Source organism: Streptomyces sp. NPDC026377 (assembly GCF_055567715.1).
In genome coordinates, this window is the sequence record NZ_JBVHPV010000014.1 from 57,388 (window position 1) to 113,156 (window position 55,769).

General features: G+C 72.9%; 48 protein-coding genes and 1 pseudogene (1 of these 49 running past the window's edge). 17 read left to right on the top strand and 32 right to left on the bottom strand.

All coding sequences use genetic code 11. The features are described from left to right. Window positions 1-223: 223 nt before the first annotated feature. The 3 genes from ACZ4MU_RS25985 to ACZ4MU_RS25995 all read right to left on the bottom strand — a co-directional run bounded on the left by ACZ4MU_RS25985 (window position 224) and on the right by ACZ4MU_RS25995 (window position 6,426). Window positions 224-1,009, bottom strand: a complete 786-nt coding sequence (locus ACZ4MU_RS25985) for a hypothetical protein (protein WP_467881112.1) — start codon at window positions 1,007-1,009, stop codon at window positions 224-226. Between the two features lie 109 nt (window positions 1,010-1,118). Then, on the bottom strand, window positions 1,119-1,841 hold the full coding sequence (locus tag ACZ4MU_RS25990) for a Crp/Fnr family transcriptional regulator (protein WP_467881115.1): 723 nt from the start codon (window positions 1,839-1,841) through the stop codon (window positions 1,119-1,121). A 139-nt stretch (window positions 1,842-1,980) separates the two neighbouring features. Continuing rightward, complete coding sequence (locus tag ACZ4MU_RS25995; RefSeq protein WP_467881118.1) at window positions 1,981-6,426, bottom strand: hypothetical protein; 4,446 nt, start codon at window positions 6,424-6,426, stop codon at window positions 1,981-1,983. Window positions 6,427-6,873: 447 nt separating this feature from the next. Between ACZ4MU_RS25995 and bdeA the strand changes: the two genes are divergently transcribed. Both bdeA and ACZ4MU_RS26005 read left to right on the top strand, forming a co-directional pair. Further along, the gene (gene bdeA / locus ACZ4MU_RS26000) at window positions 6,874-7,761 is read left to right on the top strand and encodes a bis(hydroxyethyl) terephthalate hydrolase (protein ID WP_467881120.1); all 888 of its coding nucleotides are present in this window, start codon (window positions 6,874-6,876) and stop codon (window positions 7,759-7,761) included. A 171-nt stretch (window positions 7,762-7,932) separates the two neighbouring features. After that, the gene (locus tag ACZ4MU_RS26005; RefSeq protein ID WP_467881123.1) at window positions 7,933-10,776 is read left to right on the top strand and encodes a helix-turn-helix transcriptional regulator; all 2,844 of its coding nucleotides are present in this window, start codon (window positions 7,933-7,935) and stop codon (window positions 10,774-10,776) included. A 127-nt stretch (window positions 10,777-10,903) separates the two neighbouring features. On the opposite strand, the gene ACZ4MU_RS26010 is transcribed toward ACZ4MU_RS26005, so the two are convergent. Continuing rightward, entirely contained in the window at window positions 10,904-12,103 is a 1,200-nt protein-coding gene (locus tag ACZ4MU_RS26010) for a PucR family transcriptional regulator (RefSeq protein WP_467881125.1), read from the bottom strand. Between the two features lie 179 nt (window positions 12,104-12,282). Between ACZ4MU_RS26010 and ACZ4MU_RS26015 the strand changes: the two genes are divergently transcribed. The 5 genes and pseudogenes from ACZ4MU_RS26015 (at window position 12,283) to ACZ4MU_RS26035 (ending at window position 17,425) form a co-directional block, all read left to right on the top strand. After that, a complete protein-coding gene (locus ACZ4MU_RS26015; protein ID WP_467881128.1) occupies window positions 12,283-13,101 on the top strand; it encodes an ABC transporter ATP-binding protein in 819 nt (272 codons plus the stop codon). 308 nt (window positions 13,102-13,409) lie between these two features. After that, window positions 13,410-14,174 (top strand): annotated as a pseudogene (locus ACZ4MU_RS26020) (ABC transporter ATP-binding protein); the annotation flags it as partial. Beyond that, a complete protein-coding gene (locus ACZ4MU_RS26025; RefSeq protein ID WP_467881131.1) occupies window positions 14,171-15,061 on the top strand; it encodes a branched-chain amino acid ABC transporter permease in 891 nt (296 codons plus the stop codon). The pseudogene ACZ4MU_RS26020 and the gene ACZ4MU_RS26025, both read left to right, overlap by 4 nt. Further along, complete coding sequence (locus tag ACZ4MU_RS26030) at window positions 15,054-16,157, top strand: branched-chain amino acid ABC transporter permease (RefSeq protein ID WP_467881134.1); 1,104 nt, start codon at window positions 15,054-15,056, stop codon at window positions 16,155-16,157. The genes ACZ4MU_RS26025 and ACZ4MU_RS26030 overlap by 8 nt, the downstream gene beginning before the upstream one ends. Then, a complete protein-coding gene (locus tag ACZ4MU_RS26035) occupies window positions 16,154-17,425 on the top strand; it encodes an ABC transporter substrate-binding protein (RefSeq protein ID WP_467881137.1) in 1,272 nt (423 codons plus the stop codon). The genes ACZ4MU_RS26030 and ACZ4MU_RS26035 overlap by 4 nt, the downstream gene beginning before the upstream one ends. Before the next feature lie 130 nt (window positions 17,426-17,555). Here the strand turns inward: ACZ4MU_RS26035 and ACZ4MU_RS26040 are convergent, their stop codons facing one another. Then, entirely contained in the window at window positions 17,556-17,765 is a 210-nt protein-coding gene (locus ACZ4MU_RS26040) for a DUF6243 family protein (RefSeq protein WP_467881139.1), read from the bottom strand. Between the two features lie 391 nt (window positions 17,766-18,156). On the opposite strand from ACZ4MU_RS26040, the gene lpdA reads away from it, so the two are divergent. Then, the gene (lpdA, locus tag ACZ4MU_RS26045; protein ID WP_467881141.1) at window positions 18,157-19,560 is read left to right on the top strand and encodes a dihydrolipoyl dehydrogenase; all 1,404 of its coding nucleotides are present in this window, start codon (window positions 18,157-18,159) and stop codon (window positions 19,558-19,560) included. 156 nt (window positions 19,561-19,716) lie between these two features. On the opposite strand, the gene ACZ4MU_RS26050 is transcribed toward lpdA, so the two are convergent. Both ACZ4MU_RS26050 and ACZ4MU_RS26055 read right to left on the bottom strand, forming a co-directional pair. After that, window positions 19,717-20,865, bottom strand: a complete 1,149-nt coding sequence (locus tag ACZ4MU_RS26050) for a hypothetical protein (RefSeq protein WP_467881144.1) — start codon at window positions 20,863-20,865, stop codon at window positions 19,717-19,719. Between the two features lie 106 nt (window positions 20,866-20,971). Next, on the bottom strand, window positions 20,972-21,382 hold the full coding sequence (locus ACZ4MU_RS26055; RefSeq protein WP_467881147.1) for a Fur family transcriptional regulator: 411 nt from the start codon (window positions 21,380-21,382) through the stop codon (window positions 20,972-20,974). A 344-nt stretch (window positions 21,383-21,726) separates the two neighbouring features. Between ACZ4MU_RS26055 and katG the strand changes: the two genes are divergently transcribed. After that, window positions 21,727-23,952, top strand: a complete 2,226-nt coding sequence (gene katG / locus ACZ4MU_RS26060) for a catalase/peroxidase HPI (RefSeq protein WP_467881149.1) — start codon at window positions 21,727-21,729, stop codon at window positions 23,950-23,952. Between the two features lie 106 nt (window positions 23,953-24,058). On the opposite strand, the gene ACZ4MU_RS26065 is transcribed toward katG, so the two are convergent. From ACZ4MU_RS26065 to ACZ4MU_RS26080, 4 genes are all read right to left on the bottom strand, one after another. After that, window positions 24,059-25,513, bottom strand: a complete 1,455-nt coding sequence (locus ACZ4MU_RS26065; RefSeq protein WP_467881151.1) for a glyceraldehyde-3-phosphate dehydrogenase — start codon at window positions 25,511-25,513, stop codon at window positions 24,059-24,061. A gap of 236 nt (window positions 25,514-25,749) precedes the next feature. Further along, window positions 25,750-25,872: an ALQxL family class IV lanthipeptide gene (locus ACZ4MU_RS26070; protein WP_467881154.1), complete on the bottom strand. Its 123-nt coding sequence runs from the start codon at window positions 25,870-25,872 to the stop codon at window positions 25,750-25,752. Window positions 25,873-25,950: 78 nt separating this feature from the next. Then, a complete protein-coding gene (lanL, locus tag ACZ4MU_RS26075; RefSeq protein WP_467881157.1) occupies window positions 25,951-28,776 on the bottom strand; it encodes a class IV lanthionine synthetase LanL in 2,826 nt (941 codons plus the stop codon). An 80-nt stretch (window positions 28,777-28,856) separates the two neighbouring features. Beyond that, on the bottom strand, window positions 28,857-29,042 hold the full coding sequence (locus ACZ4MU_RS26080; protein WP_467881160.1) for a hypothetical protein: 186 nt from the start codon (window positions 29,040-29,042) through the stop codon (window positions 28,857-28,859). 258 nt (window positions 29,043-29,300) lie between these two features. Between ACZ4MU_RS26080 and ACZ4MU_RS26085 the strand changes: the two genes are divergently transcribed. The 3 genes from ACZ4MU_RS26085 (at window position 29,301) to ACZ4MU_RS26095 (ending at window position 32,135) form a co-directional block, all read left to right on the top strand. Further along, window positions 29,301-30,338, top strand: a complete 1,038-nt coding sequence (locus ACZ4MU_RS26085) for a hypothetical protein (protein WP_467881163.1) — start codon at window positions 29,301-29,303, stop codon at window positions 30,336-30,338. 228 nt (window positions 30,339-30,566) lie between these two features. Next, window positions 30,567-31,676, top strand: coding sequence for a mechanosensitive ion channel family protein (locus ACZ4MU_RS26090; RefSeq protein ID WP_467881165.1), 1,110 nt, complete (start codon window positions 30,567-30,569; stop codon window positions 31,674-31,676). Window positions 31,677-31,757: 81 nt separating this feature from the next. Beyond that, the gene (locus tag ACZ4MU_RS26095) at window positions 31,758-32,135 is read left to right on the top strand and encodes a DUF779 domain-containing protein (RefSeq protein WP_467881167.1); all 378 of its coding nucleotides are present in this window, start codon (window positions 31,758-31,760) and stop codon (window positions 32,133-32,135) included. A gap of 24 nt (window positions 32,136-32,159) precedes the next feature. Here ACZ4MU_RS26095 and ACZ4MU_RS26100 read toward each other — a convergent pair whose 3' ends face one another. From ACZ4MU_RS26100 to ACZ4MU_RS26155, 12 genes are all read right to left on the bottom strand, one after another. Next, window positions 32,160-33,329 (bottom strand): winged helix DNA-binding domain-containing protein, encoded by a 1,170-nt coding sequence (locus ACZ4MU_RS26100; RefSeq protein WP_467881170.1) that lies wholly within the window; start codon window positions 33,327-33,329, stop codon window positions 32,160-32,162. Beyond that, complete coding sequence (locus ACZ4MU_RS26105; RefSeq protein WP_101391222.1) at window positions 33,326-33,520, bottom strand: hypothetical protein; 195 nt, start codon at window positions 33,518-33,520, stop codon at window positions 33,326-33,328. Before ACZ4MU_RS26105 ends, ACZ4MU_RS26100 begins: the two co-directional genes overlap by 4 nt. A gap of 145 nt (window positions 33,521-33,665) precedes the next feature. After that, window positions 33,666-34,538: a phosphatidylinositol-specific phospholipase C/glycerophosphodiester phosphodiesterase family protein gene (locus ACZ4MU_RS26110; RefSeq protein ID WP_467881172.1), complete on the bottom strand. Its 873-nt coding sequence runs from the start codon at window positions 34,536-34,538 to the stop codon at window positions 33,666-33,668. Between the two features lie 158 nt (window positions 34,539-34,696). Continuing rightward, window positions 34,697-35,353 carry an ABC transporter ATP-binding protein gene (locus ACZ4MU_RS26115; RefSeq protein WP_467881175.1) on the bottom strand — a complete coding sequence of 219 codons (657 nt, stop codon included), beginning with the start codon at window positions 35,351-35,353 and terminating at the stop codon, window positions 34,697-34,699. Further along, a complete protein-coding gene (locus tag ACZ4MU_RS26120) occupies window positions 35,346-36,257 on the bottom strand; it encodes an ABC transporter ATP-binding protein (RefSeq protein ID WP_467881398.1) in 912 nt (303 codons plus the stop codon). The genes ACZ4MU_RS26115 and ACZ4MU_RS26120 overlap by 8 nt, the downstream gene beginning before the upstream one ends. Before the next feature lie 41 nt (window positions 36,258-36,298). Next, on the bottom strand, window positions 36,299-37,174 hold the full coding sequence (locus ACZ4MU_RS26125) for an ABC transporter permease (RefSeq protein WP_467881178.1): 876 nt from the start codon (window positions 37,172-37,174) through the stop codon (window positions 36,299-36,301). Continuing rightward, window positions 37,167-38,159 carry an ABC transporter permease gene (locus ACZ4MU_RS26130; RefSeq protein WP_467881181.1) on the bottom strand — a complete coding sequence of 331 codons (993 nt, stop codon included), beginning with the start codon at window positions 38,157-38,159 and terminating at the stop codon, window positions 37,167-37,169. Before ACZ4MU_RS26130 ends, ACZ4MU_RS26125 begins: the two co-directional genes overlap by 8 nt. After that, window positions 38,156-39,760, bottom strand: coding sequence for an ABC transporter substrate-binding protein (locus tag ACZ4MU_RS26135; RefSeq protein ID WP_467881184.1), 1,605 nt, complete (start codon window positions 39,758-39,760; stop codon window positions 38,156-38,158). The genes ACZ4MU_RS26130 and ACZ4MU_RS26135 overlap by 4 nt, the downstream gene beginning before the upstream one ends. A 108-nt stretch (window positions 39,761-39,868) precedes the next feature. Continuing rightward, window positions 39,869-40,966, bottom strand: coding sequence for an acyl-CoA dehydrogenase family protein (locus tag ACZ4MU_RS26140; protein ID WP_467881186.1), 1,098 nt, complete (start codon window positions 40,964-40,966; stop codon window positions 39,869-39,871). After that, window positions 40,963-42,156, bottom strand: coding sequence for an acyl-CoA dehydrogenase family protein (locus ACZ4MU_RS26145; protein WP_467881188.1), 1,194 nt, complete (start codon window positions 42,154-42,156; stop codon window positions 40,963-40,965). Before ACZ4MU_RS26145 ends, ACZ4MU_RS26140 begins: the two co-directional genes overlap by 4 nt. Continuing rightward, window positions 42,153-43,121, bottom strand: a complete 969-nt coding sequence (locus ACZ4MU_RS26150) for an NADPH:quinone oxidoreductase family protein (protein WP_467881190.1) — start codon at window positions 43,119-43,121, stop codon at window positions 42,153-42,155. The genes ACZ4MU_RS26145 and ACZ4MU_RS26150 overlap by 4 nt, the downstream gene beginning before the upstream one ends. Window positions 43,122-43,240: 119 nt before the next feature. Continuing rightward, window positions 43,241-43,843 carry a helix-turn-helix domain-containing protein gene (locus ACZ4MU_RS26155; protein WP_467881192.1) on the bottom strand — a complete coding sequence of 201 codons (603 nt, stop codon included), beginning with the start codon at window positions 43,841-43,843 and terminating at the stop codon, window positions 43,241-43,243. 168 nt (window positions 43,844-44,011) lie between these two features. Between ACZ4MU_RS26155 and ACZ4MU_RS26160 the strand changes: the two genes are divergently transcribed. After that, window positions 44,012-44,926: an SDR family oxidoreductase gene (locus tag ACZ4MU_RS26160; protein WP_467881195.1), complete on the top strand. Its 915-nt coding sequence runs from the start codon at window positions 44,012-44,014 to the stop codon at window positions 44,924-44,926. Window positions 44,927-44,950: 24 nt separating this feature from the next. On the opposite strand, the gene ACZ4MU_RS26165 is transcribed toward ACZ4MU_RS26160, so the two are convergent. The 3 genes from ACZ4MU_RS26165 to ACZ4MU_RS26175 all read right to left on the bottom strand — a co-directional run bounded on the left by ACZ4MU_RS26165 (window position 44,951) and on the right by ACZ4MU_RS26175 (window position 48,010). After that, complete coding sequence (locus tag ACZ4MU_RS26165) at window positions 44,951-45,787, bottom strand: enoyl-CoA hydratase/isomerase family protein (protein ID WP_467881197.1); 837 nt, start codon at window positions 45,785-45,787, stop codon at window positions 44,951-44,953. A gap of 103 nt (window positions 45,788-45,890) precedes the next feature. Further along, entirely contained in the window at window positions 45,891-46,631 is a 741-nt protein-coding gene (locus ACZ4MU_RS26170) for a PIG-L deacetylase family protein (protein WP_467881200.1), read from the bottom strand. A 59-nt stretch (window positions 46,632-46,690) separates the two neighbouring features. Continuing rightward, entirely contained in the window at window positions 46,691-48,010 is a 1,320-nt protein-coding gene (locus tag ACZ4MU_RS26175; RefSeq protein ID WP_467881203.1) for an alpha/beta fold hydrolase, read from the bottom strand. A gap of 160 nt (window positions 48,011-48,170) precedes the next feature. On the opposite strand from ACZ4MU_RS26175, the gene ACZ4MU_RS26180 reads away from it, so the two are divergent. Continuing rightward, the gene (locus ACZ4MU_RS26180; protein WP_467881206.1) at window positions 48,171-49,334 is read left to right on the top strand and encodes an ABC transporter ATP-binding protein; all 1,164 of its coding nucleotides are present in this window, start codon (window positions 48,171-48,173) and stop codon (window positions 49,332-49,334) included. Between the two features lie 44 nt (window positions 49,335-49,378). On the opposite strand, the gene ACZ4MU_RS26185 is transcribed toward ACZ4MU_RS26180, so the two are convergent. From ACZ4MU_RS26185 to ACZ4MU_RS26195, 3 genes are all read right to left on the bottom strand, one after another. Beyond that, window positions 49,379-49,666: a hypothetical protein gene (locus tag ACZ4MU_RS26185; RefSeq protein ID WP_467881209.1), complete on the bottom strand. Its 288-nt coding sequence runs from the start codon at window positions 49,664-49,666 to the stop codon at window positions 49,379-49,381. A gap of 226 nt (window positions 49,667-49,892) precedes the next feature. After that, the gene (locus ACZ4MU_RS26190) at window positions 49,893-50,342 is read right to left on the bottom strand and encodes a hypothetical protein (protein ID WP_467881212.1); all 450 of its coding nucleotides are present in this window, start codon (window positions 50,340-50,342) and stop codon (window positions 49,893-49,895) included. 275 nt (window positions 50,343-50,617) lie between these two features. Then, window positions 50,618-51,325 carry an RraA family protein gene (locus ACZ4MU_RS26195; protein WP_467881214.1) on the bottom strand — a complete coding sequence of 236 codons (708 nt, stop codon included), beginning with the start codon at window positions 51,323-51,325 and terminating at the stop codon, window positions 50,618-50,620. 221 nt (window positions 51,326-51,546) lie between these two features. Between ACZ4MU_RS26195 and ACZ4MU_RS26200 the strand changes: the two genes are divergently transcribed. After that, complete coding sequence (locus ACZ4MU_RS26200; protein WP_467881216.1) at window positions 51,547-52,257, top strand: GNAT family N-acetyltransferase; 711 nt, start codon at window positions 51,547-51,549, stop codon at window positions 52,255-52,257. On the opposite strand, the gene ACZ4MU_RS26205 is transcribed toward ACZ4MU_RS26200, so the two are convergent. The 3 genes from ACZ4MU_RS26205 to ACZ4MU_RS26215 are packed head-to-tail and all read right to left on the bottom strand — an operon-like array spanning window position 52,224 to window position 54,528. Beyond that, a complete protein-coding gene (locus tag ACZ4MU_RS26205; protein ID WP_467881219.1) occupies window positions 52,224-53,174 on the bottom strand; it encodes an ABC transporter substrate-binding protein in 951 nt (316 codons plus the stop codon). The two genes, ACZ4MU_RS26200 and ACZ4MU_RS26205, sit on opposite strands and share 34 nt — an antisense overlap. Further along, entirely contained in the window at window positions 53,171-53,845 is a 675-nt protein-coding gene (locus tag ACZ4MU_RS26210; RefSeq protein ID WP_467881222.1) for an ABC transporter permease, read from the bottom strand. The genes ACZ4MU_RS26205 and ACZ4MU_RS26210 overlap by 4 nt, the downstream gene beginning before the upstream one ends. Beyond that, entirely contained in the window at window positions 53,842-54,528 is a 687-nt protein-coding gene (locus ACZ4MU_RS26215; RefSeq protein WP_467881399.1) for an ABC transporter permease, read from the bottom strand. The genes ACZ4MU_RS26210 and ACZ4MU_RS26215 overlap by 4 nt, the downstream gene beginning before the upstream one ends. A 218-nt stretch (window positions 54,529-54,746) precedes the next feature. On the opposite strand from ACZ4MU_RS26215, the gene ACZ4MU_RS26220 reads away from it, so the two are divergent. Further along, on the top strand, window positions 54,747-55,220 hold the full coding sequence (locus ACZ4MU_RS26220; RefSeq protein ID WP_467881224.1) for a hypothetical protein: 474 nt from the start codon (window positions 54,747-54,749) through the stop codon (window positions 55,218-55,220). A gap of 320 nt (window positions 55,221-55,540) precedes the next feature. After that, a protein-coding gene (locus ACZ4MU_RS26225; RefSeq protein ID WP_467881226.1) for a hypothetical protein crosses the window boundary here: on the top strand, window positions 55,541-55,769 show its 5' portion. It continues 866 nt past the right edge of the window; 229 of the gene's 1,095 nt are visible here — the first part of the coding sequence; its start codon is at window positions 55,541-55,543; its stop codon lies off the right edge, out of view.

Here is a 55,769-nt window from a genome sequence, read left to right on the forward strand (position 1 = left end):
CCATCGCAGGCACGCGCGAGGTCGTTCAGGGCCGACCGCACAGCCGCGTGCCACGTCATGCGGGTCGGGTGCACCGTCCCGTTCCGGTGCCGGTACGGGACGGCGAGCGAGGCTGGCGGGTGGAAATGAACGCCGCCGTACACGGCGTGGCCGACGTTCACTCCGTAGTCCGCCCACTGGCTGTCGGCCCGCTCGCGCCAGGGCGGGGCCTCGTGCGGGGCCGTCACCGGGCGGGCCCGGAGCCGGCTCGCGGAGAGGGCACGGGAGGGCCGACGGTGAGACCGCCGACGACATCCCGGCCGACGGCGGCGCCGTGGTGGACGTACTGGGACAAGGGCGCCCGGCTCGGAGCATCGGTACCTGGCGTGGGCTCCGGTACCCCCACCACGGCCGACCGCACCTCGACCGGCGTGTGGCCCGGCACGTGGATCCAGCCGTAGCCACCGAACTCCTTCACCCGCACATGGGCCCGCACATACTGCGCGGGGTCGAGATCCCGACGCCCGGAGCGCACGACATCCTGGTACAGCCGATCCGAAACGATGACGACGAGGTCCGCCGCAGCGAGAGTCGTGAGTACGGCCTTGAGGTGCGGCGCGTTGACGTAGCGCGCCACGGCGACCGGAGCCGGGCCGGCGTGGCCCAGTGCCGCGTCCGCGACCACGCCGGTGTCCACCGCCATCCGCAGCCTGATCCGCTGAGCGTCCGGGCGAGCGTTGCGGTCCCCGAGGCGGACCGCGAGATGGCGGACGAAGGGGCCCAGCACGACATCCTCCGGCGTGGCCTCTGGGAGGACGGCGAACTCCAGGTCGCCCTGTGGCTGACGCGTCCAGGCTGCTCGGTCCAGCCCGGACAGCGCCGCCGCCTCGTCCAGCACGCGGACCAGCTCGAACTGGACGACCGACTGCGTCCGGGTGTCTAGACGGCTGTAGTGCTCCACGTCTGCGGCCAGGCACAGCCGACGGTGCGGCAGGCCCACCGGCGGCCGGGGAGAATAGATATCTTCCATGACAACTCGCCACCTTCCGAAGGGGTTGGATGCTGTGCACGCCAACTGTGAGCGGAAGGGGCTGAAGCAATGAAGAAAGCCGCATTAATGCGGCTTTCTGGGGCTGCCGCTAAGCGGTCGGCACACTCAGTAAGGCAGCTTCGCGCAAACGAGCCATGTCCTCGATGGAGGTCTGCCGGCAGCCGGTGCTGATGATTTCGTCCCTCCGCAGTTGGGTGAGAGCCTTGTGGACGGTGTGCTTGGTGGATGCGGTGAGCGCGGCGAACTCTGATTGAGACAAATTCACCTCTATTCGCACCCTGCTCCAGTCGAGCCCTCTGAGCGTGCGCCTAGGCTGCCCGTAGGACTCCGCAAGTTCGACGAGGACGCGCGCCAGCCGGACGAGGACGGGGTATGCGCCCTGCTCCAGTCGTAGGCGGTCGGCTCGGCGCAACCGGCCGCAGAGCATGCGGTTGAGTGCCAGTGACGCCTCGGGGTGAGTAAGGAAGAAGGGTTCCAGTTCGTTACGCGGGACGACAGTGGCGGACACATCGCCGCAGGAGGTGACTGTGGCCGATCGCGGTCCGAGACCCATCGCCGCTATCTCGCCCACGACGTCCCCGGCGATCCTGATGTCCCTCAGCAACACCCGGTCACGGTCCACCCGGGCGGTCACCTTGACCAAGCCCTCATGGAGGACCACCAACTCCTGCGCATGATCGCCCTCGTGGATGAGTACGTCTCCCACGCCGTAGCGGAGTCGAGTGCCGAGTCGGGTGAAGGCCGAGCGTGTTTCAGGCGGCAATGTGTCGAGGAAGGCCGCGCGACCGTTGGGGTTCGTGCTGTGCATCATCTGCACAGCACAGCACTCGGCCACCGCGGCGGCGGATGTTTCCGCCCGCTCCGCCGGTGCGGCGGACGCACGCCGGGGCGCACAGCGGCGCACAGCCGGAGCATCCTGCGGGTGGCCCCTGCCAGGCGGCCGGTCACGTTCAGCTCCGGTCGAAGTCGTGGATCGCCTCGGCCACGCCGTAGGAGCCGATGAGCAGCAGTTGGTCCAGGAGATCGAGGATCTCGGACCGGCGCGCGGGTGAGGATGCTTGGGCATACGCGCGGACCAGCAGGCGGCCGACGTGGCGGGCGTCGGCCGCCGCACTGCGGGCCAAGTCGGTAACTGCGGCTCCAAACACCAAGACAAATCGCCGCACGCATGCCAGAACCAGTTCGTCCACGCGGTCAGGGGCGTATTCAAGCGTGATCAGCAGCTGAGGCAGAGCGGCCCCGAAGGCGCGGGAGTCGATCAGTGCGGTCAGTGTCCGCCGGTAGGGCCCCAGGCGTCGGCCACGCAGAGCGGTGGCCACCGTAGCAGCGGCTTCCCGCACCTCCTCCTCGGGATCGTGGAAGAACCGGACGAGTGCGTGATGGGCGAGCGTCGCGTCGCCCGTGTTCAGGAGGCGCTGGGCGCACACGTCGGCGGCTCCCTGCCGCTGTGCCGTGTCATTCCCGGCAAGCACCTTGGCCAGTAGGTCAGGTGCTTCCCACTCCATCGCGGCAAGCGCGGCAACCTGGCCGCCGACCCGGCGCACCGGCGCCACCGGGGAACACAGCATGCGTTCCGTCAGCGGTCCGGCCGATGTCGTATCTCCGTGCATCAGAGCAACGGCTAGGCGGGGAACGTATGGTGACGCCAGCAGGTGGTCGGGAGCCTGGACGAGCACCGCGAAGGCATCGGCCACCGCTGGACGGTCGTGACGAATCGCGGCGCGCAGCAAGTGGGCCACGCACGCCCGGACGTCGAGGGAAGGGTCGGCTGCCAGTCGTTCCAGATGGGGGACAATCACCGCTGCGCGGGACCCGCCCGCATCGTGGACGAGCAGATCGCCCAGGCTCACAGCCGCGCTGCCTCGTACGGTGTTGATCCCAGCGGTGAGAAGGTCTCGCGTCACATCGCCTCTGTCCGCGCCGGACAGATCGTCACCGCTCAGCTCACCGGAGCCTAGGGCACGGCTCAGGAGCGCCTCCACCAGGTCGAGCGGCACATCGTCGAGGTACTTCTGCAGGGCATGCCCCAGCCAACGGTCCTGTTCCGGCCTGCCCCTGCTCGCGAAGTGGCGCACCGCCGCGAAGACGGTCTCCGGATCGTCGTACGGCTCGGCCTCCCCGAAGCCGAGGAGCAGCGAGGCACCATAGGCCGGGTGCGTCCCGGCGTCGATCCGCAGGGCGAGGCGGGCGAACCGGCCAGGGTCCGCCACCGTCATGCTCCGCAGCACGTGGGACAGCTCGCGCGCCCCACCGGTATTGGTCGTCCAGTCGATTCGGTCCCGACTGTGCTTCCTCATGGCCCGCAACCACTGGTCGTCACTCATGCGCCGAGCCACTTCCGCCGGAATGGGCGGTCCGACGAACCCGCCCGTTACCCCCTCCGGTTCATCCGGCTCCCGTCGGTCACCGTGGAGCCGGCGGAGCTCTCCGAGCCGGCGCGCCGGCCGCTCGGAGAGCCGCCCTTCGGGAAGCGCCGTCAACAGGGTGAACTCGTGCCAGGGCGAGAGTTTCTCCTCGGGGGGAAGGCGCAGATGGAACAGGGACTGCTCCACCCGCCTGAAAGTGTTGTCAGGCAGGGCGCCGCCGATGGCACGGAGGACCTCCCGGGCGTCCCACACGGCATTGGCGGCGTAGCCGGACAGCCAACGGTGCCCGCCCTGGAGAAGGATTTCGGCGGACCACGGGGCGAGCTCAGGTCCCCCCGCGGCCAGCACCTGGTAGAGCAGCCACTGCGCCGCCTCGTACGGTTCGCTCACCAGATGTTCCACGAGCTGACGCGCTCGTGCGGCGTCCCGGCCTGCCGTACTCCGCAGAGCTTCGGCCGCGCCTTGCAGCAGGGCGTCACCCACGTCGCCGGGATCGACGCCGGGATGGCGGTGCGAAAAATGGCGATCATGGACGGGCCGACCCCTCTGTACCGGATAGGCGGTCAGGCTCATGACGGCCAGCAGGACCGGCAGCACACGGACGCAGAACTCCTCCGGTGCACCGACGGCGGCGGCAGTCACCATCCGGAGTGCTGCGTAGTCCCGGTTCAGCAGTACCGCCACCCTGCCTTGGTCGTCGAGCCGGAGGGCGTCCGGGCGTTCCGCGAGCAGTGCGCCCAGCAACTCGACCGCCCACACGGGTTCTTCGGCCGCCAGGTCGGCCGCCGGGTCCCAGAGGGCGTGTTCGACTCCGTTGAGGAGGCCCGCTCGCACGCCGCCGAGCAGGAGATCGAAAAGCGGTCGGCTTCCGGCGAGGCGGGCGTGGGGAACGACCCGGATCAGCCACGCACTGAATGCGGGACTGGCGGCGTGCGGTTCCAGAAGGCGGGCCACACGGTCGGGCAGGGCATCGGCGACCGCCACCAACAGCCTCACCGCCCAGTCCTGTTCTCTCGTGTCAGCACTGCTGAGCCAGTTCTCGAAGACCCCCTCGTCGTCCCCGCGACGGAACCAGGCGGGCATGCCCAGCATGTCGACGAGGCGGTCGCGGAAGGGCGGGCGTGTGTCCAGCACGCGGGCGACGACGCCCCACTCGGTGGCCGTAGGAGCGTCCATGCCGCGCAGCACGGCCAAGGTCAGGTACTTGAGGTGGTAGCGGATGTCCGTACTGGTCAGCAGTGCCTCGACCTCCTCGGCGAACCGTCCCGGGTCGAGATCCCGCAGGTGATCAAGCACCTGCCGAAGTTGTCCGCGGCGGAACAACTCCTGCTCCCCGCCGGTGAGGAAGGCGACCAGGCTGTCTTCGCGCCGGAGCCAGTCGCGCGCGAAGGCGTAGTCGAAGAAGCTTTCGTGAAAGAAGGCCAGTTGACGGCCGTCGCGAACACAGACATGCTCCGACTCCAATACCTTCCGGCTGGCTGCGAGGTCGTCCGTGTCGAGCACGCTCTGCGGCACGGACAGCCGCTGGCGCGCACTCATGGCGGCCACGACGGCCGAGACCGCGTCGTGGAAACGGACGGACGGACGCCGGGCGCACTCCTCCTGTTTGGTGTCCCAGAAAGCGTCGAAAAGCTGCCGGGTGGTGTGGAGGAGGAGGGCCTCTTCCTGGTCCGCGACCTGGGCGAGGAGGACGAGGTGCAGCGGTGAGCGCAGCAACCCCCGTTGGGACGGCCCCAGTCGGGAGACATCCAGGTCCATGCCAGTGACGGCGGTGTCGATCTGAGCGTCGGAGAGCGGCCCGACCGTGACGCGTGTGCAGTGGTTCGGGGCGGTGAGCCTACGGATGCGGGCGTCGGCCTCGGCATCGAACGCGCGGCAGGCGAGGATCACCCGCATACCGGGATGTGCCGCGGCCTCGTCCACCAGGTCGGCCACCGCGTCGAAGGTTTCCGGGATGCGTCCCGATGCCATGCTGACGGCGTCGAGCTGGTCCACGACGAGGAAGCAGGGCCGCCCGTCCGCCACAACGCCGAGTGCGCCGACCGGGGACATGGGCAGGCCGACACGCTGCCCCAGTTCATGGGTGGAGCCGAAGGGTTCCAGGCGGTCGAGACGGAAGGCCAGAACCGGAACGGCCGCCTGGTCGAGGGCGGTGAAGGTCTGGTGCAGCACGGCGCTCTTGCCGCTGCCCGCGGTTCCGGTCAACAGGACGAGCCGCTGGGTGCCCTCCTTGACCTCCGCGACCAGACAGGCGGCCTCCTCCTGGGGAATTGAGGGCCGCAGCAGCGTGCGTTCGACACTGGCCGCCCACCGGCGCGTCACCGTTCTCACAGTGTGGGACACAGCGACAGCGTCGACCCGCAAGAGGCCCCGCAGTCCGTACGGAGCCAACCGGGTGGTGAGAGCGGCGGCGTCGAGCGTGGTTCCCAGGTTGTCGAGCAGGACTTGGCCGAGGGCCAGCGTCGCCACCCGGCCCGGTGCTCCGGCCAGGACCTGTTCGGCCAGGACTGCGTTGGTATGCACGAGGTCCCGTTCATCGTGCCACTCAACCCGGAGCCCTCTCAACATCCTCCAGGCCGTCACGGTCGACCCGTAGATGCCCCTCGAAGCGAGGGCGTCGAAGGGTCCCCGGAGTTCGTCCGTCAGCCACTCTGCCTCGAAGGAGGCGAGATCGTCGGAGCGGCGGGCGCGGTCGGCGAGTTCGTCGACCGCGCGGGCGGGGAGCATGGAAACAAAGTGGAACGTCCGACCGGCCTCGACATGCGAACGCAGGACCTCCCACACTCCCTTGTCGTGGAGAGAAGCCACATTCCAGCTGTTCGCGTTGCGGTTCTGCCGCTTGACCTGGTGCACCTCCGTCCCGTGGTCGTGCCGGTAGACGAACTCGACCCCGTCGCCCAGCGGCCCACCCGGTTCGACGCAGAGCGACGTGCCCGAGCCCATCAGTACGTACAGGGCATGCCTGATCGTCCAGGCTCCCTCATAGCGGTTGCCGAACTTGTCCGTCTCGCCACCCGGCCGCGGTGCCACCGTGCCCCCCTCCGGCCCGGCCGGACGGGCCGCGCGCGTGCGCGGACGCTACCGCATGCGTGTGAGGCGCGCCGAGGGACCGCTGAGTGAGTCTCATTTGCGCAGGGCCGGCGGCGGTCCGCCTTCTGCGACCGCGCCTCCCAGCGGAATCAAAACCAAGGTCCAGACCATCACCGGGCCAACACCCGACAAGAAAAGGCGCCTGAGCTGGCATTTCGCCGGGCAGGCGCCTTTTGCTCGGCCCGCTCAATGCCGGGCCCGGACCCGAGTCCTCGTGCCGCTGCGAAGCACGCCCCTCCCCGCGTGACCGGTCATTTCACCGATGCCTTCCCCCGGCGCCGCCCCGACAGTGACGGGGCCGGTCCACACCGGTGCGCCGGTCGTTCCGCGGTCGGCGTCGCGCAGCCCACGTCATGACGGCACACGACTCGAGAGGACGGCTCCGTCGTGAAACGACACATCGCCGCCGCCGCGGCCCTGTCATCCCTGGCCTTCCTGGCCGCACCCACCGCCACTGCCTCCACCGCCTCCACTGCTTCCACCGCCGCCGACAACCCCTATGAGCGCGGACCGGCGCCCACCGTGGCCTCCATCGAGGCGGTCCGCGGGTCCTACGCGGTCTCCCAGAGCAGCGTCTCCGCCCTCTCGGTCACCGGGTTCGGCGGGGGCACCATCTACTACCCCACCTCCACGAGCGACGGCACATTCGGCGCCGTGGTGATCGCCCCCGGCTTCACCGCGTACGAGTCCTCCATCTCGTGGCTCGGGCCACGGCTCGCCTCGCAGGGCTTCGTCGTCTTCACCATCGACACCCTCACCACGCTTGACCAGCCGGACAGCCGAGGCCGCCAACTCCTCTCGGCGCTCGACTATCTGACCCAGCGGAGCTCGGTCCGCGGCCGCGTCGACGCCTCGCGGCTCGGTGTCATGGGCCACTCGATGGGCGGCGGAGGCGCCCTGGAGGCCGCGAAGAGCCGGCCCTCGCTCAAGGCCACCATCCCGCTGACCGCCTGGAACACCGACAAGACCTGGCCCGAGATCAGCACCCCGGCCCTGATCGTGGGTGCCGACGGTGACACGATCGCCCCCGTCGCCACCCACTCGGAGCCGTTCTACGAGACCCTGCCGGGCTCACTGGACAAGGCCTACCTGGAGCTCAACGGGGCCACCCACTTCACCCCCAACAGCTCCAACACGACGATCGCGAAGTACAGCATCTCCTGGTTGAAGCGGTTCATCGACGACGACACCCGTTACGAGCAGTTCCTCTGCCCCCTGCCACGGCCGAGCCTGACGATCGAGGAGTACCGGGGCACCTGCCCCCTCGGCTCCTGACGGGCCGGAGGTCCTCGCCGCGCACCGCGGACAACCTGAGAGGCACGGGTCCGGCCGCCCGGACCCGTGCCTCTCAGGTTGTCCGTGTGCACAACGGATGAGCCCGAGGTGTGGACACCGGCCCAACGCCTGGCTCTTTCCTGGCCACTTACCGGCCAGTACGGTGATGATGTGAGTGGAGCGTCGAGGGTCGCCGCTGCTCCGCGGCTGTACGACCGTACGTCCGAACTCGCCGCCGTGGCGGAGCTGTCGGCGCGGGCCGCCGAGGGGAGGGGCGCCGTCCTGCTGGTCACCGGAGGCCCGGGCACCGGTCGGACCGCACTGCTGGACCAGGCCGTACGGGACTCCCGGATCCGGGCCCACCGGGTGGCCGCGCCCAGCGGCAACCGCGTCCCCTGGAGCGGGGTACGCGCCCTCATGTCCGCCCTCGCCCCCACTCCCTCGGCCGCGCGACGCGCCCTGCGGGCGGCCCGTGGGCCGGGCGGCGTACCCGGCGCGCTGGCCGCCCTGTGCCCGGGCGAGCCGCTGCTGCTCTGCCTGGACGACCATCACCTCTGGGACGCCCACTCCCGCACCGCGCTCGACGCGGCCTGGCGGGAGAACACGGGGCCGTGGGCCTGGGTCGTCTCGTTCGCCGCCCATCGGCGGCCCCCCGATGTGCCGGGCGCCCGGCTGCTGTCCCTGGGGCGGCTGAGCCGGGAGGGAGCGCGGACCCTGCTCGACGACGTGTGCCGGCTGCCCCTGACCGCGTCCTTCCGCACGCGCCTGCTCGACGAGGCCGCGGGCCACCCCGGAGTCCTGACCGCGACGGCCGCCCGTGTCCGCGCCGAACCGGAGCGCGGAGACGGCCCCCCGGGCCCGGTCACCGACGACGTCTCACTGTCGCAGGTGTACCGAGGACTCCTCGACTCCCTGCCGGCGGAGTGCGGGCGGGTGCTGACCCTGGTGGCAGTCGCCGGGGAGCCGCAGCCCGGCACCGGGCAGCCGGATCCGGTGGCCGGGGGGCCCGCCACCGTCCGTCCGGTCGGCGCGGACGCGGTCCTGGCGGCGGCCCGCGCCGTGCGCGCGTCGTCCGAGGCGCTGGACCGGCTGGTCGCCGACGGGTTCCTGCGCGGGACCCGGGAAGCACTCCGGTTCGACGACCCCTTTCTGCGGCGCGCGGTCCTGGGTGCCGTGCCACCGTCCCGGCGCCGGGAGCTGTACGCCCTCTTCGCCCGTCCCGCCGGAGGCCGCCCCGGAGCCCGTTCCGGAGCCCGCTCCGGCGGCAGGAGCGGGCCGGTGGGCGGGGACGACGCCACGGCGGGTGATCGTGCGGCGGCGGCGCGTACGCCGCACCTCGCCACGCCCATCGCGAGGCCCTCGGTCCGGTCCGGGGCCGGGATGTCCGCCGCTCCCCGCGCTCCTGGAGTTCCGGTCCGACCCGGGCCTCCCCGCCACGTTCACGACACAGGCCACCGGTCCGGCCAACTCCGGACGGCCGGGGGCGTGGGCGGGGTGACCGGCGACGTGCGGGCCCCCGAGGGCGCACGGGTACCGCCGGATGTGCTGCGGGGAAGGGCCGAGCTGGCGCGCGGGCTGGCCGGGCTGGGCGGCGGGCCGGTCGGGGACGCCCATCAGGTGCTGCTCCTCGCCGCCTCGTTGCTGCGCGAGGGGGCGCCCGAGGAGGCCTCGGACGCGCGGTTCCTCGCCTTGGAGGCGGCGTGGGCCGCTGGGGACCCACAGGCCTGCGCTGTCGCTCTCGGCGGGGGCGGCTTCGGCGGCGAACGCACCGAATCCCCCGTCGGTATGGACGCGGTGGAGCGGGACTTCCGCGACGGGATGTGCGCCGCGCTCACCGTGCGGCTGGAGGAGGCGCGGGCGCCGCTGGCCCGGGTCGTGGCCCGCGACGGCGCGTCCGACGAGCCGCGCCGCCTGCTGCGCGCGGGCGCCGCCGCCCTGGTCCTGGGGGACGCGCCCGCCGCCGTACGCGTCCATACCCGAGCCCTGGCCACGCTGCGCGCCACAGCCGGGACCGCGCTGCTGCCCCGGGTCCTGGAGCATCTGGCGTACGCCGAGTTGCGAGCCGGACAGCACGAGCGTGCCGCCGCGCACGCCAGGGAGGGGCTCCGTACGGCGGAGTCGGCCGGGCAGCGCAACGCGGCCGCCCACCAACACGCGGTCCTCGCCCTGGCGGCCTCCGTCCGGGGCGACGCCCCGGCCGTCGTGGAGCACGCGGGCCGTGCCCTCGGGACCGCCCGGGCACACGGTCTCGTCCAGGCGACGACGCTCGCCGAGTGGTCGATCGCGCGGGCCGAGCTGGCGGGCGGGCTCGCCGCACAGGCCGCGGCGCGTCTCGCTCCCCTCGTCCAAAGGGGGCCGCGCGGCGGCCACTTCGCCCTGCGGATGCTCGTGGTGCCCTGCTTCGTCGAGGCCGCCTGCGCGTCAGGCCGGGAGGTCGAAGCCGGTGCGGCGGCCGAGGAGTTCGCGGTCTGGGCCGGGCTCGGCTTCGATGCCCAGGCGCCCGCCCAACTGGCCCGCTGCCGGGCGCTGTTGGCCGGGGGAAGCGACTGCGCGGACTGGTACCGGGAGGCGGTGCGGCACCACGAGGCGAGCGGCAACGACTTCGAACGGGCCCGGACCCTCCTCGCGTACGGCAAGTGGCTGCGCCGGCGCAGGCGTCTGGTCGAGGCCCGGGGCCCGCTGAGCGACGCGCTGGTCACCTTCGAGCGGGCGGCGGCCGGGGTGTGGGCCGATCAGGCGCGGGCCGAACTGCGGGCGACCGGAGGGGCGGTGGGCAGGAGGGCCGTACCCGGTCCGGCGGGCGAGCTGACTCCTCAGCAACAGCGCATCGCCGGGCTGGTGGCGGCGGGGGCGACGAACCAGGAGGTCGCCGACCGGCTGTCGCTGAGCCCCCGCACGGTCGACCACCACCTGCGGAACGTCTTCGCCCGGCTGGGAGTCCGCTCCCGCGTCGAGCTTTCGGGGCTCCTGCTCCTGTCCCCCACCCCGGGGGACGGCCACCGCTCCGACCGGTGACCCGAGGGGGCCCGGGGGCCCGCACTCGCCCCCTTCGTCCGCAACCAGCCGCCCGGGCGGGTGCCGTACGGCCTCAGCGCCGGGCGGGTGGCATACGGCCCCCGCCACAGGCGGTGGTCGTGCGGTCTCAGGACGAGGCCGTCAGGCGGAAGGCGTCCAGGGCCAGGGTCATCTCCGTGAGGTCCCTCGGCCGGGACAAGGAGCGGGACGTCAGCTGCTCCAGGCGGCGCAGCCGGTTGAAGACCGTGTTGCGGTGGCAGTAGAGCCGAGCCGCCGCGCGCCCCGCCGACCCCTCGCACTCCAGCCAGACGTCCAGTGTCTCCAGCAGAATCGCGCGGTCGGCCGGGTCCAGTTCCAGCAGGCTGCCCAGGACGTCCCTCACCAGAAGGCCCGCCAGCTCCGGCTGTCCTACCACCAGGGCGCCCGCCATCCGGCGGTCCAGCCGGACGATCTGCCGTGAGTCCGGCGGGCTGGTCCGCAGGGCCAGCTCCGCGAGCCCGCGTGCCCGTCCCAGCTCCGCCAGCCCCGTCACCACCGGGCTGATCCCTCCGGGCCCCGGGCAGCGCCCGTCGAGCAGTTCGGAGAGCGCGTCCAGACCGACGCCCTCCGCCAGCGACGCCACCCCGATCTCGCAGTCCGCGCCCATCCGCCACAGGAAACGCACGCCCGTCCCCCGCACCCGCCGGTGGAAGGGCTCGGGGGCCTCCCGCCGGTCGGGCCGCAGCACCACCACCGCGTACCGGCCGTGCTCCGGCAGATCCAGGCCGGCCGCCGCCCGCGAGGTCACCTCCGGGGAACACTGGCCGTGCAGCAGCGCGTCGAGGAGCGCCTGGAGCTGCTCGTCGGTACGCCGCCGCAGCTCCCGTTCCGTCGCCCGGTACGCCTCCGACGCGGTGTCCGCCTGCGCGTCCACGGCCTGCCAGACCATGGTCGCCGACTGGGTCAGCACCGCCAGTCTCGACGGGAACGCCGACGCGTCCTCGATCAGCGCCTCCCACACCAGGTGACCGGCGTGCCGGTAGGCGTGCACCACCAGCTCAAGCGGCATCCCCTGCTCGGCGCGCCGCCGCCCCAGCTCGTCGGCGTGCTCCAGGTCCCGCCGCGGCGAGTCCCGCGGTGCCGAGATCGTCTCGATCCCGATCCGCAGCGCTTCGTGGGCCTCACGCCAGTGCTGGTCGTGCGGCACGATCCGGCCGTACGCCGGCTCGTACTCGTGCAGTTCTCTCAGGTGCTCGTCCACCAGCTCGGGCAGCCGCTCCAGAAGCGCCGTACACGCCTCGGCCAACAGCTTCCAGTCATCGCCGGTCCGTGGTCTGCGCCGTCCCATGCCCGGAGGATGCCACCCCCTCCCCCTTCCCGACAGGCCCCTGACACGCGGTGTTGTGCGCGTGCACAACCCGTACCGGCGCCCGCTGGTCACCGGCAGCGTTTCGGCCGCCGCACGTGGACGGGGGGCCACCGCGGTGCTGGGGTGAGCGCCACTGCACAGGCCACGGAAGGGGAACCATGGGAGGGACCGGACTCGCCCTGGAGGTCACGGACCTGACGGCGGGCTACGGACCGGTACGCGCCCTGAGGCGGGTGTCGCTCACCGTGCCGGAGGGTGCCGTCGTCACCGTTCTCGGCGGCAACGGGGCGGGGAAGTCCACTCTGCTGAGGGCACTCTCGCGCACCTTGTCGTTCCACGGCGGGGCCGTCACCTCCGGCACCATCGCCTTCGGCGGCCGACCGATCGGGGGGCTGGCTCCGGACCGGGTCGTCGCCGCCGGGGTCTCCCAGGTGCCGGAGGGGCGGAAGGTCTTCGCCCGGATGACCGTGGAGGACAATCTGCGGGCGGGGGCGCTGGGCGCGCGGGGCGACAGGAGGGCCAAGGCGGCGGCCCTGCGACGGGTCCACGAACTCTTCCCCGTGCTCGCCGACCGGTCCCGCCAGCGCGCCGGACTGCTGTCCGGCGGCGAACAGCAGATGCTCGCCGTCGCACGCGCGCTGATGGCCTCGCCGAAACTGCTTCTCCTCGACGAGCCCTCGCTGGGCCTCGCCCCGCTCATGACGGCCCGGATCGCCGACACGATCCGCGAGATCAACGCCCAGGGCACCTCCGTCCTCCTCATCGAGCAGAACGCGGCGCTCGCGCTGCGGCTCGCCGACCGGGCGTACGTCCTGGAGGTCGGCGAGGTCGCCCTCTCCGGCCCGGCCGCCGAACTCGCCGCCTCCGACGAGGTACGGCGCCGTTACCTGGGCGTCGTGGACGAGACCGCGGCGGCGGACGCCTCGCAGGCCTCCGTCCCGCACCCCGTGCTCGCCCGCTGGGAGGAGACCCGGTGAACGAGCCCGCCGCCCGGGGCCCGGACTCCGTCGGCCCCGACTCCGTCGGCCCCGCGAAGAAGCCCGCCGCACCCGGCAAGGGCGCGGAGGCGGACACCCGGTCCGCACAGGGCCCCGCCGCCACGACGGACGCCCGGTCCGCACCGGCCTCCACCCCTACGACGGACACCAGGCCCGCAGGCGCCTCCGTGCCCGCGCGGTCGGCCGCACCGGCCTCCCCGAAGGCCCCCGTATCGGGAGGGCCCGCCTCCCCGGAGGCCCCCGTTCCGGAAAGACCCGTCTCCCCGGAGGCCCCCGCCTCCGTCCCCGCCCTCGACGTCCGTGACGTCACCGTCCGGTTCGCCGGGCTCACCGCCCTCGACAGTGTCTCGTTCACCGTCCGCCCCGGCACCGTGCACGCCGTCATCGGCCCCAACGGAGCCGGCAAGTCCACCTGCTTCAACGTGCTCTCCGGCGTCTACAGGGCGACCTCGGGAAGCGTCCGGCTCGGCGCACACGAACTCACCTCCCTGCCGCCGCACAAGATCGCCGGACTCGGGGTCGCCCGCATCTTCCAGAACCTCGCGCTCCCACCCCGCGCCACCGTCGAGGACAGCCTGATGCTCGGCCGGCACCGGCTCACCCGTACCGGCTTCCTCGCCGCCGGGCTCCGGCTGCCCTCGGCCGCCCGCGAGGAGACCCGCCACCGCGCCCGGGTCCGCGAGATCGCCGCTTTCGTCGGCCTGGAGAAGCAGCTCACCCAGCCCGCGGGATCCCTCCCGTACGGGCAGCAGAAGCTCGCCGAACTGGCGCGTGCCCTCTGCATGGAGCCCACCCTGCTGCTCCTCGACGAACCCGTGGCCGGGATGACCGCGGACGAGCGCCGCCGTACCGCCGCCGTCATCGCCGGTGTCCGCGACAGCCTCGGGATCTCCATCGTGCTCGTCGAGCACGACATGGGGGTGGTGATGCGGCTGGCCGACACCGTCACCGTCCTCGACTTCGGCCGCCGGATCGCCGACGGCGCTCCCGGCGACGTCCAGAACGACCCCGCGGTCGTCCGCGCCTACCTCGGAGAGGAGACCGCCGGGTGACCACCTTCGTCGAACTCCTGCTCAACGGCGTCTCGCTGGGATCCGTCTACGCCCTGATCGCCCTCGGTTTCGTGGTCATCTTCCGCGCCACCGAGGTCGTCAACTTCGCCCACGCCTCCCTGCTCCTCGCGGGCGGCTACGTGACCGCCGTCCTCCACGAGAGCATCGGCTTCTGGCCGGCGCTGCTGGCCGGGATCGGCGGCGCGGCCCTGCTCGGCGCCGCCGTCGAGTTCCTCGTCATGCGCCGCTACCGCGGCTCCGACCAGAGCGTCCTCGCCATCGTCACCATCGGTGTCGACATCCTGCTCGCCACCGAACTGACCCGCCGCATCGGTACCGACATCCTCTCGCCCGGCGACCCGTGGGGCGACGCCGTCGTCACCGCCGGACCGGTCACCCTGGCGCAGACCCGCATCGCGGCCTTCCTCGCCGCCGGACTGCTCATCACCGCCTTCCTGCTCGCCTTCCGCCACACCTCGTGGGGCGTCGCCATGCGCGCCGCGGCCGAGAACCAGGAGACCGCCGCCCTCATGGGCATCCGCCTCGGCCGGGTCTCGCTCGGCGCGTGGGCGGTGGCGGGCGGGCTGGCCGCCGTCGCCGCGCTCTTCCTCACCGTCTTCCCGACCCCCGGCCTGGAACGGACCACCTCCCTCGCCGCGATGAAGGCCTTCCCGGCCGCCATCCTCGGCGGGCTGGACTCCACCACCGGCGCCCTCGTCGGCGGCCTGCTGGTGGGGGTCACCGAGTCCCTCGCCGCCGGGTACCAGGGCGATCTGACCTTCCTCGGCCGCGGCATCGGCGATGTCGCCCCGTACCTGGTGATGGTCGCGGTGCTGCTCCTCCGCCCCGCCGGACTCTTCGGCACGAAGGAGCTGTCCCGTGTCTGACGCGCTTCCCCGCCGTGGAGCGGCCCCGCTCGCCCGGCCCCGGGTATACGGATGGGTCGCCGCCGGGCTCGTGCTCGTCGCCTTCCCCTTCTACCTGGACCGGTTCTGGCTCCAGGCCGGGCTCTTCGCCATGGCCGCCGCGATCGGCGCCATCGGCATCAACCTGCTGACCGGAGCCACCGGCCAGCTCTCGATGGGCCACGCCTTCTTCCTCGCCGTCGGCGCGTACGGCTACTGCGCCTTCGCCGGGGACGGGACGGACGGGCTCACCGGACTGGGCCTGCCCGGCTGGCTCGCCGCCGTCCTCGCCGTCGCCCTCGCTGGTGCGGCGGGCGGGGCGTTCAGCCCCATCGCCGGCCGGCTGCGGGGCGCCTACCTCGGCATCGCGACCCTCGCGCTGATCTTCATCGGCCAGCACGTCCTGTTCAACGCCCACGACGTCACCGGTGGTTTCAACGGCCGCGCCGTGCCCCCGCTGAACCTCTTCGGCCTCACCTTCGACGACAGCGAACTCCTGGTCGCCCAGGTCCCGTTCGGTTCCACCGAGAAGCTCTGGTACCTGGGTCTCGTCTTCCTGCTCGCAGGGGCCCTCTTCGCTCGCGGCGTCCTGCGCGGCCGCCCCGGCCGGGCCATGAACGCGATCCGGGACCACCGGATCGCGGCCGGCGTCATGGGTGTCCCCGTGGCCCGCTACCGCGCCGCCGTCTTCGTCCTGTCGTCCATGTACGCGGGGCTGGCGGGGGTGCTGCTCGCGCTGGTCTTCCAGCGCACCGTGCCGGAGTACTTCGGTATGCAGCTCTCCCTCGAATACCTGGCCATGATCGTCATCGGCGGTCTCGGTTCGGTCGCCGGGGCGGTAGTGGGCGGCGTCTTCGTCTCCCTGCTGCCGCAGCTCCTCAACCGGTACAGCGACGCGCTGCCCCTGGTCTCCGCCCCCGGGACGGGCGGGATCGCACCGGGGGAGGCCTCCCGCTACCTCTACGGCGCCGCCGTCGTCGCGGTGGTGCTCTTCCTGCCCGGCGGCCTGATACGGCTCGCCGCCCGGCCACGCGGGCGAACCGCCCAACCCTCGCACTCCTCTGGGGAGGAACGATGAACCACCGACGCCAGGCCCCGAGAACGACGGCCGCCGCACTCGCCGCCGCACTCGTACTGACCGCCGCCGGCTGCAGTTCCAAGGCCAAGTCCACCGACGGGGCGGACACCGGAGCCGACGGGGTGAAGTCCGGCACGGGCGTCACCGCCAAGACCATCGCGGTCGGTGCGCTCACCGACATGACCGGTGTATACGCCACGCTCGGCAAGAGCGTCACCCAGGCGCAGCAGCTGTATGTGAAGCAGGTCAACGCGGCCGGCGGGGTCTGCGGCCGACAGCTGGAGCTGACGGTCCGCGACCACGGCTACGACCCGCAGAAGGCGCTCTCCGCCTACACCGAGCTGGAGCCGAAGGTCGCCGGTTACGTGCAGTTCATCGGGTCTCCGTTCGTCGCCGCCATGAAGCAGCGCATCGACGGCCGGGACAAGGCACTGGTGCTGCCGCAGGCCTGGTCGGCCTCCCTGCTCGGCTCCCCGTACATCCGCGTCCTCGGCTCCACGTACGACATCGAGACGATCAACGCCGTGGACTTCCTGGTGAAGGAGAAGGGACTGAGGGCGGGCGACAAGCTGGGGCACGTGTACTTCGAGGGCGACTACGGCGAGAACGCGCTGACGGGGTCGAAGTTCGCAGCCGGGAAGGCGGGGCTGACGGTCGTGGAGCAGAAGATCAAACCCACCGACAACGACATGTCGGCGCAGGTGGCGGCGTTGAAACAGGCGGGCGTCAAGGCCGTGGTCATCAGCGCGGGACCGCGCCAGGCCGCCTCGCTGGTCGGTGTCGCGGCGGCGGCGAAGCTGCTGGTACCGGTCATCGGCAACAACTCGGCCTTCGCCCCGCAGCTGCTGGGCACCCAGGCCGGACCGGCGCTGGAGAAGATGTACTGGTTCGCCTCTCCGAGCCGTCCGATCGGCGCCGACACCCCGGCCGCGAAGAAGCTCGTCGCCGACTACCGGGCCGCGTACCCGAACGACAGCCTCGACAACGGCATCGTGGCGGGCTGGACTGCGGCCGACGTCTTCAGGCAGGCGCTGAAGAAGGCGTGTGACGCCAAGGATCTCACCCGTGAGGGCATCGACCGGGCCCTGCTGACCCTGAACGCGTACGACGCCGGGTTCGGAAGGCAGGACTTCAGCGATCCGAAGGCGCCGTCCTCACGCGAGTCCGTCATCCTCCGGCCGGACAAATCCGTCCCGGGCGGCATGCGGACCGTCCGTGAGCCGTTCGTCTCCGAGGCCGCGAAGGGCTACACCCCGAAGGCAGGCTGAGCGCGGGCCACCGCGACGCCCGCCCCACGCCGTACCGGTACTCCAACGCCCCGGTACGGCGGCAGGGCCCGGACCGCGTGTCGCGGTCCGGACCCTGCCCCCTGCGGTGCCGCCCCGCGGCGGCGGTACGTCAGCTCTGCTCGGTGTCGTCGCCCGTCTGCGTGGCGCCCTCGGCCTCGCCGGTCTTCTCACGCATCTTGCGCACCAGCTCCGCCTTCTGGTCGGCGGCGCCCTGGCGGTCGAGGTTGCGGTGCGGGCCGTTGTTCTGCCGCTCGGCGCGGGACAGCTTCTTGCGCTGGCCGCCGCCCATGCCCACGGGGTTGTTGATGTTCTTGCTCATGGGTTCTCCCGGAATGATGTGAAGTGATCTACGGATTCATCGGTGGGGACGGGCGCGGCGACGTCGGACGACGTCAGCAGGGGCCCATCACGCTCTCACTCGTAAATCGGTGTCTGGAAGAACATGACCACGAGATTACCCGGTCCCACCCGCCCCGCACACCACGTTTTTTTCGCGGCCCTGCCTCCTGCCGGGCTTCCAGCGAGTGCCGGGGACCACTTCCCCCGCTCGCCACCCGGCTGTCACCGAGGCGCTCACGCGCGCGGAGGAGAGCTGACGCTCGCCGTGCGGTCCCGGCGCGTCCCGGGGCGCCCCGGCGCTTCGGTGCGCGTGCCCCTGTGGTCTGCTGACCTCTGATCGAAAACATGTGATCGGAAGGGAAGTAACCCCCATGCAGGAGCACTTCGACGTAGTCGTCCTCGGGGCGGGGCCCGGTGGTTACGTGGCGGCCATCCGCGCCGCCCAGCTCGGCAAGCGAGTCGCGGTCGTGGAGGAGCGGTACTGGGGCGGTGTGTGTCTGAACGTCGGCTGTATCCCCACCAAGGCCCTGCTGCACAACGCCGAGCTGGCGCGCATCTTCACCCACGAGGCCAAGGCCTACGGCATCACGGTGAATGGTGAGGTGTCGCTGGACTACGGCGAGGCGTACCGGCGCAGCCGGCGGGTGGCGGACGGCCGCGTCAAGGGCGTCCACTACCTGATGAAGAAGAACGGGATCACCGAGTTCGACGGCCGGGGCACGTTCCTCGACGCGCACACCCTCGAGGTCGCCCAGGCGGACGGCACCCGGCGGACCGTCTCGTTCGACAACTGCGTCATCGCCACGGGCGCGACCCCGCGCCTGCTGCCCGGCACCCGCCGCAGCGAGCGCGTGGTGACGTACGAGGAGCAGATCCTCGCCGAGGAGCTGCCGGGGTCGGTGGTGATCGCGGGCGCGGGGGCCATCGGGATCGAGTTCGCCTATGTCCTGCACAACTACGGCGTCAAGGTCACCATGGTCGAGTTCCTGGACCGGATCGCGCCGCTGGAGGACGCCGACGTGTCGGCGGAGCTGGCCAAGCAGTACCGCAAGCTCGGCATCGACGTGCTGACCTCGACCCGGGTCGAGTCCATCGACGAGTCCGGGGCGCAGGTGCGGGTGACGGTCACCGGCAAGGACGGCGCGGCCAGGGTCCTGGAGGCCGACAAGGTGCTCCAGGCGATCGGCTTCGCGCCGAACGTCACCGGTTACGGTCTTGAGGCCACGGGTGTACGGGTCACCGAGCGCGGCGCCATCGAGGTGGACGGGCGCTGCCGTACCTCCGTGCCGCACATCTACGCCATCGGCGACGTCACGGCGAAGCTGATGCTCGCGCACACCGCCGAGTCCATGGGCGTCGTCGCCGCGGAGACCATCGCGGACGCGGAGACGATGGAGCTGGACTACCCGATGATCCCGCGCGCCACCTACAGCCGGCCGCAGATCGCCAGCTTCGGCTGGACGGAGGCGCAGGCGCGGGAGAAGGGCTTCGACGTCAAGGTCGCCAAGTTCCCGTTCACCGCGAACGGGAAGGCGCACGGCCTCGGCGACCCGGTCGGGTTCGTCAAGCTGATCAGCGACAACACGCACGGCGAGATCATCGGTGCCCATCTGATCGGGCCGGACGTCACCGAGCTCCTGCCGGAGCTGACGCTGGCGCAGCAGTGGGACCTGACCGTCCACGAGGTCGCCCGCAATGTGCACGCACACCCGACGCTGGGCGAGGCGGTCAAGGAGGCCGTGCACGGGCTGGCCGGTCACATGATCAATTTCTGACCGCCGGTCCCGGATCGCCGGTCACGGATCCCGCATCGGGCACCGGGCATCGCGGATCGCCGGTCACCGATCGCCGGCGGGTGACTGCCGGTGAGGGGCCGTGGGGGGCCTCTCCCCCGGGACGGCCTTCGCCGGCAGTCCCGGGGCGGCGCGCGGTTACTTGCCGGGGTCCCGGAAGCGGCCGAACGCCTTGGTGAGGGCGCTCAGCGGCGAGGCGTCCGCCTTGGCCCTCGGCGCGGGCAGCACGGGCACGCCGTCGCCGCCGGTGGCCTCGGCCAGTGCTGCCTGCGCCGCCTCGGCCGCCTCCCGGTACAGGTCGCGGGAGGTGGTCATGGCGTCGAGCGCCTGCGCGTACCGGGCGACCATCGCCTGGGCGTGGACCAGTTCCTCGTCCGGGGTGAGCAGGTGCCAGCCCTGGCGCAGCCGTGTCAGGGCCCGCTCGGCGTCCGCCGTCATCGGGCGCGCCAGAGCGGCGAACTCCCTGATCCTGTCGAGGAGTTCGGTCGGCTCGGAGCCGTCGAGGATGACGGTGCGGACCGTGAAGCGGTCGGCGTCGTAGCCCGCGCCCTGCGGCTGCGTGGGCAGGACGACGGCGCCGCCGCGCGGCAGCCGCACGCCGAGCTCCTTCTTCATCGCGAAGTCGGCGATCTGCGCCTGCTCCGGGGTGCCCCGGTGCTCGATCACCTGGTGCCGCAGACTCGGCGGCAGCCAGGCCGCGACCGGCCGCTGCCCCGCCGCGTCCGGCGTCATCGCCTCGTGCACCACGACGTGCACGAACCAGCTCTGCCGGGCGCAGTCCCGCAGCAGGTGGCGCAGCTCGTCGTCGTCCTTGGGCAGATGGTTGGTGGTGCGCATCCGCAGGTCCGCGACGGTGTCGTGGTCCCAGGCGATCCGGTCGCTGTCGGGCCAGAACATGGTGGCCGGGGAGGGCCAGCCGGTCTGCCACGCCCGCTCCGCCTCGGCGGCGAGGACCCAGGTGACTCCCTCCCCCTCCTTGCGGCGGTTCTCGGGGTCGTACGTGGTCAGCTGGGCCCGCACGGTGACGTCGTCGGCGACGCGCCAGCGGGCTTCGAAGACGCGCCGGGCCGTGGGGCCGGGGTCGGCGGACTCGTCGCGCGGGTGCAGGACGGTGGAGCGGGCCGCCTCGACGGGGTCGAGGTCCAGGAAGTCGTCGAGCACCCCGGCCGCCTTGAGGGCGATCAGGTTGCGCCGGACGTCCTGCTCGGGCTCGGGCCCGAGGTGGCGCGCGCGCCCCAGCCACGCGGTGTCGGGGACGGTGGGCGGGGAAACCGGGTTCTTGGCCATGGAGTCGTTCTGTAGGTGATCGGGGCGGGACCAGTATCCTCCGTCGGCCCGCGGAGGGAAGTAGTACCCGCCCGGGGTTTCGCCACACCGGTCGCCCGCCCCGGCGCTACGCGCACGACGGGCAGAGCCCCCGGTAGGTGACCTCGGCCGTGGCGACCGTGAAGCCGAACCGGTTCCCGGCGGGCAGATGGGACAGCAGGTCGCCGGTGGTGGTGACATCGCGGATGGTGCCGCAACCGGAGCAGACCAGGTGCTGGTGGGGGCGGTGCACGTTGGGGTCGTACCGCTTGGCGCGGCCGTCGGTGGAGACCTCCATGACTTCGCCCAGCGAGACCATCTCCCCCAGCGTGTTGTAGACGGTCGCCCGGGAGATCTCCGGCAGCCGCAGCGCCGCGCGCGCGTGCACCTCGTCGGCCGTGAGGTGCACATGATCGCCGTCGAGCACCTCCGCCACCACACGCCGCTGCGAGGTCACCCGCCAGCCACGCCCGCGGAGCCGCTCCAGCAAGTCACTCATAAGGGTCCATCCGTTCCGGCTCGGTGGAAAGTCGAGTAGGGGCCAGTAGTGGTGTACCCGCGATCGGCGGTCGGCGTACAGCTTCCGACCGAGGACGAAACCGGTGAACTTCTTGACCTGGACACCGTCCATCGTAGGATCGATACCAATGACGGCCAAGGGAACGGACACCTCCGGTATGGCGTTGCGGCAGCAGACCGAGCCGGTCCGTCCGCCTTCCCGGGCCCCTTCCCGAGCGACCTTCCACCGTCCACCGATCGCGACGGGACCGTCCGCCGCATCGGACTCTTCGACCACGCGTACTCCCCTGAGCAGTGTGATCCACCCAGCCCGGAAGGATTCCGATGTCTGAGAACCACGACGCGATCGTCACGGACCCGAAAACGGAGGACGCAGGCGGCGGCTGCCCGGTCGCGCACGGTCGGGCCCCGCATCCGACGCAGGGCGGGGGCAACCACCAGTGGTGGCCGGAACGGCTCAATCTGAAGATCCTCGCCAAGAATCCCGCCGTGGCCAACCCGCTGGGTGAGGAGTTCGACTACGCCGAGGCGTTCCAGAGCCTCGACCTGTCGGCCGTGAAGCGGGACATCGCCGAGGTGCTGACCACCTCGCAGGACTGGTGGCCCGCGGACTTCGGCCACTACGGGCCGCTCATGGTCCGGATGGCCTGGCACAGCGCCGGTACGTACCGGATAAGCGACGGCCGCGGTGGCGCCGGGGCGGGCCAGCAGCGCTTCGCTCCGCTCAACAGCTGGCCGGACAACGTGAGCCTGGACAAGGCCCGCCGACTGCTGTGGCCGGTCAAGAAGAAGTACGGCAAGAGCCTGTCCTGGGCCGACCTGCTGGTCCTCACCGGCAACGTCGCCCTGGAGTCCATGGGCTTCAAGACCTTCGGCTTCGGCGGTGGCCGGGCGGACGTGTGGGAGCCCGACGAGGACGTGTACTGGGGCCCCGAGACCACCTGGCTCGGCGACGAGCGCTACACCGGCGACCGGGAGCTGGAGAGCCCGCTCGGCGCGGTGCAGATGGGTCTGATCTACGTCAACCCGGAGGGCCCCAACGGCACTCCGGACCCGCTCGCCTCGGCGCGCGACATCCGTGAGACGTTCCGCCGGATGGCGATGAACGACGAGGAGACCGTCGCGCTGATCGCCGGCGGCCACACCTTCGGCAAGACCCACGGCGCGGGCCCCTCGGAGGCGGTCGGCCCCGACCCCGAGGCCGCCGGGCTGGAGGAGCAGGGCCTGGGCTGGCGCAACTCCCACGGCACCGGCAAGGGCGGGGACACGATCACCAGCGGCCTCGAGGGCATCTGGACGAACACCCCGACCACCTGGGACAACAGCTTCTTCGAGATCCTCTTCGGCTATGAGTGGGAGCTGTTCAAGAGCCCGGCCGGCGCTCATCAGTGGCGGCCGAAGGGCGGCGCCGGGGCGGGCACCGTGCCCGACGCCCACGACCCGTCGAAGAGCCACGCGCCGACGATGCTGACGACCGACCTCGCGCTCCGGCTCGACCCGGTCTACGAGCCGATCGCGCGGCGCTTCAAGGACGACCCCGACGCGTTCGCGGACGCGTTCGCCCGCGCCTGGTTCAAGCTGACCCACCGCGACATGGGCCCGGTCTCGCGCTACCTCGGCCCGGAGGTCCCCTCCGAGACGCTGCTGTGGCAGGACCCGCTGCCGCGGGCGACGCACGAGCCGATCGGCGCGGCGGACATCGCCACCCTCAAGGAGCGCGTCCTCGCCTCGGGCCTCACCGTCTCCCAGCTCGTCTCCACCGCCTGGGCGTCGGCCTCGACCTTCCGGGGCAGCGACAAGCGCGGCGGCGCCAACGGCGCCCGCGTCCGGCTGGAGCCGCAGCGCGGCTGGGAGGTCAACGACCCGGACCGGCTGTCGGTGGTGCTGAGCACGCTGGAGGGGATCCAGCGGGAGTTCAACACCGGCGCCAAGCAGGTCTCGCTGGCCGACCTCATCGTGCTCGCCGGGTCCGCCGCGGTGGAGAAGGCCGCCAGGGACGCGGGCTTCGCCGTCGAGGTCCCCTTCACGCCGGGCCGGGTGGACGCCTCGCAGGAGCAGACGGACGTGGAGTCGTTCGCCGCCCTGGAGCCGAGTGCGGACGGCTTCCGCAACTACCTCGGCAAGGGCAACCGGCTCCCCGCCGAGTACCTGCTGCTCGACCGGGCCAACCTGCTCACGCTCAGCGCTCCGGAGCTGACCGTCCTGGTGGGCGGTCTGCGCGTACTGGGCGCGAACCACCAGCAGTCGTCGGCGGGCGTCTTCACGCGGACGCCGGGAGTCCTCACCAACGACTTCTTCGTCAACCTCCTCGACATGGGCACGACGTGGAAGGCGACCTCCGACGACGCGCACGCCTTCGAGGGCCGCGACGCCGCCACCGGTGAGGTCAAGTGGACCGGCACCCGCGCCGACCTGGTCTTCGGGTCCAACTCGGAGCTGCGCGCCCTCGCCGAGGTGTACGCGAGCGACGACGCCCAGGAGAAGTTCGCCCAGGACTTCGCCGCGGCGTGGGTGAAGGTCATGAACCTGGACCGGTTCGACCTCGTCTGAGGAGCTTTCGGCCTCGTCCGAGGAGCTGAGGTGTGACAAGAGGCGCCTGCCGGGCGAAAAGCCCGGTCAGGCGCCTCCTGTCATGGTGCGGTGGTGCGGGCGGGGCTCAGCTCGTCGGCACCGGGTACGTCGGGTACTCGACGCCCGAGACGTGCTGGACCACGCGGATGACCTGGCACGAGTAGCCGAACTCGTTGTCGTACCAGAGGTAGAGGATGGCGTTGTCGCCGTCCACCTTGGTGGCGCCCGCGTCGACGATCGAGGCGTGGCGCGAGCCGACGAAGTCCATGGAGACGGCGTCGGGGGCGGTGGTGAAGTCGATCTGGCGCTTCAGCGGCGAGTGCAGCGAGACGTCGCGGAGGTGGTCGAGGACCTCTTCGCGGGTGGTCTCGCGGCCCAGGCGCAGGCTGAGGATCGCGATCGAGACGTCCGGGACGGGGACGCGGATCGAGCTGCCGGTGATCGGCGCCTTGAGGTCGGGCAGCGCCTTCGCGACGGCCGAGGCGGCACCGGTCTCGGTGATCACCATGTTCAGCGGCGCGGAGCGGCCGCGGCGGTCCGCCTTGTGGTAGTTGTCCAGCAGGTTCTGGTCGTTGGTGAACGAGTGGACGGTCTCCACGTGGCCGCGGAGCACACCGTACTCGTCCGCCATCGCCTTCAGCGGCGGGACGATCGCGTTGGTGGTGCAGGACGCGCAGGACAGGATCCGCTCGTCCGGCTTGATGGTGTCGTGGTTGACGCCGTGCACGATGTTGGGCACGTCGCCCTTGCCCGGGGCGGTCAGGACGACCTTGTCGATACCGGGGCGCAGGTGCTGGGAGAGACCCTGGCGGTCGCGCCACTTGCCGGTGTTGTCGATGAGGATGGCGTCCTTGATGCCGTACGCCGTGTAGTCGACCTCGGAGGGGTCGTTGGCGTAGATCACCTTGATCGCGTTGCCGTTGGCGACGATGGTGCTGGTGTCCTCGTCGACCGTGATCGTGCCCTGGAACTGGCCGTGGATGGAGTCGCGCCGCAGCAGCGAGGCGCGCTTGACGAGATCCTCGGCGGCCCGGCCGCCGCCCCCGCGGACGACGATGGCGCGCAGCCGCAGGCCGTTGCCGGAGCCGGCCTTCTCGATGAGCAGGCGCGCGACGAGCCGGCCGATGCGGCCGAACCCGTAGAGGACGACGTCGCGGCCCTCGCGGCGCTCGATCTTGTTGGCGCCGGTGGCGCCGATGACGGCCTGGGCGGTGAACTCCGCCACGGTCAGGCCGCGGTCGTCGGCCTGGTACATCGCGGCGAGCATGCCGAGGTCGATCTGCGAGGGGCCGAGATCGAGGGTGGTGAGAGCCTGCAGGAACGGAAGGGTGTCGGTGACCGAGAGTTCCTCACCGGCGATCTGCCGGGCGAAGCGGTGGGTCTTGAGGATGCTGACCACCGACTTGTTCACCAGGGAGCGGCTGTGGAGGAGGACGGTGACGTCCCGCTCCCGGTGCAGCTTCCCGATGATCGGGATCATCGACTCCGCGATCTCCTCGCGGTTCTTCCAATTGGTGAACGAGTCGTCATTGACAGTCACGAGTTTATCTTTCGAGCTAGGCGGCGCTCATATGCTAACCCGACCCCTGTTCGACGGTTCAAGGGGTGCCACCCGGGACACGGCGTACGCGGGCAGGGCGCCGAGGCACAGGGCCCCGCTCCGGGCGCCGGCCGGGCCGCCCGTGACCGTTGCCGGACGGCTGGACGGCCGGACGCGCGCGAGCGGAGCGCGGTGGAGGGGGCGGGACGAGGGGGCCCGTCCCCTCCACCGGTGGGTCAGCAGCCGCTCATGTGGATGCGGCAGGCGGTGATCAGCGCGACGGCGTGCTCCTCGCCGCCGAGGCTCTCGGTGCGGACGTCCTCGGGCAGGACCTGGAGGGCGTCGATGTCGTGCTCCATCGTGATGGCTCCTTCGTTCGGCGGTGCGTGCCGGGCCCGGTGGGTCCGGCGGCCGGCGGCCGGGTGGCCGCCGGAGTCTCAGGGGTGGGTGCGGTCGCCCTCGGGCAGCCAGGCGCGGGGGCCGCCGAACCGCATGCGCAGCAGCAACGCGAGGCTTCCGCCCAGGCCGGAGGCGTACTCCGCGAGCACCGTCCGGCGGTTCTCGTCCGGCACCAGCAGCCGGCCGTGGTGCAGGACCGCCTGCGCGGCCAGATGCTCGACCAGCAGCTCCGCCGCGGCGCGGTGGTGTGCCTCGCCCGTCAGCTCGGCCGCGTCCAGGAGGAATTCGGCGTTGCCCGCGAGCCCGTGGCAGGTCGAGGTGGAGTCGGTCGCCCGGCCCGCCCGGACGGCGAGGGCCGCGTCCTCCACCAGTTGGCGCAGGGTGTCGTCGTGGGCGCCCGTGGCCGACCAGAGCCGGACCAGGAAGGTGCCCGCCCCGGACGAGCCGTTGCACCAGTGCCGGGCGAGCTCCGGGGCGTGGTGGAGGTGGCGGGCGCGGTCGACCGGCCACAGGGCGCCGGCGGGTCCGGACCGGGCCGCGGTGGTCAGGGTGGCGCCCGCCTCCATGGCCGCGTGGAGGAAGCGCTCCTCGCCCGTGGCCTCGGCCGCCAGCAGGAGGAAGGTGCCGACGCCGGCCACCCCGTGCGCGAAGCCGTAGTGCCAGGCCCCGGCGAGGGCGGACGCGAAGTCCTCCGGCACCGGCCAGAAGGTCCCTTCGGGGGTGCGCCGGGCCGCCGCGAGCAGCCCGTCGGCGGCCCGTACGGCACGGCCGAGGAAGCGGGGGTCCCCGGTGGCGCGCCAGAAGTGCAGCTGGGCCAGGCCCGATCCGGCCGCGCCGTGGCAGACGTCGGGGTTGGGCCACTCGACGGGCAGGGCCAGGGCGAGCGTGGTGGCGCGGGCGGCGAGGCGGGGGTCGTCCAGGGCCAGGGCGGCGTCCAGCAGCGCCCAGGCGGTGCCCGAGCGGCCGAAGTGGAGGCCGGGCAGCTCGCTGGGCAGGGCGTCCTGCCGGTTTGCCGTCCAGGAGGCGGCGGCCACCAGCCCCGAGCGCAGCGCCTCCCGTGTGACGGCCGGTGACGCGCCGTCCTCGTCCCAGTGGCGCAGCGCCCGGGCCAGTACGCCCACGCCGCCCGCCGAGCCGTGCTGCACGGCCACCGGGTCGCAGGTCTCGCCGAACGCCTCCGAGGGCCAGAGCCGTTCGGGGTGACCGGGCCGCAGGGTGGCGAGGAGGTGGGCGAGGCCGTCGTGGAGCAGCCGGGTGCGCAGGGGCGTGGTTTCGGTCCGCTCCCGCGCCGCGGCGGGCACGGGAGCGGGTGAGGTGGTCCCGGCGGTGAACCGCCGTGCCCGCTCCAGGGTCCAGCGGTCGGCGGGGTCGTCCCGCATCAGCCCCCGGATCAGCGGGGAGAAGCGGCGTACGAGCGGGTTCTCGCGGGCCACCAGCTCCACCAGGGCGGCCAGCCGCTCCTCCTCCGGCCGGGCGGTCCCGGCGCCCGGCACGTCCGGTGCGAAGAGCGGGTCGGCGCCGCTCAGGGCGTGCAGGACCGTCGCTCCCAGGGCGTACAGGTCGACGCCGGGCGCCGCCGCGGGCGCCACCTGGTCCAGGGCGCGCAGTTCGGGGGCGGTGTAGCCGGGGGTGGCGCCAAGTACCCAGCGTTCGCCCTCCGGCGCCGCCATCTCCAGGTCGATCAGCAGGAGGTGGCCCTCGGGCGTGACCATCACGTTGTTGGGGTTGAAGTCGTGGAGGGTGACGCCGAGTTCATGGGCGGTGGCGACCAGCTCGACTAGCTGCCCCGTCAGGGAGCCGGCCGTACGGTCGTCGGGGCAGCCGGTCCCGTCCCGTGTCAGCCGGTCCGCGACCGTGCGCCGCAGCGTCGCCCCCGGGACGGACCCGGTGGCCAGGAACGTGCTGCCCTGTTGCTCGAAGACCTCGACGAGAGGGGGGACGCGGTCCGGGTGGGTCCGGCCGAGGCGGTCGAGCAGGGCCGCCTCCCGGCGCAGCAGGTCGCGGACGTCGAGCCCCTCCAGGCCCGCGCCGACGTGGGGCCGTGCCTGCTTGACGACGACCTGTACGCCGGTCGTGGTGTCCTCGGCGCGGAACACCCCGCCCTTGTTGGAGTGCTGGATGGCGCCGCGCACCAGATAGCGGCCGTTCAGCAGGACCGGCTTGGCCGTGGCCGTGCTGCGCGCCGGGGCCGCCGGGCGCTCGGGGAAGGGGTCGCCCGCCCAGGCCGGCGGGCTGAACCAGGCGTTCCGCTCGTCCGCGACCGGGCGCCCCTCGGGGTCGGTGAGCCGGGCGGCGAAGCAGCCGTCGGCGGTCAGGGCGGGCACGGCGGAGAAGACGCCGTACCGGTAGTGGACCTGGCTGCCCGGGCGGTACCGGCGGTCGGAGAGGACGGCCGGGCCGGGCAGCCCGTCGGTGGCCAGGTGCAGCTCCTCGGCGAGCAGCCGGAAGTGGTCGTCGTCGGCGGGGTACACGGTGAGGAACTTGCCGCCCCCGCCGCGCTCGTAGCGCCCGGAGACCAGGGCCGCGACGCGGGCCGGGGTACCGGCGAACTTGAAGGCGGCGCGGCGGGCGACGAGCACCTCGGCGGACCTGGCCAGGGTGACGGGCGCGGAGAGCGGGGTGGCCGAGACGTGGAGCTTCCAGCCCTGTTCGCGGCGGGCCGTCCCGGCGGGGACCACACGGCACCAGAAGTCGCCCGGCTCCACGGTCCAGTCCGTGTCCCCGCCCGGCGCGGACCGGGCGATGACCGCGCGGACCACGTCGGGCAGGAGCGCGAGGTCCGCCGGACGTTCGGCGCGTGCCCGCCGGGGCCCGGGGAGGGCCGGGGGCGGGGCGGGCGGCGGTACCACGGGCAGGGGTGACACGCTCTTCGACCTCGCAGTCCACGGGTGGCGGTGGGCGGCCCCGCTCGGGGGCCGGGACATCCGGGGCGGGACGCGCGGGGCTACTGCTCGGGCCGGACGTAGTCGTCGCCCCAGCTGGTGTCGAGGATGTCCGCGGCGACCGCGGTCGTCGCCGTCCCACCGCCCGGCACTCCCGCCGCCCCTGGTCCGCCGCCCGCCGACGTGGTGTACGCGCCACCGGCCAGCAGGGCCGTGAGGACGAGAAGACAGCGGAGTGCTCGGGACATGGCACGGCTCCAGGGTCGGGAGGTCATCGACCGGTGACGGTCCCTCGTCGGCCGCCGGGACGACGGGCCTTGAAGGCAGGGGATCCGGAATGTCGGCCCGGCGGGGTTTGCCCGGCCCTATGGGTCAAAGTCCACCCCGAAGAGCCCTGTGGGTCCAGCTCTTTGAGCTGGCAATAGCCTGCATGGCACGGAAGTAGCACGGCCGCATTGCGGGGGAAACACATGGGTATCGGGACAAATTCCAAGGGCTTGCCGCCGTTGGACGCGAGGGCCGTCGCCCTCTTCGAGTACGCGCTGGCGCGGGGCAGCCTCGACCGCCGGCCGCTCGGCGCCGCCCCCGGCCTCGGCCTGTCCCAGGAGGAGGCCGAGGCGGCCTGCCGGACCCTGCTGGGGCTGCGGCTGCTGCGCCCGGCTCCGGGCAGGCCCGAGGAGCTCATCCCGGTCAGCCCCGACGCCGCCGCGGCCGAGGTGGTGGGCCCGCTGGAGGCCCGGCTCGCCCGGGACGCGGCGCACGCCCAGGCCGTACGCGACGATCTGCTCTCCCTGATGCCCGCCTACCGCGCCGGCCGCCGCCGCGGCCACCGGGAGGGCGTGGACGTCCTGCCCGACCTGGCCGCGGCCTCCGCGATGCTCACGGAGGCCGCGGCACAGTGCCGCGAGGAGGTGTTCAGCATCCAGCCCGGCGGCGGTCGCGCACCCCACCGGCTCGGGGACGCCATCGACCGGGATCTGGCGATGCTGCGCCGCGGTATCCGGATGCGCACGCTCTACCAGCACTCGGCGCGCTCCAGCCTGTCCACCCAGGGGTATGTGGAGACGCTCGCCGAGGCCGGCGCCGAGTACCGCACGGCCGCCGAACTGCCCGACCGGGCCGTGGTGTTCGACCGCGCCGTGGCCTTCCTGCCCCGCCGGGCGGACGGCGGATCCGGCGAGGGCGCGGTCCTCGTCCGGGACCCCGACGTCGTCGCCTATCTGTGCCGGGTGTTCGAGCAGCACTGGTCGGGAGCCACCCCGTTCCTGGGCACCAGCGAGGCCGCGTACAAGGAGGTCGGCCACAGTCTGCGACGGGCGCTGGGGGGACTGCTCGCCGAGGGCGCCAAGGACGAGGTGATCGCCCGGCGCATGGGCATGTCGCTGCGCACCTGCCGTCGCCACATCGCGGAGCTGCTGGAGGAGCTGGGCGCCGAGAGCCGCTTCCAGGGCGGTGTGCTGGCGGAGCGCGCCGGACTCACCGCGCCCGCGGAGACAGCGCTCGGGGACGAGCGGTGCGCCTGCGCGCGGACTCTGCCCGGATGACTCGGCGGGTGGTCGGCGTCACCCCGGCCCACTTGCGGCCGCCGCCCGGCGCATGGGGCAGGATGGCAGCCCGTTCGGTGCGTACGCGAAGAACCCCGAACGGCGCTTCACGCACGACGAACTGACAGGTGACAAGATGGCGACACTTCACATACAGCCGCCGGTGGCGGCCCCTTCCCAGGCCGCTGCCCCGGTCGGCGGTCCGGCCTCCGCCCCGGAGGGTGTCCGTTGACCCGGGGTCTCCTCCTGCACGACTGGGTGGTCGCCGGTATCGCGCTGGCCGCGGGGCTCGTCGCCGCGGTGCTGCTGCGGGCGCTGCTGCGCTGGCTGGGCAAGCACGCGCTCAGGACGAAGTGGCGCGGGGACGACATCGTCGTCGACGCGCTGCGTACCGTCGCGCCCTGGGCCGCCGTCGTCGCGGGGGCCGCCGCGGCGGCCTCCGCCCTGCCGCTCACCACGCGTATGGCGGCGATCGCCAGCCACTCGCTGACCGCCCTGCTCATCCTGATCACCACGCTCACCACGGCCCGGGTGGTCGCGGACCTGGTGCGGTCGGTGGCGCAGTCGCGGACCGGGGTGGCCGGGTCGGCCACCATCTTCGTCAACATCACCCGGGTCGTGGTGGTGGCGATGGGCTCGCTGGTCGCCCTGGACATGCTGGGCATCTCCATCGCCCCGCTGCTCACCGCGCTGGGCGTCGGCGGCCTCGCGGTCGCGCTGGCGCTCCAGGACACCCTCGCCAACCTCTTCGCGGGCGTGCACATCCTCGCCTCCAAGACCGTGCAGCCCGGTGACTACATGCGGCTCAGCAGCGGCGAGGAGGGGTATGTCGTCGACATCAACTGGCGCAACACCGTGGTGCGCAACCTGTCGAACAACCTGGTCATCATCCCCAACGCCCGGCTAGCGCGGACGAACATGACCAACTTCAGCCGCCCGGAGCAGGAGCTCTCGATCCTCGTGCAGGTGGGCGTCGGCTACGACAGCGACCTGGAGCACGTCGAGCGGGTGACCCTGGACGTCGTCAACAGTGTGATGGCCGACATCAACGGCGCGCTCCCCCACCACGAGGCGGCCGTCCGCTTCCACACCTTCGCCGACTCCCGGATCAACTTCACGGTGATCCTGGGCGTGGGCGAGTTCAGCGACCAGTACCGGATCAAGCACGAGTTCATCAAGCGCCTGCACCAGCGCTACCGCACGGAGGGCATCTCCATCCCGGCGCCGACCCGGACGGTCTCCCTCCACCACGAGGAGCAGGTCTTCCCCTCGCCGGTCCCGTCCCCGCCGGCGGTCCCGCACCCCCGCGAGGCGCCCGACTCGGTGCGGCAGCCGTAGCGGTCCGCAACGTGTCCGCAACCCCGCCCGTGGTGGGGTTGCGGCACCGGCACGACACGCAGACCGAAGGACCGTGATCCCATGTCCGCGACGAACGCGGGAGACGGGCCCGGCCGCCACGCGCGCGTGGAGCTGACGCCCGCCGCCACGGAGCTGCTGCGGCGGCTGCGGGCGGCCCACGGGCCGCTGATGTTCCACCAGTCGGGCGGCTGCTGCGACGGCAGCGCGCCCATGTGCTACCCGGACGGCGAGTTCCGTACGGGAGGCTCGGACGTCCTGCTGGAGAACCTCGTCGTCGACGGGGTCGAGGAGCCCGTACCGTTCTGGATCTCGGCCGCTCAGCACGAGGCGTGGCGGCACACCCGGCTGATCGTCGACGTCGTCGAGGGGCGCGGCAGCGGCTTCTCGCTGGAGGCGCCGGAAGGGGTGCGCTTCCTCATCCGCTCACGGCTGGCCTGAGCCCTTCGCGCCCGTGGGCGCGTCCTACGCGGAGAGCCTGCGCTCCAGCGGGGTCCGGAAGCTCGGGCGGATCCGTACGCCCCCCAAGAACTCCGCCGTCCGTGCCGCCTCGGCGTCGACGGCCCGCTGCGCTTCGGCGCCCACGTCCCCGAAGAGGTGGGTGACGATCTCGCCGTCCGGGCGCTGCGCCCAGCCGCCGACGACCCGGCCGTTCCACCACACCGAGGGGCCGATGTTGCCGGTCCTGTCGAAGAGTTCGGCCCTGTGGCCGGCGTCCAGGTACCAGTCGCGGTGGCGCCGGCCCATCGGGGTGGGGTCCAGGGCCGGGAGCAGCGCGGCCCAGGGCTCGGGTGCGGGCGGCGCGTCCAGTTGGTGGGGCAGGGCGTGTCCTGGGCCCTCGTCGAGATCGACGTCCACGGCGTCGGTCCCGGCCAGCGCCTTGCGGGTCTCGGTCAGCGTCCAGCCCGTCCACCACTTCACGTCCTCGGTCGTGGCGGGGCCGAAGGCGTCCAGATAGCGGGCGGCGAGCTCGGTCCTGGCGGTGTCCGCCGCGAGTTCGGGGTGCGGCTCCGCGGCCGTCCAGCGGAACTGGCTGGACGCCCAGCTGCCCAGCGGCCGCCCGCGCCGAATGCGGCCCTCGGCGGCCAGGACACCCAGGAAGCGGCTGGTGATGCGGGGTCTCGCCTCATACGGCTTACCTGCGGCCATGACGATCTGCGACTTCAGGTCCGGTACGTCCTCGGCGAGTTGGGCCGCCGTGGCCTCTCCGCGCTCGGCGAGGGCCGCGAGGACCGCCTTCTCGGTGGTGGCGAACCAGCGGTCGTCGAAGCCGAGTTGATCCCGGACGACCTTCATCAGACCGGCGCGCTCCCGGACGGCGACGGCCCGGGCCGCCGCCGCGTCTGCCACCGGGGCGAGCTCCGTGGGCAGCACGAACATCGTGCGGCGCATACAGAGCATCCGCACGAGCGAGTGGTCCTCGTACAGCGCGCGTTCCAGCTCCGCCACCGAGGCGGTGCGGGTGCGCGCGGCGACCGCCAGGAAGACGGTGGCGGGATCGGTGGCGTGCAGTGCCACCAGGGCCCGGGCCACCTCCTCGGGTGTGCTCGCGCGGGTGGCGGGGGTGAGCAGATGGCGGGGGCCGAGGCGGGCGCGCCGCGCCTCGGCGGTGATCCTCTGGCGGGCCGGGGTCATGGCCTGAGGCTACCGACCACGCTCGCCGTCGCGTTCAGCCCGTCCTGGATCGTGGGAGCCATGCTCGTACCGGCGAGGAAGAAGCCGAGGAGCACGCAGACCATCGCGTGCGAGGCCTTGAGTCCGCCGCTGCGCAGGAAGATCACCGCCAGCACCACGAGCAACAGCACCACCGAGATCGAAATGGCCATGGCCAACCTCCTCCGCCGCGCCGGAATTGCGGCATTCGGCGGCCAGTGTGGCGGAGGGGGCGGGCCGGTCGGGCGTATGGCGTGTCCGCCGTACGGGTGTTGTTGACGGGCGACGACTTGTCGCGGCGACCGGGGACGGTCCGGTCTACTCCCCGTGCGCGCGCAGGAAGGCCTCCAGGCCCGCCAGGTCGTCGGTGTTGATGTGGTCGACGTCGGCGGCGAGCAGTTCGCGCCACAGCGCGTCCCGCTCGGGGCCCGGCAGGTCCGGGGTCGCCCAGAACCGCACCCGTTGCCGGTGCGCGTGGGCCTGCCCGACGATCGCGCGCAGCCTGCGCCGTTCGGCGGCCGGGAAGGGCCCGGCGCCCAGCCAGGTGAAGCTCTGCGTCCAGTTGCCGCTGATGAGGGGGATGAACGCGGCGGTGGCCGCCGTGCCGAGGTCTTCCGGGCGGCCGTCGTAGAAGGCGTGGCGCACCTTCTGGGCCTCCATGGGCGCGCGGGCGGCGCGGTCGCCGGAGACGACGGGGGTGACGGCGCCGGGCGTGACGCGGCCGTGCGCGTAGCCGCTCAGCATGCGGCGGTAAGGGCGCAGCCGCCGGTCGAGTTCCAAGTAGGCGGCGGCGCCTTCGGTCTTGATGTCGACCAGGAGCTGTACGGGCCGGTGGTGGCCCCGGTACACCGAGCCGTGGTGGGCGCGGACCCGGGCCATCAGCGGGTCCAGGTAGAGCCTTTCGAGGGTGCGGGTGGGGTCGAGGCCGGCCGGGTCGTGGGCCACCAGGAGCTGCCCGTCGACCAGGAAGACGTCGGCCTCGACGCTGGTGAAGCCGTGGGCGAGGGCGTCGAGGAGGGGGTGCGGGTGCTCGTAGTCGTTGTGCGCGTGGGCCCGGCGCAGCGGCCGGGGCCCGGCGGGGCGGGCGCCGGGCCGCTCGGCCTCGGTGGCCGCGGCGGCGGGTGCGAGGGCGGCGGTGGCGGCGGCCGCGGCGAGGGCGGCGACGGCGGTGCGGCGGGTCGGTCGGGCCATGGGGGTGCTCCCGGGGGGCGCGGGGACGGACGGACGCGACCGAGTATGCGTGCGGGCCGCCCCCGACCGGCAGGCTGCTTCGCAGAGTTGGCCGGTACTTCGCCGCCCGGTCACCGGGGGACGGGACCGCGCACGGGAGGCGTTCGTCCGCAGGCACGTTACTGCGACAGCTCGCCCCACTCCGCCCCCCGGTCGCACCACCGCGCCAGCAGGGTGCGGTCGTGGCCCACCGCCAGGAGGGACGCGGACGTCTCGCGCCGGTAGCGCTCCACCACCGCCACCAGGGCCGCCGTCGTGGAGGCGTCCAGCATCGCCGTCATCTCGTCGCAGACCAGCAGCCGGGGGCGCAGGACCAGGGCGCGGGCCAGGCAGGCGCGCTGGAGCTGGCCGTCGCTGACCTCGTGGGGGCGGCGGTTGAGCAGGTCGCCACCGAGGCCGACCAGGTCCGCCAGTTCGTCGACGCGCTCGCGGGCCTCGATGCGGCGGCCGGTCGCGCGCAGCGGCTCGGCGACCAGGTCGCGCAGCCGCAGCCGGGGATCGGCGGCGAGCCGGGGCGACTGGAAGACGACCCCGACGGCGGTGCGCCGGGCGCGCGGGGCGCGGTGGCGCCACTCGGTGACCAGCGCCCCGTCGAGGGTGACCGTGCCGCCGTCCGGCCGGTGCAGCAGCGCCGCGACCCGGGCCAGGGTGGACTTGCCGCAGCCGCTGGGCCCGAGCAGGCCGACCGCCTCGCCGGGGGCAACGGTCAGGCTCGCCTCGCGGACGACCGGACGGCCGCGCTCGTACCCGGCGGTGATGTTCTTCAGGTCAAGCACGGCCGGGCTCCTCCAGGTGGTGACAGGCGACCTGGCCGTCGAACGGCGGCAGCGTGCCGCACCGGTCGGTGGCCCGTTCGCAGCGGGGAGCGAACGCGCAGCCCTCCGGCAGGTCGCCCAGCTCGGGCGGCATCCCGGGAATGGGCGTGAACGCCCGCTCCGCAAGCGCGTCGAGCAGGCCCCGAGCATACGGGTGACGGGGTCCGCCGCCGCCGAAATACGAGGTGGCGTCGGCGAGTTCCACGACGCGCCCGGCATACATCACGGCCACCCGGTCGGCGATCCGCTCGGCCGCCACCAGGTCGTGGGTGATCATCAGCAGCGCCCGGCCCTCGTCGGCGGTGCGGCGCAGCTCGTCGGCCGTGCGGTCCACCAGGTCGCGGTCGAGTCCGGTCGTCGGCTCGTCCGCCAGCAGCAGCGGCGCGTCCCCGACGAGGGCGAGCGCGGTCGCGGCCCGCTGGGCGAGGCCCCCGGACAGCTCGTGCGGGTAGCGGTCGAGGTGGCCGGGCGGGAAGGCGGCCCGCGCGGCGGCCGCCTCCGTCGCGGCCCGCAGTTCGCGCCGGGGGGTGGGGGTGAGTGCGCGCAGGGTCTCGGCGAGCTGCGCCCGTACGGTCCGCACCGGGGTGAGGTGGGCGGCCGGGCTCTGCGGTACGAGACCGATGCGGCGCCCCCGTACCGTACGCGCGAGGGTGCGCTCGTCGGCCGTGAGCAGGTCGAGGGGTTCGCCGGCGCCGTGCAGCACGGCGCTGCCGGCCGTCTCGGCGTTGCCGGGCAGCAGGCCCAGCAGGGCGGAGGCGAGGACGGACTTGCCGCAGCCGCTCTCGCCGACCAGGGCCAGGCACTCCCCGGCGGCCAGGTCGAAGGAGACGTCGGTGACGGCGGCGATGTGGCGCCCGCCGCGCATCCGGAAGCGTACGGACAGACCGCGCACCGAGAGGACCGTGGTCACAGCATCAGCTCCGATCGGCGGCGCGGGTCGAGGCGTTCGCGCCAGGCGCCGGCCAGGCCCGCGACGGCGAGCGTCGGGACGATGAGCAGCAGGCCGGGGAAGAGGGTGGGCCACCAGTGGCCGGTGAGCAGCGAGCCGCGCGCGGACTGGACGAGGTTGCCGAGGCTGGCCTGGTGGCTGGGCAGGCCGAGGCCGAGGAAGGAGAGCGCCGACTCGTGCCACATGGCGTGCGGCACCATCAGCACCGCCGCGAGCCCGGCCTTGGGCAGTACGCCCGGCAGCAGGTGGCGCAGGGTGACCCGCAGCCGGGAGGAGCCGCCGGAGATCGCCGCGTCGACGTAGGGGCGCGAGCGCAGGGAGAGCACCTCGGCGCGCACGATCCGGGCGGTGGACAGCCAGTGCGTCAGGGCGACCGAGGCGATCACCGGCCACACTCCGGGACGGAACAGGGCGACCACGAAGATGCCGAGCAGCAGGTGCGGCACCGAGGAGAACACGTCCACGATCCGCATCACCAGCCGGTCGGTCCAGCCGCCGAGGGCGGCGGACGCGGCGCCGACGAGCGTGCCCGCGACGGTGGCTACCAGCGCGGCCACGACCCCGACCAGCAGCGAGATCCGCAGCCCGTACACACAGCGCAGCAGGAGGTCGCGGCCGACGTCGTCGGTGCCGAACGGGTGCTGGGGGGACGGGGGGAGAAGCTTGCGGGAGAGGTCGACGGCCTGCTGGTCGAGGTGGGCCAGCGGCGGTACGAGCAGGACGGCGAGGACGGCCGCCGCGAGGATCACGGCCGAGGCGCGCACCTTCAGGGTGCGGGTGGAGCGGCGTGCGCGGCCGTGCGCACGCCATGGGAGCTGCGGGTTGTCAGCCATCGAAGCCCACCCTCGGGTCCGCGAGACCGTAGAGCAGGTCCGACAGCAGGTTGCCGAGCAGGACGGCGGCGGTGGCGAGCACGGTCAGGGCGGCGAGCAGCGGGAAGTCCACGGAGGTGGCGGCCTGCACGGTGGCGGCGGCGATGCCGGGCCAGCTGAACACGGTCTCCACCAGCAGGGCCCCGGTGATGAGTTCGGGCACGCGGGAGCCGATGAGGGTGAGCATCGGCAGCATGCCCGAGCGCAGGGCGTGCCCGAGCAGGACGGTCCGCTCGTCCAGGCCGCGCGCGCGTGCCCCGCGCACCGGGTCCTCCTCCAGCGCGTCGGCGACGCCCTGGCGTACGTACAGGTAGAACCAGGGAAGTTGGGAGATGCCGAGGACGGCGGCGGGCAGCACCAGGTGCCTCGTGACCTGGCCGGGGGTGACGGTGTCGCTGGCCGTGTCGGTCAGCCCGCCGGCCGGCAGCACGTCGAGCTTCAGCGCGAAGAACCAGATGGCGAGGAGGCCGAGCCAGAAGGCGGGCGCGGCTTCCAGGGTGTACGCGAGGGAGCTGACGCACCGGTCGAGCGGGCCGCCCGGGCGGCGCGCGGCGAGCACGCCGAGTCCGGTGCCGAGGAGGATCGCGACGAGGAAGGCGGTGGCGGCGAGCAGCACCGACCAGCCGAGCCGTTCACCGATGACGTCGGCGACGGGCTGGCGCAGGACGGCGGAGTCACCGAGGTCGCCGGTGAGGGCCGAGGTCAGCCAGGTCCACCAGCGGGTGAGGAGCGGCTGGTCGGCGCCGAGGTTGGCGCGCAGCTGGTCGAGGTCGTCCTGCGAAGCGGTGAGGCCCGCGGTGCCCGCGTAGGCCTTGACCGGGTCGAAGGGGGAGGCGGCGGCGACGGCGAAGACGCCGAAGGTGACCACGAGCAGGACGGGGGCGGCGAACAGGATCCGCCGCCCCGCCATCCGTGCCATCGGCCCCCAGGGGAGGCGGCGGCTCATTTCTTCGGCGTCCAGGTCTCGACGTTCCACCAGGGGCCGGAGGCCAGGCCGTGGTCGTGGGGCTCGGTCTGGGTGGAGAGCCCGTCCCAGCGGTCGGCCACGACGTAGAGGTGGTCGATGTGGGTGAGGAAGGTGTAGCCGGGGTCCTTCACCAGTTCGCGCTGGATGGTGTCGTAGGCGGCCTTGCGTACGACGCTGTCACCGCTGCGGCGGCCTGCGTCGAGCGCCTTGTCGACGGCCGGATTGGCGTACCACGCCATGTTGTTGAAGCCGTCGCCCGCCAGGGAGGACTTGAGCAGCGTGTACTGGTCGAAGTCGGGGTCGGCGGGCGAGCCGCCGCCCGCGAGGACCGCCTCGTCCTTCATCCTCGGCTCGATGACCTCCCAGGTGCCGGACCGGGTGGTGACCGCGATGCCCGCCTTCTTGGCGTCGGAGGCGTAGGCGAGGGCGTGGTCCTGGCGGAGCTTGTCTCCGGAGAGGTACCAGAGCGGGAAGGCGGCGCGGACGCCGTCCTTCTCGCGGATGCCGTCGGCGCCGGGCTTCCAGCCCGCCTCGTCGAGGATCTTCTTGGCCGCGGCCAGGTCGTGCGGCCGCTCGGTGCCCCGGGCGAACCAGGGGCTGCCGGTGGGGACCGGGCCGTAGGCGGGCTTGCCGGCGCCGTCGAGGATCTTGTCGACCATCGCCTCGCGGTCCACGGCGAGGTCGAGCGCGCGGCGTACGGCGGTGTCGCCGGTGACCTTGTTGCCGGTGGGCAGGGTCACGTTGCGGTAGTCGTAGGTCTTGGCCGCGTAGGTCTTCTTGTGCTTGTCCTTCGCGAAGCCCTGGGCGAGGGCGGGCGGCAGGATCGCGCCGTCGAGGTCGCCGGAGCGCAGCCGGGTGGCGCGCACGTCGTCGTCCTTGATGACCGCCATGGTGAACTTCTTCACCCGGGGCGCGCCGCCCCAGTACGACGGGTTGGCCTCGAAGGCGATCTTCTCGCTCCTGGACCACTTCACCAGCCTGTACGGCCCGGTGCCCACGGGGGCGGTGGCGAAGGCGCCGGTGTTGACGTCCTGCCTGCCCGCGATGTGCTCGGGCACGATCGGCAGCACGGTGCGCTGCGCGAAGGGCGCGTAGGGGTACTTGAGCGTGAAGACCACCGTGTCGTCGCCCTCGGCGCGCACGTTCTTGATGGCGTCGAGCTCGCCCTTGGAGGGGTTGTTGGTCTTGGGATCGAGGATCGTCGTATAGGTGAAGACGACGTCCTTGGCGGTGAAGGGCTTCCCGTCGCTGAACGTCACGCCCTTGCGGAGCTTGTACGTGTAGGTCAGCCGGTCGGCGCTCACCTCGGGGAGCGCGACGGCGAGCGCGGGCCTCAGCGCCATCTTCGCGTCGAGGGCGAGGAGCCCGTCGAAGATCTTGGAGTTGCCGTCCTTGCCGTAGCCGAGGAGCGGGCTGAGCGTCTCGGGCTCGTACGCGATGCCGACGACCGCCGAGTCCTTGGCGCCACCGCCCCCGCCCTCGCCGGGGTCGGAGCAGGCGGCCGCGGTGAGGGCCAGTACTCCGGCCAGCGCCGCGGCGCCCGCTCCTCGTATCGTCCCGCGGATCGAACGGGCCGCCATGCCCCACACCCCTTATTGAAGATCGACTGTTATTGCGAATGGCTCGCAACAGCTCGCCATTTAAACAGTACGCAAAGGGGTGGTCAAAAACGGGACACTCGGCGCGGACTACGCGGGCCCGGGCAGCCCCACGATCTCCGCCACCGACGCGCGGTGCTCCCCGGCCGAACCCAGCGCGCTCTGCGCCGACTTGGCCCGCTTGAGGTAGAGGTGCGCCGGGTGCTCCCACGTCATCCCGATGCCGCCGTGCAACTGCACGCACTCCTCGGCCGCGCGCACCGCCACCCGTGAGCAGTACGCCTGTGCGACCGCCACCGCGAGCGGCGCGTCCTGGCTCGCGGTCGCCAGCGCGTCGGCCGCGTTGCGCGCCGCGGCCCGCGCCGAGACCACCTCCAGCCACAACTGCGCCATCCGGTGCTTGAGCGCCTGGAAGGACCCGACGGGCCGGTTGAACTGCTTGCGGTCCCGGGTGTACGCGACGGTCTCCGTCAGGCACCACTCGGCGACGCCCAGTTGCTCGGAGGCGAGCAGCCCGGCCCCGGCGAGCAGACCACGGCGGACGGCGGCCCGGCCGGTGTCCGCGTCGGCCAGCAGCGTGCCGTCCGCCCCGTCGAGGACGACCTCGGCCAGGGGGCGGGTGAGGTCGAGCGGGACCAGCGCGGTGATGGCCGCCTCGCCCGACGCGACCGCGTAGAGACCCTGCCCGGTCGGCACGAGCAGCACGTCGGCGGTGGAGGCGTCCGCCACGGTGCGCACCCTCCCGTCGAGCCCGGCGCGCAGCCGCAGCGAGTCGGGCCCGTACGAGAACGGCACGGCGAGGGCCGCCGTCTTCCGGCCGGACGCCAACTCGCCGATCAGCGCGGCGACTTCGGGGGCAGAGGTGTCGAGCGCGAGCAGCGTCTCGGTGGCCACGACCGAGCTGGTGAGGTACGGGACCGGGGCGACGCCCCGGCCGATCTCCTCCAGGACCACGGCGGCCTCGCGGTGCCCCGCGCCCTGGCCGCCCAGCTCCTCCGGCACCAGGAGCCCCGCGAGCCCCATGTCCGCGCCGAGCGCGCGCCACAGCCGGGGGTCGTACGGGGTGTCGGACTCGGCGCGGGCGAGCGCGGCCGGGGTGTCGGTGCGGTCGGCGAGGAGGGAGCGCACGGCGGCCCGGAGGTCCTCCTCGGCCTCCGAGTACAACAGGTCGGGGGCGGTCTCGGTCATCGGGCCAGGTCCTTCCAGGCGATGTCCTTGTCGTTGCGCGGCTCGGCGGGCAGCCCGAGGACGCGTTCGGCGACGATGTTGAGGAGTACCTCGCTGGTGCCGCCCTCGATGGAGTTGCCCTTCGAGCGCAGATAGCGGTATCCGGCGTCCCGGCCGGTGAAGTCGACGAGCTCGGGCCGGCGCATGGTCCAGTCCGAGTACAACAGCCCTTCCTGCCCGAGGAGTTCGACCTCCAGGCCGCTGATCTCCTGGTTGAGCCGGGCGAAGGAGAGCTTCATGCCGGAGCCCTCGTAGCCGGGCTGGCCCGCCACGAGCTGCTGGCGCAGCCGCTCACCGGTGAGGCGGGCCACCTCGGCTTCCACCCAGAGGGTGAGCAGACGCTGGTGCAGATCGTGGGTGCGCAGCTCGGGGCGCTCCCGCCAGGTCTTGGCGACCGGCGCGATCATGCCCCCCTCGCGGGGCAGCCGCATCCCGCCGATGGAGACGCGTTCGTTCATGAGGGTCGTCTGCGCGACCTTCCAGCCCTCGCCGACCGCGCCGAGGCGGTGGGCGTCGGGGATGCGGACGCCGGTGAGGAAGACCTCGTTGAACTCGGCCTCGCCGGTGATCTGGCGCAGCGGGCGCACCTCGACACCGGGGTCGGTCATGTCGCAGATGAAGTAGGTGATGCCCTGGTGCTTGGGCAGTCCGGGGTCGGTGCGGGCGATCAGGATGGCCCAGCGGGCGAGATGGGCGCTGGAGGTCCACACCTTCTGCCCGTCGACGATCCAGTCCTCGCCCTCGCGCACCGCCCGGGTGCCCAGCGCCGCGAGGTCGGAGCCGGCACCGGGCTCACTGAAGAGCTGGCACCACACCTCCTCGCCGATCCACAGCGGCCGCAGGAACCGCCGCTTTTGCTCCTCGGTGCCGTACTTGAGCACGGTCGGCGCGGCCATCCCGAGCCCGATCCCGATCCGGCGCGGGTCGTTGTCGGGAGCGCCCGCGGCCGCCAGCTCCGCGTCGACGACCGGCTGGAGCGAGCGGGGCGCTCCGAGGCCGCCCAGGCCCACCGGGTAGTGCACCCAGGCGAGCCCGGCGTCGAAGCGGGCCTTGAGGAAGTCGAGCGTCTCGGTGGCCGCGGGCGGGTGGGCGGCCAGCAACTCCCGGGTCCGCGAACGCAGGCCGTCCGCGTCGAACTGCCGCTCGCTCATCGGCCGGCTCCGTCCGGGAGCACGACGACGCGGCCGGTGGTGGTACCGTCCGCGACCCGCTGCACGGCCGCGGCGGCCTCCCTCATGGGCACCCGCTCGCTGATCAGCGGCTTGACGGCGCCTTTGGCGGCGAGCTCGGTCAGCTGCTCGTGGCAGCGCGTGATGGACGCGGGGTCCTTCTGCGCGTACAGCCCCCAGTGCAGTCCGACGATCGAGTAGTTCTTCACCAGCGCGTGGTTGAGGGCGGGGGCGGGGATGCTGCCGCTGGCGAAGCCGACGACGAGGATGCGGCCCTCGAGGGCGACGCACTTGGCGGACTTGGCGTAGGCGTCACCGCCGACCGGGTCGTAGATGACGTCCGCGCCGCGTCCGCCGGTGGCGTCCTTCACCGCGGCCACGATGTCCTCGGTGCGCCGGTCGATGACCAGGTCGCACCCCAGCTCCCGGGCGATCGCGGCCTTGTCCGCCCCGCCGACCACACCGATGACCCTGGCTCCGGCCGCCTTGCCGAGCTGTACGGCCGCGCTGCCGACGCCCCCGGCCGCCGCGTGCACCAGCAGCGTCTCGCCCGCCCGGAGGTTCGCCCGGCGGTGCAGGCCGAACATGCCGGTCTGGTAGCCGATGTGCAGGGCGGCGGCCTCGGCGTCGTCCAGCGCGTCGGGCGCGGGCAGCAGGGCGGCCTCGTCGGCGATGACCCGGTCCGCGAGGCCGCCGAAGGGCAGCACCGGGTTGGCGATGACCCGCCGCCCGTCCGCGGTCTCCCCGCAGATCTCCACCCCGGGGGTGAACGGCAGCGGCGGCTTGATCTGGTACTGGCCCCGGCACAGCAGCGCGTCCGGGAAGTTGATGTTCGCGGCGCGCACCTTGAGCAGCACCTGCCCCGGGCCCGGGGTGGGGGGCTCGACCTCTTCGAGCCGCATCACCTCACCGGGCTCGCCGTTCTCGTGCACTCGCCATGCCTGCATTCGGGGCCTCCACGCGCTGGGGGCGGTACGGCTGCGTACCCTTGCGTCTCGCATACTAAGCGGTCGCTTGCCGCTGAGGGAACAGGCAGCGACAACTCCGGGCAGGCCGGATGCTCCCGTCAGCCGACCCCGCGCCCGCGCCCGCCCCTGGGCCGCGCCCGGACGTGCATCCGCTCCCCCTGCGGCCCGAACAGGCTCAGATACTCCACCGGCGCGTCCCCGGCCGGCCCGAACCAGTGCGGCAGCCGGGTGTCGAACTCGGCCGCCTCCCCCGCCGCCATCACCACGTCGTTCCCGGCGAGCACCAGCCGCAGCCGTCCCGCCAGCACATACAGCCACTCGTACCCCTCGTGGACACGCGGCTCCGGCGTGCCCCCGGCGCCCCGGTCCACCACTTTGTACGCCTGGAGCCCGCCCGGCTGGCGGGTGAGCGGCACCATGGTCCTTCCCCCGCGCACGATCGGCCTGGCCCGCACCCGGGGGTCCCCGACGGGCGGGGCGCCCACCAGGTCGTCGAGCGGCACCTGATGGGCGCGGGCGATCGGCAGCAGCAGCTCCAGGCTGGGCCGTCGGTGCCCGGACTCCAGGCGGGAGAGTGTGGAGACGGAGATCCCGGTCGCCGCCGACAGGTCCCCGAGCGTGGCCCCGCGCTCCTTGCGGATCCGGCGGAGCCGGGGGCCCACCTCGGTCAGCACGTCGTCGAGGGCGCGTTCCTGGTCCATCCGCCCATTGCAGAATCGGCAAAGCGGATTGTCAATCCTGACGGGTGACAAGCCACCACAGGTCCTGTCGTCGTGGTCCGTGCCGCAGCCGGCAGTGGCAAACGGCAACCCGATGCGCCCCTCCTCCGGGCCTGGAGTATTGCGGGAGTTGCCGGTAGGGATGCGCCCATGACGGACGACACCGCGCCCTCCAGCGCCCCCCTCCCGGGCCTCCCCGCCCCTCCCCCGCCCGGCAGCAGCGCCCTTCCGCCGGGGACGTACGACGGGACCGTCGTCCTGGTGACGGGCGGCGGCTCCGGGCTCGGGAAGGCGATGGCCGCCGAGTTCGCCCGGCTGGGGGCGGACCTGGTGATCGTGGGGCGCGGGGAGGAACGGCTGCGGGCGGCGCGGGAGGAGCTGGCGGCGCTCGGCGGACGGGTGGCCGTGGCCGTCTGCGACGTACGGGAGCCGGAGGCGGTCGCCGCCGCCTTCGACCGGGCCGGAGGCGAGGCCGGACTGCCGGGTGTGCTCGTCAACAGTGCCGCCGCCAACTTCCCCTGCCCTGCCGAGGACCTGTCGCCCAACGCGTGGCGCGCGGTGGTGGACACCACGCTGACCGGCACGTGGTTCGCGACCCGGGAGTTCGGCCTCCGCCATCTCGCGGCCGGGACACCCGGGTCGGTGATCTGCGTGGGGGCGTCGTACGCCTGGACCGGCGGCCCGGCCTTCGCCCCCTCGGCGGCGGCGAAGGCCGGGGTCCGCAGTCTCGTGCAGACGCTAGCGGTGGAGTGGGGGCCCTACGGCATCCAGGTCAACGGGCTCGTCCCGGGGCTCTTCCCGCACCCGGACATGCCCGAGGCCATCCGGGCGGGGCTGGACGAGGCGGACCGCCGCGGTGAACTCGACGCGCGCCAGCCCGCGTTACGGGTCGGTCGGCCCCGGGAGCTCGGCTGGGCGGCGACCTTCCTCGCCTCCCCGTACGCCCGTTTCATCAGCGGCCACACCCTGGTGGTGGACGGGGCGAACTGGCAGCGCCGCACGGTGGTCACGGCGCCGGTGACGCCCGTACGAGAGCAGCTGGGGCGGGGGCCGTTCCGGGGGTGAGGCACCGTCAGGAACGCAGCGGTTTCATGTCCCGTCGAACGTCGGCGCGCGGCGGGCCGCCTTCGCCGTGTAGCCCTCGTGGGCGTCCTCGGAGGTGAGGGTGAGGGCGGCGGCCAGGGCCGTGCGGTCGAGGGCCTCGGCCAGTCCGGCGTCGGCGAACGCGTCGATGTTCCGCTTGACCGCCCGCACGGCGAGCGGGGCGTTGGCCGCGATCTCGTCGGCGAGGGCCCGCGCCTCGCCCTCCACCTCGTCCACGGGCACGACGAGTTGGACGAGTCCGAGCCGCTCGGCGGTGGGCGCGTCGATCCGGCGGCCCGTGAGTGCCAGGAGCTTCGCCCAGCCCGCGCCCGCGTCCCTGGCGATCCGCAGGTCGCCACCCGCGTCCACGGCCACCCCGATCCCCGTCTCGGGCAGCGCGAAAACGGCGTCCCGTGCGGCGACCCTGATGTCGGCCATCAGCGCGAGCTCGAAGCCGAAGCCGAGGCAGTAGCCCTGGACGGCCGCGACGACCGGCTGCGGCAGCCGCGCGAACGCGGCGAAGCGCTCGTGGACCCAGCGGATGCCCTCGTAGTAGCGGTGGGTCCGCTCGGCCGGGGAGCGGCCGGTGAGGGCGCCGCCCGGGGCGGTGACGTCGATCCCGGCGCAGAAGGCCCGGCCCTCGGCGCGCAGCAGCACGGCCCGGACGGCGTCGTCGAAGCGGATCCGGTCGGCGAGGATGCCGAGCTGTCGGCTGGACTCCCAACTCCAGCCGTTGAGTTTCCCGGGACGGCAGAGGGTGAGGATGCCGAGCCCCTGTGCGGTGACCTCCAGGCGTATCCGCTCCTCGCCGTCCCGGATCTCCCGGTCGAGGGTGTCGATCAACGGATTCCCCCCTCCTCGCTCGCGCGGCTACAACTGACGATCCGTCAGGCTACTGGGAGGCGCCGCGAGCGGGAAGTTCCCGCCCGGGCCCTCCCCCTCTCCCCTACCGGGCGAACACCTCGAACGGGACCGCCGGGCGGCCGCCGAAGCGGGCGGCGGCGCGCTCGGCGTTGGCGGTCAGGAAAGCGCGGCAGTAGGTCTCGGGCTCATCGGCGGTGAGGCCCTCGATGTAACTGCGGTGCTCCATGAGAGAGTCCACCGACCGCTCCAGCCCGGCGGTCGCGTCGACCGCGTGGGTCGGCGAGTCGGAACCGGCCACCGCCACCCACCGGACACCGTTCCACGGCTCAAGGCCCTGTTCGATGAGCTCGGGGAAGATCCAGCGGTTGCCCGCGTCCCCGGCCGCGTCGAGCGTGGCCCGGCCGACCGCCCGGTGGTCGGGCGTGTTCCAGACGGATCCGCCCCAGGTGTCCCGGTGGTTGAGCGTGATGACCAGTTCGGGGCGGTGGCGCCGGATGGCGGCCGCGATGTCGCGGCGCAGGCCGAGCCCGTACTCGATCACCCCGTCCCGGTGGTCGAGGAACTCCACCGCCGAGACCCCGACGACGGCCGCGCTCGCGCGCTGCTCCCGCTCGCGCAGCGGCCCGCACTTGGCGGGGTCGATGCCGTCGATGCCCGCCTCGCCCCGGGTGGCGAGCAGATAGGTGATCTCACGGCCCGCGTCGGTCCATCCGGCGATCGCGGCAGCGCACCCGTACTCCAGGTCGTCCGGGTGGGCGACGACCGCGAGGGCGCGCTGCCAGTCGTCGGGCATCTCTTCCAACTGCTGCAACTGCGTTGTCATAGCCGCAGCTTACGAGGGCAGGCGCGAATCGCCGCGCCACTTTCCGGCGTCGCAGACGGCTACACCTCACCGCGTACGAGGCCGAGCAACCGGTCCAGTACGCGCTCGCCGCCGGCCCGTACGCCGTCGTGCTCGTACTCGTCGGTGACCCAGGTGCGCAGCCCCCGCACCGCGCGGGCGGTGGCGAGCGAGTGCGCGGTGTCGACGTACATGTCGTCGTGGTAGACGGCGGCGGCCACCGGCACCTCGTTGGCGGCGAGCGCGGCCGTGTCGTACAGCGGCGCCCAGTCGGTGCGGGCGGCCAGCAGCTCGGCCGTCTCGCGCAGGGGGCGCAGCGCGGGGTCGGTCTCGAAGTGCCAGGGGTGCACGGACTCACCGGTGAACAGGACGGGCCCGTTTGAGGCGAGGGCCTTCTCGGCGGAGAACCGGGGGAACTCCGCGCGGACCCGCTCGGCGGACCAGGCGGTGGGGCGGGCGCCCTGGGCGTAGATCGCCTCGTGGAGGACGGCGTACAGGGGGTGGGCGGCGAAGGAGAGGACCGCCCGCACGCCTTCCTGGAAGGCGTCGGAGAGCGCGGGCCCGGCGGGGGTCCGCACGAAGGCGTCTTCCAGCAGGTAGTGCAGCTGGTGGGCGCCGTCGCCCGCGCCGAGGAGGATGCCGAGGGACTGGAAGGCCGCGGGGCTCAGCACGTATCCGCCGGGCAGGACGGCGGGTTCGGCGACCAGGTGCTCGGCGATCCGGCGCACCCGCTCGACGTCCAGCGGATAGCGGGCGTAGTACGCGGCGTTCTTGCGCTCGATGCGGGGGTGGGCCGCCCGGTACACGTCGTCGGCGTGGGCGTCCAGGGAAGGGAGCCCGCCGGTGATCAGCACGGCGGCCAGGCCCTCGGGCGCGGTGGAGAGGTAGTGGGTGGCGCAGAACCCACCGAAGCTCTGGCCGAGGACGGTCCAGGGCGCGCCGCGGTTGAGTTCGCGGCGGATCAGCTCGCAGTCCTTGACGATCGCGTCGGCGCGGAAGTGGCCGAGGTAGTCGGCCTGTTCACGGGGGCAGCCGCGCAGCGGGAGGGTCTGGCGGTTGGCGGGAGTGGACAGGCCCGTGCCGCGCTGGTCGAGCAGGAGCACCCGGTAGTCGCGCAGCGCGCGCCCGAGCCAGGCCTGCCGCCCGATGAACCGCCGGGCGCCGAAGCCGGGGCCGCCCTCCAGATAGAGCAGCCAGGGCAGCCGCTCCCGCTCGGCGGCGCGGTCCGCGGCGACGACCTCGCGCGCGTAGAGCTCGATCCGTTCGCCGTCGGGGCGGGCGTGGTCGAGGGGTACGGCGAAGCGGTGGTCGACGAGGACGGTTCCGGGCTGGCGGTAGACGGGCGCGGCGGCGGTGGTCAAGGGGGCGGGCTCCTGGTCTCGGCGTGGGTCCGGCCCGGCCCAGTGGATCACACCGGCCCCGGCGCGCACCGCCCGCCCGGCGGCATCCGGCCGACCGCCCGCGCACTCCCCCGGCGGCCGTCCGTGTGCGTACGGGCGCCGGGGCTCCTAGCGTGGATCCATGATCAGGTTCGAGCGGGTCAGCAAGGTGTATCCGGACGGCACGACCGCCGTCGACGGCCTGTCCTTCGAGGTGGCCGAGGGGGAGCTGGTCACCCTGGTCGGCCCCTCGGGCTGCGGCAAGACCACCACCATGATGATGGTGAACCGCCTGATCGAACCCACGTCCGGCCGCATCCTGGTGGACGGCGAGGACATCTCCTCGCTCGACCCCGTGAAACTGCGCCGCCGCATCGGCTATGTCATCCAGCAGGTGGGCCTGTTCCCGCACCGCACGGTCCTGGACAACACGGCGACCGTGCCGGCGCTGGTCGGCTGGAAGCGGGCGAGAGCGCGGGCACGGGCGGCCGAGCTCCTGGACCTGGTGGGCCTGGACCCCAAGACGTTCGGCTCGCGCTACCCGGCCCAGCTCTCGGGCGGCCAGCGCCAGCGCGTCGGCGTGGCGCGGGCCCTGGCGGCCGATCCGCCCGTGCTGCTCATGGACGAGCCGTTCGGGGCGGTGGACCCGGTGGTGCGCGAGCGCCTCCAGAACGAGTTCCTGAGCCTCCAGGCGACCGTGCGCAAGACCGTCCTCCTGGTCACGCACGACATCGAGGAGGCGGTGCGGATGGGCGACCGGATGGCGGTGTACGGAGAGGGCCGCATCGAACAGTTCGACACTCCGGCGGCGGTCCTGGGCGCCCCGGCGACCCCGTACGTGGCCCGCTTCGTGGGCGCGGACCGCGGCCTGAAGCGGCTGTCGGTCACCACCGTCGAGGAGAGCGACCTGGAGCAGCCCCCGCTCGCCCGCCTCGACGAGCCCGCCGCCGTGGCCGCCGCGCGGCTGCGCGAGAGCGGGGCGCGCTGGGCGGTCGTCCTCAACGCCTCCGGCGAGCTCCACGGCTGGGCCTCCGCGGACGAGCTCTCACTGGCGGGCACGCCCGCCACGGTGGCGGACCTGGCCCGCCGTATGGAGGCCTGGGTGCCGCTGGGCGCCCCGCTGAAACAGGCGTTCAGCGAGATGCTCCAGTACGACGCGGGCTGGGTCGCGGTCCTGGACGGCGCCCACTTCGCGGGCGTCCTGACCCCGGCGAAGCTCCACGAGGCCCTGCGCAGGTCGGTGGACGCCGATGCGCAGGGGGTGGCGCGCGAGGAGGTCGAGTTCGACTCCGTGGCGGATGCGTAGGGGCCCGGTGGCGGACGGGGCGGCCGACGGCCGCCCCGCGGCTGTTACGACCGGTTGACCCGGCCCGCCACCGCGTGGCCGACCAGCAGATACACCACCGCGGGCAGCCCGTAGTTGAGGATCGTGCGCCAGTCGTCCGACTCGACGTTGAACATGTCACGCGACCAGCCCGAGAGCCAGTTCGCCGCGTGGTGGACCCAGGACACCAAGTCGTTCGCGGTGTTGGCGTCCAAGAGGTAGAAGACGATCCACAGGATCAGGATCACCGCGGTGATGTCCGCGAGGATGAGGATGATCGTCGCTGCTGGGTTCCCGCCATAGCGTCTGGACATGTCGAACGGGTTGCCGGGCCGGCCGAGTTGAAACCGGTCATGCGTCCGATTGCCGCATCGGGCCGACGGTGGACGCGGCGCAGGACCGGCTTGAGGCGTCCGCGTTCCGGCAAGCGCCGGTTCAACGCGGACGCCTCGCACGGACCGCGCGGTCCGATCACCGTGACCGATGCGCCGGGCGCGGGCGGGGCCTGCGGGGCCCGGCCGCCGTCACCGCTGCCTGACGTCAGCGGTGGATCGTGAGACAGGCCACGTCACGGCCTTCTATGGATCCGCAGACCTTGTTGTTCTGGTTCATGGTGACGTAGTAGTCCCAGCGCCAGGAACCGCTCTCCCCGAGCCAGGGTCCGTAGTGGGTCTGGCCGTCCCACGTACTGGAAATGACTCCCCTGCCCGTGGGGTTGCCGTACCGGTTGGTGACGGTCGCGTAATTCACGTAAAGACCGCTCCCGTTGACGTAGATGCAGGTGGTGCCGTGGCATCCGGTCGCGGAGAAGATGCCGGTACGCGCGTCGCGGTTCACCGTGACGGTCGTACCGGCGCTGCCCGCCGAGACCTTGGCGACGGCCGGAGCCGGCGCCGGGGAGGCCGCGGCGGCGTTGGCCACGGTGGGAGCGAAGGCGGCACCCATGAGGAAGGCGCCCACAACTGCCGTGCGCGGCAGGGCGAAGTGCATGTCCGACTCCTTTTGTCGAAGGCTGTTGCGACACCGAGCTGTGTCTTGGAGCGGCTCGGTGAAAGGAGTCTGCGGGGAGGGCGGCACTGGGTCATTGGCTTGCCGCGCACGGTTCGTTGCCATGCGGCGCATCCGGACTTCCTTGTTCCAGACACGCGTCGGGATATCCGGTTCCTGGCCGAAGAGTTTCATGGACGGGATCGCCGGATCCTGAACGGTGACTTCGGGGGAGCGAGGTTCACTCGGCGAGGCGCACCCCGCGTCCGCGCGCCGCCCTATTCCTCGATCGCCCCGCCCACCGCGCGCAGGTGTTCGCGGAACGTGAGCGACGGGCTGCCCTCGCGGTCGGCGAGATAGCGGGTGAACCGCACCTGCTCGCGCAGGGAGTTGCCCGCACGGATGCGCTCCGCCTGGAGGCGCTCGGTGTCGCGGATCGTCTCCGCCACGGTGAGCAGTTCGGCCGCGCGGTCGGCGGGCACGAACAGCACGCCGTCGTCGTCCCCGAGCACCACGTCCGCGCGGCCAACGGTCCACTCCCCCACCGTGGCCGCCTCCAGCGCGTCCTTGGGGCGGCCGTCCAGCCGCTGCGGCCCGGTCGGGGTCGCGCCCATGCTGAACACGGGCAGTCCGATCGCCCGGATGTCGGCCGTGTCGCGGTGCAGACCCCAGATCACCACGCCGGACAGCCCGGCGTTCTCGGCCTCCAGGACCGCGAGGTCCCCCACGCACGCCTCGTCGAGCCGCCCGCCGTTGTCGATGACCAGGACGTCACCCGGCGCGGCCTGTTCGTACGCCTCCAGGAAGATGTCGACGCTGCCGACGTGCCGCGCCGGGGCCACCCGCCCGGCCACGCGCCCGCCGTCCACCACGGGACGCAGGACGGGCGGCGCGCACCGCACCGGCACGCGTGCGCGCAGGCACGCGTCCGCCACGTGCGCGGTGGTGAGTGCCCCGAACCGGCTGATGAGCTCGTCGTGATCCATACCCTGGTGTCCCTCTCGCCCGTCGCTGCCCGTACTTCCCCGTGACCCCATTGTGGGGCCCGGCTCCGGCGCCGGTCCCCGCTTCCGCGTACGCCTGCGTCCAGTTCCTAGCGCCCCCCCGGCGCTTCCGTACGGACGTGAACGTGTGGACGTGAAAAACCGGGCGGCCCGTCCCGCCGGAGCGACCCCCCGGGGCGGCGCTCCACTGCCATGATGGGTCCATGCCCCAGCTGGTCCCTGCCGTTGTCCCGGCAGGCCGCCTCGGACGGTCCGACCAACCGGCCCTCGCGGTATCCGCCGGTCTGTTCCTGCGGCCCTGGGAACTCGACGACGCGTCCTTCGTCTACCAGGCGTACCAGGATCCGGCGATCCAGCACTGGACGCGGCGCCGGGCGGACTGCGAGATCGAGACCCGGGGGTGGATCGCGCGCTGGCGGCAGGGCTGGCGGGCCGAGACGGACGCCCACTGGGCGGTGGCGCGCGCCTCGGACGGCGCGCTGGTCGGCTGGGTCGCCCTGTGCTGCCTGGATCTGGCGGTGGGCCGCTCCGAGTGCCGGTACTGGATCCTGCCCTCGGTCCGCGGCCAGGGAGCGGCGCCCGCGGCGGTCTCCGCGCTGGCCTCGTGGGCGCTGGACACGGTGGGCCTGCACCGGATCGAGATCGCCCACCCGACGGCCAACGACGCCGCCTGCCGGGTCGCCCTCAAGTCGGGTTTCTCCGCGGAGAGCACTCGCCGCAGCGCCCAGTTGCACGCGGACGGCTGGCACGACGTGCACGTCCACGTGTGCGTCCAGGAGAGCGCCGACGACCCGCCGGAGCCGCTGCCGGCGGACCGCGCGGCGGGACACGTCCAGCATCGGTTGCACCGGCGCGGCAAGGACCGGCTGCGGGACCGTATTCAGGGCCGCAGAAGACCCTTCGACACCAAATAGTCCCTGGCCACGTCCTTGGCGAGCCGCCGCCAGCTGTCCACCCGCTCATTGAGGTCCGCCAGGTCGGCGGTGGTCAGCACGGTGTTGAGCGCGCCCAGCGCGCCTGTCACCCCCTCGCTCCCGGCCCGCGACCGGTTGACGACGGGCACGATGTAGTCGGCATTCTGCAGATGCCGGTCGTCGGCGAGCAGGACGAGTCCGAAGGCGTCCAGGGTCGCGTCCGTCGTCGTGGTGAGGACCATCTGGTCCTGCCCGTTCTGCACGGCCTGCTTGGACTGGGTGGTGCCTACGCCCTTGGGGTCGACGGCGGTGATGTCGATGCCGTACGTCTTCTTCAACCCCGGTGCGCAGTAGGGCCGTTGAACACACTCGTCCCCCGCCGCGAGCCGTACGGGAAGTTTCGCCGCGCCCAGGTCGCCGAGCGTCCTGAGGCGGTGGCGGCGGGCGTACGCGGCGGTCACGGCGAAGGCGTTCTGGTCGACGGCCCGGCCCGGGTCGAGGACGGTGAGACCACGCGGGGCGGCGAGGGCGCGCAGGGCCTTCATCGTGGTGGTGAGGTCGGGCGAGCCGACGGGGGGCGCGTCCGGCCCGTGCGCCTTGGCGTTGAGCCAATCGGCGAGGGTCGCCGCGTACTCCGGCACGACGTCGATCTGCCCGGCCTCCAGGGCGGGTTCGTACAGCTCGCGGTTGGTGACCGAGAGGATCTTGGTGCGGTAGCCGGCGCGGTCGAGCAGCAGGGCGTACATCTGGGCGAGCAGATCGCTCTCGGTGAATCCGGCGGTCCCGATGGTGAGGTGTCTGCTGTCGCCGGGGGCCGCGGTGACGGCGCCCTGGTTCTCCAGGGCGGGGCCGGTGGTGCAGGCGGTGAGGGCCGTCGCGGCGAGCAGTCCGGCCGCGCAGGCGCGCCGGGCCCTCATACGGGGCCGCCCCTCGCCCGCGCCGGCCCGAGTCGCTGTACGGCCTCGAAGACCGCCTCCACCACCAGCGCGAAGACGGCGACGAGGACGGCCCCCGCCACGACCTGCGGGGTGGAGGCGAGGTTGAACCCGGCGGTGATGATCCGGCCGAGACCTCCGCCGCCCGCGAGCGCGGCGAGAGTGGCGGTGGCGACCAGCTGCACGGCGGCGATACGGACCCCGGTGAGGACGAGTGGCAGTGCGAGGGGCAGTTCGACCCGCCACAGCATCTGGCCGCCGGTCATCCCCATGCCGCGCGCGGCCCGTACGACATCGCGGTCGACCTCGCGCATCCCGACGTAGGCGTTGGTCAGCAGCGGCGGCACGGCGAAGAGGACGAGGGCGACGACGGTGGGCGCCTCACCGTGCCGCCCCAGCGGGGTGAGGAGCAGCAGGACGAGCACGGCGAAGGTGGGCACGGCCCGGCCGATGTTGGAGAGGTTGACGGCGAGGGCGCCGCCTCTGCCGAGGTGCCCGAGGACCAGGGCGACGGGCAGCGCGATCAGGCAGCTGAGGACGAGGCAGAGCGCGGTGAGCCAGAGGTGTTCGCCGAGCCGGTGCCAGATGCCGTTCTCGCCGTGCCAGTGGGCGGAGCTGGTGAGCCAGGACCAGGCGTCGGAGAGCGTGCTCATGCGCGTGCCGCCCGCGTCCAGGGGGTGAGCAGCCGCTGGGCGAGGAGGAGGACGAGGTCGGCGGCGACGGCGATGACGACGCAGAGGACGGACGCGGTGAGGACCTGCGCCTTGAAGTAGGTGTTCATCCCGGCGTAGATGAGGTTGCCGAGTCCGCCGTAGCCGACGATGGCGCCGACGGTGACCAGCGAGACGGCGGAGACGGTCGCGATCCGCAGCCCCGCCATGGCGGCGGGCAGGGCGAGCGGCAGCTCCACGGCGAGCAGCAGCCGTACGGGCCCGTATCCCATACCGCGCGCGGCCTGGCGGGTGTCCTCGGGAACGGCCCGCAGTCCCGCGAGGATGTTCCGTACGAGGAGGGTGAGCGAGTACAGCACGAGCCCGGCCACGACCAGTGTCGCCGACAGCCCGTACACCGGCAGGAGCAGCGAGAACATCGCGAGGGAGGGGATCGTGTAGAGGACGGTGGTGAGTCCGAGCACGGGTCCGGCCGCCCACCGCCATCGCCGCGCGGCGATGGCGAGCGGGAGGGCGATGACCAGCCCGATGACGACGGAGACGAGCGTGAGCTGGAGGTGCTGGACGACGGCGTCCCAGAGGATCGAGCGGCGGGAGGAGAGGTAGTCGCCGCAGATCCAGTCGTTGTGGGCGAGGCAGTCGTCGGGGGGCGCGTCGGCTGCCACGAGAGGGGGCGCGCCGTGGGGCGGCGGCGCGGTGGGCTGTCCGGCGGTCACGTGTTCATTGGAACGTGGGGGGTGGGGAGGGCGCGCGGGGGGATGGGCCGATGGGGTGGGGATGGCCGTCCCGTGACCGCGTCTTGGCTTCCGCCCCTCGCCCGGCCGGAGAGGCGGAAGCCGGGAGACGGCTGTGTCCCCAGGGCGGCGTTCCCTATCCTCCGGCCATGGAGTGGGCGACGGTGGTGGGGACGGTCATGGGCGCGGTGATCGGTATGGGCAGCACGCTTCTCGGCGAGCGGGTGCGCTGGAGACGGAGCCTGGGCGAGCAGGAGCGGAGCGAGTTACGTACGGCGTACGCGCGCTACCTCGAAGCGGCGACGCTCGCCAGGGACGCGATCTCGCTGGCGAGCCGTTCCCTAGGGGTCGCGCCGGAACAGCGGGCCGATCAGGCCAGGCCGGCGATCCAGGACAATGCGGTGTACGCACGCCAGTACGAGCTGGAACTCGTCGCTCCTGCGGAGGTGGTCACCAAGGCACGGGCGGCGACGAGGGCCCTGGGCGACTACCGGGATGCGGTGATGGCGGGGGCAACGTACGAGACCGCCGGGTGCGCGGAGGCGCGCCGCGCGTTCCGGGGGGCGCGTCAGGACATCATGGATGCGATGCGGAGCACGTTGGACCGGGGGCGGGGGAGGTAGGGGGTGCGGAGGCAGGGGCCGAGGGCACCGAGGAGAAGAGATCCGAACCTCCGGGAGGACGACGGCACGGGTTGGCCGCCACTGGAGTGGGCGCTCCGCGGCCCCCATCCAGAAACCGTCGAGCTCCTGGTGAGGGCGGGCGCGACGCCTCGCGGGGGAACTCCGTAGCGTCCGCAGGCCCCGCACCCTCGAACCGCCGCTGACCCTCTCCACACCCCAACGGACGACAGTCGCGGCACCCGTCGAACGCACTCATCGGCTATGGGATCATGGGCCGGTTACCGGGGACATACCCGGCGGTGGTCGATACGGGGACAGCCATGAGTGCGGTGGGGGATCAGGACGGCGGTTCGGCCGTGCCTGACGAGGAGTGGGAGCGGTTTCTGCGGGAGTCCGCGGAGGGTGTGGCGGACGCGCCCAAGGAACCGTCCGCCCGGGCTCGGGGGGTGGCGCGGCGGTTGCGCGACGAGCCCGGGACACCGCAGGCATGGCGTGGTTACTCACCGGCCCGGCCCAGGCGGAGGAAGCAGGGCTGGTACGTCGTCGGCT

Excerpts from the sequence above, each read along its gene's own strand:
- lpdA (WP_467881141.1), top strand. The coding sequence starts at position 18,157 with ATGCAGGAGCACTTCGACGTAGTCGTCCTCGGGGCGGGGCCCGGTGGT.
- ACZ4MU_RS25990 (WP_467881115.1), bottom strand. The coding sequence starts at position 1,841 with ATGATGCACAGCACGAACCCCAACGGTCGCGCGGCCTTCCTCGACACA.
- ACZ4MU_RS26040 (WP_467881139.1), bottom strand. The coding sequence starts at position 17,765 with ATGAGCAAGAACATCAACAACCCCGTGGGCATGGGCGGCGGCCAGCGC.
- ACZ4MU_RS26015 (WP_467881128.1), top strand. The coding sequence starts at position 12,283 with ATGGGAGGGACCGGACTCGCCCTGGAGGTCACGGACCTGACGGCGGGC.
- katG (WP_467881149.1), top strand. The coding sequence starts at position 21,727 with ATGTCTGAGAACCACGACGCGATCGTCACGGACCCGAAAACGGAGGAC.
- ACZ4MU_RS26140 (WP_467881186.1), bottom strand. The coding sequence starts at position 40,966 with ATGACCGAGACCGCCCCCGACCTGTTGTACTCGGAGGCCGAGGAGGAC.
- ACZ4MU_RS26210 (WP_467881222.1), bottom strand. The coding sequence starts at position 53,845 with ATGAGCACGCTCTCCGACGCCTGGTCCTGGCTCACCAGCTCCGCCCAC.
- ACZ4MU_RS26055 (WP_467881147.1), bottom strand. The coding sequence starts at position 21,382 with ATGAGTGACTTGCTGGAGCGGCTCCGCGGGCGTGGCTGGCGGGTGACC.
- ACZ4MU_RS26160 (WP_467881195.1), top strand. The coding sequence starts at position 44,012 with ATGACGGACGACACCGCGCCCTCCAGCGCCCCCCTCCCGGGCCTCCCC.
- ACZ4MU_RS26180 (WP_467881206.1), top strand. The coding sequence starts at position 48,171 with ATGATCAGGTTCGAGCGGGTCAGCAAGGTGTATCCGGACGGCACGACC.
- ACZ4MU_RS26220 (WP_467881224.1), top strand. The coding sequence starts at position 54,747 with ATGGAGTGGGCGACGGTGGTGGGGACGGTCATGGGCGCGGTGATCGGT.
- ACZ4MU_RS26080 (WP_467881160.1), bottom strand. The coding sequence starts at position 29,042 with ATGTCCCGAGCACTCCGCTGTCTTCTCGTCCTCACGGCCCTGCTGGCC.
- ACZ4MU_RS26170 (WP_467881200.1), bottom strand. The coding sequence starts at position 46,631 with ATGACAACGCAGTTGCAGCAGTTGGAAGAGATGCCCGACGACTGGCAG.
- ACZ4MU_RS26190 (WP_467881212.1), bottom strand. The coding sequence starts at position 50,342 with ATGCACTTCGCCCTGCCGCGCACGGCAGTTGTGGGCGCCTTCCTCATG.
- ACZ4MU_RS26110 (WP_467881172.1), bottom strand. The coding sequence starts at position 34,538 with ATGGCCCGACCGACCCGCCGCACCGCCGTCGCCGCCCTCGCCGCGGCC.
- ACZ4MU_RS26050 (WP_467881144.1), bottom strand. The coding sequence starts at position 20,865 with ATGGCCAAGAACCCGGTTTCCCCGCCCACCGTCCCCGACACCGCGTGG.
- ACZ4MU_RS26155 (WP_467881192.1), bottom strand. The coding sequence starts at position 43,843 with ATGGACCAGGAACGCGCCCTCGACGACGTGCTGACCGAGGTGGGCCCC.
- ACZ4MU_RS26150 (WP_467881190.1), bottom strand. The coding sequence starts at position 43,121 with ATGCAGGCATGGCGAGTGCACGAGAACGGCGAGCCCGGTGAGGTGATG.
- ACZ4MU_RS26205 (WP_467881219.1), bottom strand. The coding sequence starts at position 53,174 with ATGAGGGCCCGGCGCGCCTGCGCGGCCGGACTGCTCGCCGCGACGGCC.
- ACZ4MU_RS26120 (WP_467881398.1), bottom strand. The coding sequence starts at position 36,257 with ATGCGCGGCGGGCGCCACATCGCCGCCGTCACCGACGTCTCCTTCGAC.
- ACZ4MU_RS26070 (WP_467881154.1), bottom strand. The coding sequence starts at position 25,872 with ATGGAGCACGACATCGACGCCCTCCAGGTCCTGCCCGAGGACGTCCGC.
- ACZ4MU_RS26195 (WP_467881214.1), bottom strand. The coding sequence starts at position 51,325 with ATGGATCACGACGAGCTCATCAGCCGGTTCGGGGCACTCACCACCGCG.
- ACZ4MU_RS26200 (WP_467881216.1), top strand. The coding sequence starts at position 51,547 with ATGCCCCAGCTGGTCCCTGCCGTTGTCCCGGCAGGCCGCCTCGGACGG.
- ACZ4MU_RS26100 (WP_467881170.1), bottom strand. The coding sequence starts at position 33,329 with ATGACCCCGGCCCGCCAGAGGATCACCGCCGAGGCGCGGCGCGCCCGC.
- ACZ4MU_RS26010 (WP_467881125.1), bottom strand. The coding sequence starts at position 12,103 with ATGGGACGGCGCAGACCACGGACCGGCGATGACTGGAAGCTGTTGGCC.
- ACZ4MU_RS26135 (WP_467881184.1), bottom strand. The coding sequence starts at position 39,760 with ATGGCGGCCCGTTCGATCCGCGGGACGATACGAGGAGCGGGCGCCGCG.
- ACZ4MU_RS26035 (WP_467881137.1), top strand. The coding sequence starts at position 16,154 with ATGAACCACCGACGCCAGGCCCCGAGAACGACGGCCGCCGCACTCGCC.
- ACZ4MU_RS26105 (WP_101391222.1), bottom strand. The coding sequence starts at position 33,520 with ATGGCCATTTCGATCTCGGTGGTGCTGTTGCTCGTGGTGCTGGCGGTG.
- ACZ4MU_RS26125 (WP_467881178.1), bottom strand. The coding sequence starts at position 37,174 with ATGGCTGACAACCCGCAGCTCCCATGGCGTGCGCACGGCCGCGCACGC.
- ACZ4MU_RS26095 (WP_467881167.1), top strand. The coding sequence starts at position 31,758 with ATGTCCGCGACGAACGCGGGAGACGGGCCCGGCCGCCACGCGCGCGTG.
- ACZ4MU_RS26185 (WP_467881209.1), bottom strand. The coding sequence starts at position 49,666 with ATGTCCAGACGCTATGGCGGGAACCCAGCAGCGACGATCATCCTCATC.
- ACZ4MU_RS26145 (WP_467881188.1), bottom strand. The coding sequence starts at position 42,156 with ATGAGCGAGCGGCAGTTCGACGCGGACGGCCTGCGTTCGCGGACCCGG.
- ACZ4MU_RS25985 (WP_467881112.1), bottom strand. The coding sequence starts at position 1,009 with ATGGAAGATATCTATTCTCCCCGGCCGCCGGTGGGCCTGCCGCACCGT.
- ACZ4MU_RS26130 (WP_467881181.1), bottom strand. The coding sequence starts at position 38,159 with ATGAGCCGCCGCCTCCCCTGGGGGCCGATGGCACGGATGGCGGGGCGG.